Origin of the sequence: Streptomyces sp. NPDC017936, from assembly GCF_044328485.1 — a bacterium.
Lineage (GTDB): Bacteria > Actinomycetota > Actinomycetes > Streptomycetales > Streptomycetaceae > Streptomyces.
The window spans coordinates 115167-170154 of the sequence record NZ_JBIRHK010000013.1 but is presented as its reverse complement, the minus strand read 5'-3'; the positions used below and the strand labels follow the sequence as shown (position 1 = coordinate 170154).

At 72.1% G+C, this 54988-nt stretch carries 53 protein-coding genes and 2 pseudogenes (1 of these 55 running past the window's edge); 23 read left to right on the top strand and 32 right to left on the bottom strand.

The features are described 5' to 3' along the window. The 8 genes from ACH4F6_RS26225 to ACH4F6_RS26190 all read right to left on the bottom strand — a co-directional run. On the bottom strand, positions 1-1281 hold the 5' portion of the coding sequence (locus ACH4F6_RS26225) for a polysaccharide lyase family 1 protein (protein ID WP_397962781.1). It extends 12 nt beyond the left edge of the window; 1281 of the gene's 1293 nt are visible here — the first part of the coding sequence; the start codon lies at positions 1279-1281; its stop codon lies beyond the left edge, outside the window. Then, positions 1278-2180 carry a carbohydrate ABC transporter permease gene (locus ACH4F6_RS26220; protein ID WP_397962780.1) on the bottom strand — a complete coding sequence of 301 codons (903 nt, stop codon included), beginning with the start codon at positions 2178-2180 and terminating at the stop codon, positions 1278-1280. The genes ACH4F6_RS26225 and ACH4F6_RS26220 overlap by 4 nt, the downstream gene beginning before the upstream one ends. Beyond that, positions 2177-3112, bottom strand: a complete 936-nt coding sequence (locus ACH4F6_RS26215) for a carbohydrate ABC transporter permease (protein WP_397962779.1) — start codon at positions 3110-3112, stop codon at positions 2177-2179. The genes ACH4F6_RS26220 and ACH4F6_RS26215 overlap by 4 nt, the downstream gene beginning before the upstream one ends. Before the next feature lie 175 nt (positions 3113-3287). Then, positions 3288-5018 (bottom strand): L-arabinonate dehydratase, encoded by a 1731-nt coding sequence (araD, locus tag ACH4F6_RS26210; RefSeq protein WP_397962778.1) that lies wholly within the window; start codon positions 5016-5018, stop codon positions 3288-3290. Next, the gene (locus tag ACH4F6_RS26205; RefSeq protein ID WP_397962777.1) at positions 5015-5926 is read right to left on the bottom strand and encodes a dihydrodipicolinate synthase family protein; all 912 of its coding nucleotides are present in this window, start codon (positions 5924-5926) and stop codon (positions 5015-5017) included. Before ACH4F6_RS26205 ends, araD begins: the two co-directional genes overlap by 4 nt. Beyond that, positions 5923-6591 (bottom strand): GntR family transcriptional regulator, encoded by a 669-nt coding sequence (locus tag ACH4F6_RS26200; RefSeq protein ID WP_397962776.1) that lies wholly within the window; start codon positions 6589-6591, stop codon positions 5923-5925. The genes ACH4F6_RS26205 and ACH4F6_RS26200 overlap by 4 nt, the downstream gene beginning before the upstream one ends. Before the next feature lie 155 nt (positions 6592-6746). Further along, complete coding sequence (locus tag ACH4F6_RS26195; RefSeq protein WP_397962775.1) at positions 6747-7499, bottom strand: MBL fold metallo-hydrolase; 753 nt, start codon at positions 7497-7499, stop codon at positions 6747-6749. 74 nt (positions 7500-7573) lie between these two features. Beyond that, on the bottom strand, positions 7574-8158 hold the full coding sequence (locus tag ACH4F6_RS26190) for a TIGR03086 family metal-binding protein (RefSeq protein ID WP_397962774.1): 585 nt from the start codon (positions 8156-8158) through the stop codon (positions 7574-7576). Positions 8159-8346: 188 nt separating this feature from the next. Here ACH4F6_RS26190 and ACH4F6_RS26185 point away from each other — a divergent pair, with 188 nt between their 5' ends. Further along, the gene (locus ACH4F6_RS26185) at positions 8347-9582 is read left to right on the top strand and encodes an MFS transporter (RefSeq protein ID WP_397962773.1); all 1236 of its coding nucleotides are present in this window, start codon (positions 8347-8349) and stop codon (positions 9580-9582) included. On the opposite strand, the gene ACH4F6_RS26180 is transcribed toward ACH4F6_RS26185, so the two are convergent. After that, positions 9519-10682, bottom strand: coding sequence for a hypothetical protein (locus tag ACH4F6_RS26180; protein ID WP_397962772.1), 1164 nt, complete (start codon positions 10680-10682; stop codon positions 9519-9521). The genes ACH4F6_RS26185 and ACH4F6_RS26180 overlap by 64 nt on opposite strands. Continuing rightward, positions 10679-11632, bottom strand: coding sequence for a 5-dehydro-4-deoxyglucarate dehydratase (locus ACH4F6_RS26175; RefSeq protein WP_397962771.1), 954 nt, complete (start codon positions 11630-11632; stop codon positions 10679-10681). The genes ACH4F6_RS26180 and ACH4F6_RS26175 overlap by 4 nt, the downstream gene beginning before the upstream one ends. 245 nt (positions 11633-11877) lie before the next feature. Here ACH4F6_RS26175 and ACH4F6_RS26170 point away from each other — a divergent pair, with 245 nt between their 5' ends. From ACH4F6_RS26170 to ACH4F6_RS26140, 7 genes are all read left to right on the top strand, one after another. Continuing rightward, positions 11878-12702 (top strand): NAD-dependent epimerase/dehydratase family protein, encoded by an 825-nt coding sequence (locus ACH4F6_RS26170; RefSeq protein ID WP_397962770.1) that lies wholly within the window; start codon positions 11878-11880, stop codon positions 12700-12702. A gap of 267 nt (positions 12703-12969) precedes the next feature. Then, positions 12970-13740 (top strand): DeoR/GlpR family DNA-binding transcription regulator, encoded by a 771-nt coding sequence (locus tag ACH4F6_RS26165; RefSeq protein WP_397962769.1) that lies wholly within the window; start codon positions 12970-12972, stop codon positions 13738-13740. 180 nt (positions 13741-13920) lie between these two features. Next, positions 13921-15294, top strand: coding sequence for an ABC transporter substrate-binding protein (locus ACH4F6_RS26160; protein ID WP_397962768.1), 1374 nt, complete (start codon positions 13921-13923; stop codon positions 15292-15294). Beyond that, positions 15291-16229 (top strand): carbohydrate ABC transporter permease, encoded by a 939-nt coding sequence (locus tag ACH4F6_RS26155; protein WP_397962767.1) that lies wholly within the window; start codon positions 15291-15293, stop codon positions 16227-16229. The genes ACH4F6_RS26160 and ACH4F6_RS26155 overlap by 4 nt, the downstream gene beginning before the upstream one ends. Beyond that, entirely contained in the window at positions 16226-17074 is an 849-nt protein-coding gene (locus ACH4F6_RS26150; RefSeq protein WP_397962766.1) for a carbohydrate ABC transporter permease, read from the top strand. Before ACH4F6_RS26155 ends, ACH4F6_RS26150 begins: the two co-directional genes overlap by 4 nt. Further along, positions 17071-18060 carry a zinc-dependent alcohol dehydrogenase family protein gene (locus tag ACH4F6_RS26145; RefSeq protein ID WP_397962765.1) on the top strand — a complete coding sequence of 330 codons (990 nt, stop codon included), beginning with the start codon at positions 17071-17073 and terminating at the stop codon, positions 18058-18060. The genes ACH4F6_RS26150 and ACH4F6_RS26145 overlap by 4 nt, the downstream gene beginning before the upstream one ends. 81 nt (positions 18061-18141) lie before the next feature. Beyond that, entirely contained in the window at positions 18142-19350 is a 1209-nt protein-coding gene (locus tag ACH4F6_RS26140; protein WP_397962885.1) for a TerD family protein, read from the top strand. 68 nt (positions 19351-19418) lie between these two features. On the opposite strand, the gene ACH4F6_RS26135 is transcribed toward ACH4F6_RS26140, so the two are convergent. Next, the gene (locus ACH4F6_RS26135; RefSeq protein ID WP_397962764.1) at positions 19419-19991 is read right to left on the bottom strand and encodes a TetR/AcrR family transcriptional regulator; all 573 of its coding nucleotides are present in this window, start codon (positions 19989-19991) and stop codon (positions 19419-19421) included. Between the two features lie 46 nt (positions 19992-20037). Between ACH4F6_RS26135 and ACH4F6_RS26130 the strand changes: the two genes are divergently transcribed. After that, positions 20038-20559, top strand: coding sequence for a nuclear transport factor 2 family protein (locus ACH4F6_RS26130; RefSeq protein ID WP_397962763.1), 522 nt, complete (start codon positions 20038-20040; stop codon positions 20557-20559). A 218-nt stretch (positions 20560-20777) separates the two neighbouring features. Here the strand turns inward: ACH4F6_RS26130 and ACH4F6_RS26125 are convergent, their stop codons facing one another. Together ACH4F6_RS26125 and ACH4F6_RS26120 are read right to left on the bottom strand one after the other, a co-directional pair. After that, complete coding sequence (locus ACH4F6_RS26125) at positions 20778-22241, bottom strand: alkaline phosphatase PhoX (protein WP_397962762.1); 1464 nt, start codon at positions 22239-22241, stop codon at positions 20778-20780. Between the two features lie 389 nt (positions 22242-22630). Beyond that, positions 22631-24067: a hypothetical protein gene (locus tag ACH4F6_RS26120; protein ID WP_397962761.1), complete on the bottom strand. Its 1437-nt coding sequence runs from the start codon at positions 24065-24067 to the stop codon at positions 22631-22633. A gap of 252 nt (positions 24068-24319) precedes the next feature. Between ACH4F6_RS26120 and ACH4F6_RS26115 the strand changes: the two genes are divergently transcribed. Continuing rightward, complete coding sequence (locus tag ACH4F6_RS26115; RefSeq protein ID WP_397962760.1) at positions 24320-26146, top strand: endonuclease/exonuclease/phosphatase; 1827 nt, start codon at positions 24320-24322, stop codon at positions 26144-26146. 250 nt (positions 26147-26396) lie between these two features. Here ACH4F6_RS26115 and ACH4F6_RS26110 read toward each other — a convergent pair whose 3' ends face one another. Together ACH4F6_RS26110 and ACH4F6_RS26105 are read right to left on the bottom strand one after the other, a co-directional pair. Further along, a complete protein-coding gene (locus tag ACH4F6_RS26110) occupies positions 26397-26963 on the bottom strand; it encodes a DUF3618 domain-containing protein (protein WP_397962759.1) in 567 nt (188 codons plus the stop codon). Continuing rightward, a complete protein-coding gene (locus ACH4F6_RS26105) occupies positions 26960-27379 on the bottom strand; it encodes a phage holin family protein (protein ID WP_397962758.1) in 420 nt (139 codons plus the stop codon). Before ACH4F6_RS26105 ends, ACH4F6_RS26110 begins: the two co-directional genes overlap by 4 nt. Positions 27380-27598: 219 nt before the next feature. Here ACH4F6_RS26105 and dapA point away from each other — a divergent pair, with 219 nt between their 5' ends. After that, the gene (gene dapA / locus ACH4F6_RS26100) at positions 27599-28519 is read left to right on the top strand and encodes a 4-hydroxy-tetrahydrodipicolinate synthase (protein WP_397962757.1); all 921 of its coding nucleotides are present in this window, start codon (positions 27599-27601) and stop codon (positions 28517-28519) included. A gap of 374 nt (positions 28520-28893) precedes the next feature. Then, the gene (locus tag ACH4F6_RS26095) at positions 28894-29751 is read left to right on the top strand and encodes a hypothetical protein (protein WP_397962756.1); all 858 of its coding nucleotides are present in this window, start codon (positions 28894-28896) and stop codon (positions 29749-29751) included. On the opposite strand, the gene ACH4F6_RS26090 is transcribed toward ACH4F6_RS26095, so the two are convergent. The 4 genes from ACH4F6_RS26090 to ACH4F6_RS26075 form a co-directional block, all read right to left on the bottom strand. Beyond that, positions 29739-30596 (bottom strand): aldo/keto reductase, encoded by an 858-nt coding sequence (locus ACH4F6_RS26090; protein WP_397962755.1) that lies wholly within the window; start codon positions 30594-30596, stop codon positions 29739-29741. The genes ACH4F6_RS26095 and ACH4F6_RS26090 overlap by 13 nt on opposite strands. Next, on the bottom strand, positions 30530-31729 hold the full coding sequence (locus tag ACH4F6_RS26085; RefSeq protein WP_397962754.1) for a JmjC domain-containing protein: 1200 nt from the start codon (positions 31727-31729) through the stop codon (positions 30530-30532). Before ACH4F6_RS26085 ends, ACH4F6_RS26090 begins: the two co-directional genes overlap by 67 nt. A gap of 80 nt (positions 31730-31809) precedes the next feature. Beyond that, the gene (locus ACH4F6_RS26080; protein WP_397962753.1) at positions 31810-31977 is read right to left on the bottom strand and encodes a hypothetical protein; all 168 of its coding nucleotides are present in this window, start codon (positions 31975-31977) and stop codon (positions 31810-31812) included. A 456-nt stretch (positions 31978-32433) separates the two neighbouring features. After that, a complete protein-coding gene (locus tag ACH4F6_RS26075) occupies positions 32434-32925 on the bottom strand; it encodes an ATP-binding protein (RefSeq protein ID WP_397962752.1) in 492 nt (163 codons plus the stop codon). A 248-nt stretch (positions 32926-33173) separates the two neighbouring features. On the opposite strand from ACH4F6_RS26075, the gene ACH4F6_RS26070 reads away from it, so the two are divergent. From ACH4F6_RS26070 to ACH4F6_RS26055, 4 genes and pseudogenes are all read left to right on the top strand, one after another. After that, positions 33174-34517 carry a tetratricopeptide repeat protein gene (locus ACH4F6_RS26070; protein WP_397962751.1) on the top strand — a complete coding sequence of 448 codons (1344 nt, stop codon included), beginning with the start codon at positions 33174-33176 and terminating at the stop codon, positions 34515-34517. A gap of 72 nt (positions 34518-34589) precedes the next feature. After that, positions 34590-35762: a serine hydrolase domain-containing protein gene (locus tag ACH4F6_RS26065; protein ID WP_397962750.1), complete on the top strand. Its 1173-nt coding sequence runs from the start codon at positions 34590-34592 to the stop codon at positions 35760-35762. A 14-nt stretch (positions 35763-35776) separates the two neighbouring features. Beyond that, positions 35777-35860: pseudogene (locus ACH4F6_RS26060) on the top strand (GNAT family N-acetyltransferase); the annotation flags it as partial. Between the two features lie 488 nt (positions 35861-36348). After that, positions 36349-36702: pseudogene (locus ACH4F6_RS26055) on the top strand (transposase family protein); the annotation flags it as partial. 310 nt (positions 36703-37012) lie between these two features. Here the strand turns inward: ACH4F6_RS26055 and dapD are convergent. Continuing rightward, positions 37013-38002 (bottom strand): 2,3,4,5-tetrahydropyridine-2,6-dicarboxylate N-succinyltransferase, encoded by a 990-nt coding sequence (gene dapD, locus ACH4F6_RS26050; protein WP_397962749.1) that lies wholly within the window; start codon positions 38000-38002, stop codon positions 37013-37015. 459 nt (positions 38003-38461) lie between these two features. On the opposite strand from dapD, the gene ACH4F6_RS26045 reads away from it, so the two are divergent. After that, positions 38462-39367, top strand: coding sequence for a winged helix-turn-helix transcriptional regulator (locus tag ACH4F6_RS26045; protein WP_397962748.1), 906 nt, complete (start codon positions 38462-38464; stop codon positions 39365-39367). Between the two features lie 58 nt (positions 39368-39425). Here ACH4F6_RS26045 and ACH4F6_RS26040 read toward each other — a convergent pair whose 3' ends face one another. Then, positions 39426-39800, bottom strand: a complete 375-nt coding sequence (locus ACH4F6_RS26040) for a hypothetical protein (protein ID WP_397962747.1) — start codon at positions 39798-39800, stop codon at positions 39426-39428. Between the two features lie 100 nt (positions 39801-39900). Here ACH4F6_RS26040 and sigJ point away from each other — a divergent pair, with 100 nt between their 5' ends. Both sigJ and ACH4F6_RS26030 read left to right on the top strand, forming a co-directional pair. Further along, complete coding sequence (sigJ, locus tag ACH4F6_RS26035; protein WP_397962746.1) at positions 39901-40818, top strand: RNA polymerase sigma factor SigJ; 918 nt, start codon at positions 39901-39903, stop codon at positions 40816-40818. A gap of 210 nt (positions 40819-41028) precedes the next feature. Further along, on the top strand, positions 41029-41865 hold the full coding sequence (locus ACH4F6_RS26030; RefSeq protein ID WP_397962745.1) for an AbfB domain-containing protein: 837 nt from the start codon (positions 41029-41031) through the stop codon (positions 41863-41865). Positions 41866-41986: 121 nt separating this feature from the next. Here the strand turns inward: ACH4F6_RS26030 and ACH4F6_RS26025 are convergent, their stop codons facing one another. The 8 genes from ACH4F6_RS26025 to ACH4F6_RS25990 all read right to left on the bottom strand — a co-directional run bounded on the left by ACH4F6_RS26025 (position 41987) and on the right by ACH4F6_RS25990 (position 48584). Next, positions 41987-42319 carry a metal-sulfur cluster assembly factor gene (locus tag ACH4F6_RS26025; RefSeq protein ID WP_073942328.1) on the bottom strand — a complete coding sequence of 111 codons (333 nt, stop codon included), beginning with the start codon at positions 42317-42319 and terminating at the stop codon, positions 41987-41989. After that, the gene (sufU, locus tag ACH4F6_RS26020; RefSeq protein ID WP_397962744.1) at positions 42316-42786 is read right to left on the bottom strand and encodes a Fe-S cluster assembly sulfur transfer protein SufU; all 471 of its coding nucleotides are present in this window, start codon (positions 42784-42786) and stop codon (positions 42316-42318) included. Before sufU ends, ACH4F6_RS26025 begins: the two co-directional genes overlap by 4 nt. Positions 42787-42807: 21 nt before the next feature. Next, complete coding sequence (locus ACH4F6_RS26015; protein WP_397962743.1) at positions 42808-44064, bottom strand: cysteine desulfurase; 1257 nt, start codon at positions 44062-44064, stop codon at positions 42808-42810. Continuing rightward, entirely contained in the window at positions 44061-44825 is a 765-nt protein-coding gene (gene sufC / locus ACH4F6_RS26010) for a Fe-S cluster assembly ATPase SufC (protein WP_397962742.1), read from the bottom strand. The genes ACH4F6_RS26015 and sufC overlap by 4 nt, the downstream gene beginning before the upstream one ends. A gap of 7 nt (positions 44826-44832) precedes the next feature. Continuing rightward, entirely contained in the window at positions 44833-45153 is a 321-nt protein-coding gene (locus ACH4F6_RS26005; RefSeq protein WP_397962741.1) for a non-heme iron oxygenase ferredoxin subunit, read from the bottom strand. Beyond that, positions 45150-46334 (bottom strand): Fe-S cluster assembly protein SufD, encoded by a 1185-nt coding sequence (gene sufD, locus ACH4F6_RS26000; RefSeq protein ID WP_397962740.1) that lies wholly within the window; start codon positions 46332-46334, stop codon positions 45150-45152. The genes ACH4F6_RS26005 and sufD overlap by 4 nt, the downstream gene beginning before the upstream one ends. An 88-nt stretch (positions 46335-46422) precedes the next feature. Further along, positions 46423-47844 (bottom strand): Fe-S cluster assembly protein SufB, encoded by a 1422-nt coding sequence (sufB, locus tag ACH4F6_RS25995; RefSeq protein WP_397962739.1) that lies wholly within the window; start codon positions 47842-47844, stop codon positions 46423-46425. Further along, positions 47841-48584 (bottom strand): helix-turn-helix transcriptional regulator, encoded by a 744-nt coding sequence (locus ACH4F6_RS25990; RefSeq protein ID WP_397962738.1) that lies wholly within the window; start codon positions 48582-48584, stop codon positions 47841-47843. The genes sufB and ACH4F6_RS25990 overlap by 4 nt, the downstream gene beginning before the upstream one ends. A 173-nt stretch (positions 48585-48757) precedes the next feature. Here ACH4F6_RS25990 and ACH4F6_RS25985 point away from each other — a divergent pair, with 173 nt between their 5' ends. From ACH4F6_RS25985 to ACH4F6_RS25970, 4 genes are all read left to right on the top strand, one after another. Then, positions 48758-49573 (top strand): aminoglycoside N(3)-acetyltransferase, encoded by an 816-nt coding sequence (locus ACH4F6_RS25985; protein ID WP_397962737.1) that lies wholly within the window; start codon positions 48758-48760, stop codon positions 49571-49573. 71 nt (positions 49574-49644) lie between these two features. Further along, the gene (locus tag ACH4F6_RS25980; RefSeq protein WP_397962736.1) at positions 49645-50568 is read left to right on the top strand and encodes an ABC transporter ATP-binding protein; all 924 of its coding nucleotides are present in this window, start codon (positions 49645-49647) and stop codon (positions 50566-50568) included. Between the two features lie 234 nt (positions 50569-50802). After that, positions 50803-51519, top strand: coding sequence for an ABC transporter permease (locus tag ACH4F6_RS25975; protein ID WP_397962884.1), 717 nt, complete (start codon positions 50803-50805; stop codon positions 51517-51519). Positions 51520-51585: 66 nt separating this feature from the next. Further along, a complete protein-coding gene (locus tag ACH4F6_RS25970) occupies positions 51586-52605 on the top strand; it encodes a heme A synthase (RefSeq protein WP_397962735.1) in 1020 nt (339 codons plus the stop codon). On the opposite strand, the gene ACH4F6_RS25965 is transcribed toward ACH4F6_RS25970, so the two are convergent. The 3 genes from ACH4F6_RS25965 to ACH4F6_RS25955 form a co-directional block, all read right to left on the bottom strand. After that, positions 52560-53300, bottom strand: a complete 741-nt coding sequence (locus ACH4F6_RS25965) for a nucleotidyltransferase domain-containing protein (RefSeq protein ID WP_397962734.1) — start codon at positions 53298-53300, stop codon at positions 52560-52562. The genes ACH4F6_RS25970 and ACH4F6_RS25965 overlap by 46 nt on opposite strands. Positions 53301-53318: 18 nt before the next feature. Beyond that, the gene (locus tag ACH4F6_RS25960) at positions 53319-54422 is read right to left on the bottom strand and encodes an amidohydrolase family protein (protein WP_397962733.1); all 1104 of its coding nucleotides are present in this window, start codon (positions 54420-54422) and stop codon (positions 53319-53321) included. A gap of 79 nt (positions 54423-54501) precedes the next feature. Further along, positions 54502-54834 carry a hypothetical protein gene (locus ACH4F6_RS25955; protein ID WP_397962732.1) on the bottom strand — a complete coding sequence of 111 codons (333 nt, stop codon included), beginning with the start codon at positions 54832-54834 and terminating at the stop codon, positions 54502-54504. Positions 54835-54988: the final 154 nt, after the last annotated feature.

Here is a 54988-nt window from a genome sequence, read left to right as displayed (position 1 = left end):
CCCCGCGCCCGCGCCGCGCGCCACCGCGCGGTCGGCCGCCGCGGCGCTGTCGATCTCTCCGTGCAGGGTGGGCGTCCAGCCGACGTCCGCCGTGAGGTCGCGCTCGCTGCCGGAGTTGTAGGCGTTGTGGACGGCGAGGAGGTCGACCGGGTAGCCGTTGAAGAGGGTGCCGGTCTGGTGCAGGGCGGTGCCGTTCCAGCTCTTGACCAGGTCGGCGACCTCGACGTGGCCCGGAGTGGTGAAGGCGTTGTTCTCGGCGTACATCCCGGACTCGGTGGAGACGCCGAGGGAGTAGCGGTAGTCGGCGTCGTCCTCGTCGACCACGTACCGGTTGTTGTACAGGTGCACCTGTCCGAAGCGGACGCGGGGCGCGCGCTGGACGACGGACTCGAAGGCGTTGTGGTGCAGGGTGACCCTGAGCCTGCCGCGGTCGCCGGTGGCGGCGTCGCCGTTGCCGATGAGGATCGCCTTGTCGTGGTCGGTGAACCGGCTCCAGGAGACGGTGACCAGGTCGGAGCCGTTGGTGATGTCCAGCAGGCCGTCGTGGCGCAGGTAGTTGCGGGCGAAGTAGGTGGGTTCGTCCTCGTCCGGGTGGCCCTTGTCGCTCGCGGTGACGTGGTCGACCCACACGTGGGTCGCGCCGGCCAGCCAGATGTTGTCGTACGCCGTCTTCCAGTCCCCGAGGCCGCCGGTGTTGGGCTGCCAGACGGGGAAGCAGTCGTAGGCGTCGCGCAGGTCGAGGTTGCGGAGGATGACGTTGTCCGCGTTCCTCACCTGGAGGCTGGCGCCCTTGAGGACGGCGCCCTTGCCGAGCCCGACGATGGTGGTGCGGGAGCCGACGGGCAGGACGATCCGCTCGGCCTGCCGGGCCGCGGACGCCTGCCGGGCCTCCTCCTGCGGGCCGCTGGGCTTGGCGGAGCCCCAGGTGCGGGGGTCGTAGGCGGCGAGGTACTTCTTCAGGTCGTAGCCGTCGGTGGCGTAGTCGGCGCAGTCCAGGTGGTCGCCGTCGTCGTCGGTGCTGACGTCGATCGTCCCGGCGATCTTGATGATCTTCGGGGTGTCGCTGCCGCCGTCGAGGGCGCGGACGAGTCCGGCGCGGTCGGTGACCGTGTACACGTGGGCGTCGTCGGCGGCCGCGCCTCCGGTGGTGCCGGCGCCGTACGCCGCCCAGCCGTCGTCCGGGGCGAGGGTGTCGCGGCTGATGTCGCGGGCCTCGGCCTGGGCGGGGACGCACAGCAGTCCCAGGACGCCGGCGGCGGCGACGATGTGACGTGCCCTCACCCCTTCACCGCCCCCGCGCTGAAGCCGGTGATCAGCCACTTCTGGATGAAGGCGAAGACGAGCACGACGGGGACGGCCGCGATGATGCCGCCCGCGGCGAGTGCGCCGAGGTCGACGCTGTCCGCGCTCATCAGGGTGTTCAGCCCGACCGGGATGGTCTGCCGGTCCTGGTTGTTCAGGAACATCAGGGCGAACAGGAAGTGGTTCCAGGAGTGGACGAAGGCGAAGGATCCGACGGCGATCAGACCGGGCCGCAGCAGCGGCAGGACGACGATCCGGAAGGCCGTCAGACGGTTGCAGCCGTCCACCCAGGCGGCCTCCTCCAGCGAGTACGGCACGTTCTTGATGAAGTTGCTGATCAGGATCATCGACAGCGGCAGCTGGAAGACGGTCTCGGCGATGATGACGCTGCCCAGCGAGTTGATCATGTTCAGCTCGGCGAAGATCTCGAACAGCGGGACCAGGAGCAGCGCGCCCGGAACGAACTGGGAGCAGAGCAGGGCCAGCATGAAGCCCTGCTTGATCTTGAAGTCGAAGCGGGCGAGGGCGTAGCCGCCGGCCAGGGCGACCAGCGTCGTCATCACCAGGGTGGCGACGCCGACCAGCAGGCTGTTCTGGAAGTAGGTGCCGAAGCTGCGCTCGGTCCAGACCTTCTCGAAGTGCTCGAAGGTCACCGGCCAGGGCACGAGCGAGGTGGAGCCGGCCGGGCGGAGCGCGAAGAGCAGGATCCAGTAGAAGGGGATCAGGGTGAAGACGAGGTAGATCGACAGCGGCAGGTAGATCTGCCAGCGCGGGACCTCGTCCCAGGAGCGGTTCTGCCGGCGCGGCCGCGGGGCGGGCGCGGTGGGGGCGCTCACGGGCGTGGTGGGCGCCACCTCGGTGGCCTCCTTGGTGATCACTTGGCCTCCCTTCCGAACTTGCTCAGCCGCAGGTAGACCATGGAGCAGAAGAGCAGGATCACGAACGCGACCGTCGTCAGGGCGGACGCGTAACCGAAGTTGTGGGCGTCGACCGAGGTGTTGGCGATGTAGAGCGGCAGGGTCGTGGTCTCGCCCGCCGGTCCGCCGCCGGTCAGGGTGTAGAGCAGGTCGACGTTGTTGAACTCCCACACCGCGCGCAGCAGCGTGGACAGGATGATGGCGTCCTTCAGGTGGGGCAGGGTGATGTGCCAGAACTGCTTGAACCGGCTCGCCCCGTCGACCTCGGCGGCCTCGTACAGGTCCTTGGAGACGGACTGGAGGTCGGCGAGGATGAGGATCGCGAAGAAGGGGACGCCGCGCCACAGGTCGGCGACGACCGCCGCCGGGAACACGGTGGAGGTGTCCGACAGCCAGCTGGTGCCGTAGGAGCCGATGCCCATGTCCGCGAGGTAACGGGTGATGCCGGTCTGGGAGTTGTAGAGGAGCACCCAGATCGCGGAGGTCAGCACGCCGGAGACGGCCCACGGGGAGAAGACCAGGGCGCGTCCCAGTGCCCGGCCCACGAAGGTCTGGTTGACGATGAGGGCCAGCGCCAGACCGAACAGCAGCTGGAGTCCGACCTCGACGAAGACCCACTTGGCGCTGAAGGTCAGCGTGTCCCAGAAGACCGGGTCGTCGGTGAAGGCGTGGACGAAGTTGTCGAAGCCCGCGTAGCCGTTCCGCCACGGCTTGGTGGGGTTGTAGTTCTGCAGGCTGTAGTAGAAGACGCTGATGACCGGGTAGGCGATGAAGCCCAGCATCAGCAGGGCCGCCGGGGCGATCAGCAGGTACGGCAGCCTGCGCGGCGTGGCGGAGGCCCGGCGCCGCCGGGGTGGCGCGGGCGGTTTCGCCACGGCTGCGGCTTGGGCCATGACTGTTCTCCGTTCTGGTGCGTCGTGCGTGGGGTGGTGCCTGCTTCGTGCGTCGTGCGCGCGTCGGGTCGTGCTGTGTGCGTGCGCCTCGTGCAGGAAGCGCTTTCCCCCGGTGCAGGGGTGTGCCGGCTCGTGCCGGGTGGTGCGGGGTGGTGCGCGGTCGCGTCGCGGCGGCTCAGCCGGCGTACGGGTCCTGCACCTTGCCCGGGCGGGCCAGGAACTCGAAGTCGCAGCCCGTGTCGGCCTGGGTGATCTGTTCGTTGTAGAGCGCGCCGTAGCCGCGCTCGTACCGGGTGGGCGGCGGCGTCCACCGCGCCCGGCGCCGTTCCAGTTCCTCGTCGCTCACGTCGAGGTGCAGGGACCGCGCCTCGACGTCGAGGGTGATCAGGTCCCCCGTGCGCACGAGCGCGAGGGGGCCGCCGATGTACGACTCGGGCGCCACGTGCAGGACGCACGCGCCGTAACTGGTGCCGCTCATCCGGGCGTCGGAGATCCGGACCATGTCCCGCACGCCCTGCTTGAGCAGGTGGTCGGGGATGGGGAGCATGCCGTACTCCGGCATGCCCGGACCGCCCTTGGGACCGGCGTTGCGCAGCACCAGGACGCTGTCCGCGGTGATGCCGAGCGACGGGTCGTTGATGGTCCGCTGCATCGTCCGGTAGTCGTCGAAGACGACCGCGGGACCGGTGTGCTTGAGCAGGTGCTGCTCGGCGGCGATGTGCTTGATGACCGCGCCGTCCGGGCAGAGGTTGCCGCGCAGCACGGCCACTCCGCCCTCCTTCGCGACCGGGTTGTCCCGGGGCCGGATGACGTCGTCGTGGTGCACCTGCGCGCCGGCGATCTGCTCGCGCAGGGTGTCGTACGAGACCGTCGGCCGGTCCAGGTGGAGCAGGTCCGGGATCCGGGAGAGGAATCCGGGCAGCCCGCCGGCGAAGTGGAAGTCCTCCATGAGGTACTTCTGGCCGCCGGGACGGACGTTGGCGAGGACGGGGACCGTGCGGGCGATGCGGTCGAAGTCGTCGAGGGTGAGCCTGACGCCGGCCCGGCCCGCCATGGCGATCAGGTGGATCACGGCGTTGGTGGAGCCGCCGAGGCCGAGGACCGTGGTGACGGCGTCCTCGAAGGCGTCACGGGTGAGGATGTCGTTCAGCGTCCGGCCCTTGTGGACCAGGTCGACGATGCGCAGGCCCGCCGCGGCGGCCATCCGGTCGTGCCCGGAGTCGACGGCCGGGATGCTGGAGGCGCCCGGGACGGTGACGCCGAGCGCCTCGGCCGCGGCCGTCAGCGTGGACGCCGTTCCCATGGTCATGCAGTGGCCGGGCGAGCGGGCGAGGCCGTTCTCCAGCTCGGCCATCTCGCAGTCGCCGATGAGGCCGGCGCGCTTGTCGTCCCAGTACTTCCACATGTCGGTGCCGGAGCCGAGGACCTCGTTGCGCCAGTGGCCCGGGAGCATGGGTCCGGCGGGCACGAACACGGTCGGCAGGTCGACGCTGGCCGCCCCCATGAGCAGGGCGGGGGTGGTCTTGTCGCAGCCGCCCATCAGGACGGCCCCGTCGACCGGGTACGACCGCAGCAGTTCCTCGGTCTCCATCGCGAGCATGTTGCGGTAGAGCATCGGGGTCGGCTTCTGGAAGGTCTCGCTGAGGGTGGAGACCGGGAACTCCAGCGGGAAGCCGCCCGCCTGCCACACCCCGCGCTTCACGGCCTGGGCGCGGTCGCGCAGGTGGACGTGGCAGGGGTTGATGTCGGACCAGGTGTTGAGGATCGCGATGACCGGCTTGCCGAGGTGCTCCTCGGGCAGGTAGCCGAGCTGGCGGGTGCGGGCACGGTGGCTGAAGGAGCGCAGGCCGTCGGTGCCGTACCACTGGTGGCTCCTGAGCTCCTCGGGGCGCTTCTCGTCGGTCATATGGACCACCCGGCGGCGATGGCGGCGACCTCGGCGCGCTCGTCCTCGGGCAGCGGCCGGCTCGGCGGGCGGACCTCGCGGCGGCACAGTCCGAGGGAGGCGAGGGCCTCCTTGACGACGGTGACGTTGTTGGCGGAGCCGTTGGCGGCGCGCAGCTCCTCGAAGCGGCGGATCTGCTCCCAGACCTTCATGGCGGCCGGGTAGTCGCCGGACCGCAGCGCCTCGATCATGTTCAGCGAGACGGAGGGGGCGACGTTCACCAGGCCGGAGGTGAAGCCGGTGGCGCCCGCGGAGAAGTAGGAGGGGGCGTACGGCTCGGCGAGGCCGGCGACCCAGACGAAGCGCTCCAGCCCGGCGTCGCGGGCGAAGGCGGCGAAGCGGGCGGCGTCCGGGACGGCGTACTTCACGCCGATCACGTTCGGGCAGGCGTCGGCGAGTTCGGCGAGGCGGGTGCCGGCCAGCTGCGGGTTGCGGATGTACGGCACGACGCCCAGCTCGGGCACGGCCTCGGCGATCGCGCGGTGGTAGTCGACCCAGCCGTTCTGCGAGACGTAGGGGTGGACGGGCTGGTGGACCATCACCATCTGCGCGCCCCGCTCACGGGCGTGCCGGGCGGAGGCCACGGCGGTGGGGACGTCGTGTCCGACGCCGACCAGGACCACGGCGCGGTCGCCGGCCTCGTCGATCGTCAGCTCCGTGACCAGGCGGCGCTCCTCGGGGGTGAGGGCGTAGAACTCGCCGGTGTTGCCGTTGGGCGTGAGGGTGGTGATGCCGCCGTCGAGCAGACGGCGCAGCAGGGACCGGTGGGTGTCCTGGTCGACGGAGCCGTCCTCGGCGAAGGGGGTCACCGGGATGGACACGACATCGGCCAGGGCCGCACGTTGGGTCTCGAACGCCACGCTGCTCATTCCTGACCTTCTTCTGCCTGGGCCACTGCCTGGGCCTCGGGGAACGCTCGCTGTACGAACGACGCGATGTGGGAGTGCAGGGCGCGCGCCGCGCCGTCCGCGTCGCCGTCCAGGGCGAGCCGCAGGATCTCCTGGTGCTCGCAGGCCTCCCGCTCCCAGGAGGGCGAGGCGGCCCAGGCCACGGCGGAGACCAGGGCGGCCTGGTCGCGGACCTCGTCGAGCATCCGGCCGAGCAGCGGGTTGCCGCACGGCAGGTACAGGGCGCGGTGGAACTCCCGGTTGGCCAGGGACCGTTCGGCGGTGTCGGTGGCCTGGGCGGCCCGGGCCAGCGCGTCACGGGCGGCGTCGAGGGAGGCCCCGCGGCGCACGGCGCGCTTGAGCGCCTCGGGCTCCAGGAGCAGCCGCACGTCGTAGACCTCGCGCGCCATGTCCGCGTCCACCATGCGCACCGTGACGCCCTTGTACTGGCTCATGACGACCAGTCCGGTGCCGGCGAGGGTCTTGAGCGCCTCGCGCACCGGGGTCTTGGAGACCCCGAACCGTGCGGCGAGCTCGGTCTCGACCAGCGCCTGGCCCGGGGTCAACTGCCCGGTCAGGATGCGGCGTTTGATCTCCTCCAGCACGTACTGCGTGCGGGACGGGATCGGCGTGGGCACAGAGGTCATGCGCGCCTCTCGGATGTCGCGTATCTGATCTCGCGTATCGCGTCTCATATATGACGTACGAAGTACGACGCGTTGAAGGTAGGAGGGGCACTGTGTTTCGTCAATGCTTCTGACAGAGGAAGTTGAGGTTGCGGCGGAACGGGGCCGGTGGTGCGTCAGAGCGGGAGGGTGGTTCCCTCGACGGCGGCACGGGTCGGGCCGCCGAACGCGGCGGCGGCGCGCGAGGCCGCGGAATCCCTGGTCAGCGTGGGTCCGACATGGGTGACGACCAGCTCGCGCACCCCGGCCCTGCGGGCGGTCCCCCCGGCGTCCTCGGGCGTCAGGTGCACCTGTTCGCCTTCGCGATGCGCGTCGATGTCGGCCTCGCACAGGAAGAGGTCCGCCCCCGAGGCGAGTCCGGTCAGCGCGTCGCACGGTCCGCTGTCCCCGGAGTACGCGAGGACGCTCCCCCGGTACTCGGCGCGCAGCCCGTACGCCTCGGTGTCGTGCGTCACCGCGCGCGAGGTGAGCCGGAGGTCCCGGTGCCGGACCGTGTGCCCGTCGTGCAGCGGCCGGAAGTCCAGCACACCGCTCAGGTACCGCACGTCCGGCCGCCCGAAGAAGCCGGCCAGGCGCCGGGCGCAGTCGGCCGGCGCGTACACCGGGACGGGGGCGGGCGGGGTGAGGCCGCCGTACGCGAAGGCGTAGACGGCGGCGAGGAGGTCGGCGCTGTGGTCGGCGTGCAGGTGGGAGATCCAGATCGCCGTGAGCCGCCGCGGATCCGTGTGCCGCCGCAACTCGGCGAACGTTCCCGTCCCGGCGTCCACCCACACCTCGGCGCCCCCGCCGCGCAGCAGATAGCCGGAGCAGGGGCGGTCCGGTCCGGGGTGCGGGGAGGCGGTGCCGAGGACGGTGAGGCTGAGGGGCATGGGGGGAGGGTACGGACCCGGCTCCCCCGGCCGCGCCCCGGTTCCCTCCGTCCGCGGATTCCTCCTCGGGGCGTCTACGGCGTCCAGCCCGGATCACGCCCGCTCAGTCCCAGCGCCCGGTCGAGCAGCGGGGCGTCCTCCGGGACGGGGACGACGGGGCCGAAGATCCCGCCGCCGGACTCCTCGGCGGCCGCCCGCAGGAACGCGTACGACGCCCGCAGCGCCGCCGGGTCGGGCACGTAGTCCTGGCCGGTGGCCCGCGCGAGGTCCCAGCCGTGGACGACCAGCTCGTCGGCGGCCACGGCCCCCGCGACCGCGCCGGGCAGGTCCACGCCTCCCGCACGGGTCGTGCCGGTCCAGGCGTCGGGCTCCCGCCAGACATCGGCGAGTTCGTCGAGGACCTCGGGCAGTTCCTCCCGCCAGCCGGCGCCGATGTCCGGCACGGCGGCGTCCGGGGCGGTGTCCGTGGTGCCGCCCAGCTCCTTGCGCCCGGCGTCACGGAAGGCGACGGCGAGGCCGGTCAGGTGCCCGAGCAGATGACGCACGGCGTACGCCGGGCAGGGCGTGCCGTCCGTGAGCTGGTCGTCCCGCACGCCCTGCGCGAGGCGTGCCGCGATCCGGGCCTGCGGGCCGAGGTCGAAGGTCGTCGTGTCGGTCATGGTCGCTCCTCGGGGCGTGTGGGGCCTTCGAGAGGCAGACCGGTGACGGGCCGCGAACTCATCGCGGGGCGGGTCGCGCCCCGACCTCGCCGGACGCCCGAGCGACAGGTGCCGACGGGTGCCCGCCGCCGTTTCTAGGGCACCTGTCCGATGTCCCGGCCCCTGCCTTAGCCCCACGATGACCGGGCATGACGACGACGAAGACGACCGGGTGGCCCGTGGTGCGCGTCCTGCGCGACCGTGACGCGGCCCTCTGTCTCGCCACGCTCGTGCTCTCCGGCTTCGGCACCTCCGCGCTGTGGCTGGCGTCCGGCGTGTGGGTGAAGGACCTCACCGGCTCGGACGGGCTGGCCGCCCTGTGCGCGCTCGCCCTGTGGGCGCCGACCGCGGCCGGCCCCGTGCTGGGCCCGCTCGCCGACCGCACCCGCCGCAAGCCCTTGTTGATCGGGATCGACCTGCTCCTCGCGGCCCTGCTGCCGGCCCTGCTCGCCGTCGACTCCCCGCGCGGCCTGTGGCTGCTGTTCACGGTGCTGCTGGTGTACGGGACGGCGTCCGTCGTCCACGAGGCGGCCATGTCCGCGCTGGTCGCCACCGCCGTCGCCGACGGTCTCCTCGGTGACTTCAACGGCCTGCGCACGACGGCCCTCGAGGGCATGAAGCTGCTGGCCCCGCTGGCCGGGGCGGGCGTGTACGCGGCCCACGGCGGCCCCGCCGTCGCCCTGCTGGACGCGGCGACCTTCCTGGGCGCGGCCGTGCTGTACGCCTGCGTCCGGGCGCGGGAGAGCAGGCCCGAGCCGCCGACGGCCGGCTGGCGGGAGCGCACGGCGGAGGGCGCCCGGCACGTGTGGCGGAGCCCGCGGACGCGGCCCCTGGTCCTGGCCGGGGGGACCATGATGCTGTTCGCCGGGGTCAACGGCGCGCTGATCTACGCCGTCGTCGAGGGCCTCGGCCACTCCCCCGCGTACACCGGTGTGCTGTACGCCGCCCAGGGCGCCGGGTCCGTCCTGATCGGGCTGCTCACCGGGCCCGCCCTGCGCCGGCTGGGCGAGCGGCGGTTCGCGGCGGCCGGCATCGCCCTCACCGCCACGGCGGTGGCGCTGCGGGCGGTGCCGTCCGACGCGGTGGCCCTGGCGTGCAGCGCGGCGATCGGTGCGGGCCTGCCCTGTGTGCTGATCGCCGCGCTCACCGCCGTCCAGCGCGAGACGCCCCAGCGGCTGCTGGGCCGGGCCACCGCCACCGCCCACACCCTGATGTTCGCGCCCAACGCGGTCGGGCTGGCCGTGGGGGCGGTCCTGGTCGGACTGACCGGCCACCGGCTGCTGCTGGCCGTCCTGGGCGCGTCGCAGCTGGCGGTGCTGGCTCAGAGCGCGCTGAGCCCCTTGCGCACGGCCTCCAGGTCGCCGTCCGACGCCAACCCCGCGTGATAGAGGCGCATGTCCGTGGCTCCCAGCTCACGCGCGCGTGCCGCGTCGGCCGCGAGCGTGCCCGGGCGGCCGCCCATCCCGGAGACCACCCCGAAGTTGGCGGCGATCACCGCGCCCTCCCGGCCCTGCCCGGCGAACGGCGCCAGCAGGTCCGGGCCGCCCGCGCAGGGCACGACCACGCCGTCCGCGACGGACAGGACGTGCCGGGGGTCGACGCCCGGGTTGGCGCCGACGTGGTACGTCACGGGGTCGGCGTGCAGCAGCACCTGGAAGCCCTCGGGGGCGGCCGCGCGGACGGCCGCGACCGCCTCCTCCTGGAGGGTGCGGGCGGTTTCGTCGCGCCACGCGCGCGTGGCCGCCGCCGGCCCCTCGCCGAGGAGCTTCTCGACGCCTTCCCAGGCCCCGTCGTCGGGCGCGCCCCGCCACAGCGGTTCCAGCGCGGTCCGCACGGCCGCGGCCAGCGCGTCGGCGTCCAGGCCCTGCGCGCCGTAGCCCTCCCGGCAGGCCGGGCAGAAGCAGAGCGCCATCAGGTACTGCCCGGCGTCGCCGAGGCCGACGCCGCCGGTCTTGTCGTGGGCGTGCAGGTGCTGGAGGCCGTACCAGCCGAGGGACTCCAGCTCGGTGCCGGCCGCGCCCGGCCGTACGGCGGCCTCGGCGGCCAGGTCGACGAGGTACGCGCGCGTGGCGGGCTGCGCGATGCAGGGGGCCCACGGGTAGCGGTCGCCGTAGGCGTTGACGACCGAGGTGTGCGGGTGTTCGGCGCCCAGGCGGGAGTTGTGGGCGAGGACCACCCAGCTGTGCACCTCCAGGCCCGCCTGCGCGAGGGCCGCGGCGGCCTCGCCGAAGGCGTCGCCGGGGGCCCAGTCCCCGGCCGGGTACGGGCGCAGGGCGCGGCCCGCCCACCGTCCGTCCGCCGGGTACAGCACGGCCGCGTGCTCGGCGGTGACGATGCGGTGGCGGGGGTGGCGCGGGGTGAGGGCGCGGGTGGAGTGGTAGGCGGAGGCGAGGGTCACCTGGTCCACGCCGAGCGCGGCGATGCGGCCCGGTGCCTCCGGGTCCCCGTTGACGTCCCACGGGTAGACGAATGTCGACGCCTTCACTGGTCCTCCGTCGTGTCCTTCGCGAGCAGCGCGTACCCGTGCTCGATCACCTGGGCGAGTTGCTTGACATGATCCTCGCCCGGCTCGTGCAGCGGGGGCCGCACCCCGCCCACGTCCAGTCCGCGCAGCCGTACGCCGGCCTTGACGAGGGAGACGGCGTAGCCGCGGCCCTGGGCGCGCAGTTCGACGAACGGGCGGTAGAAGCCGTCCAGCAGGCGGTGGGCGGTGGTCTCGTCGCCGGTGGCGAGCGCGCGGTGGAAGGCGAGGGCGATCTCGGGGGCGAAGCAGAAGACGGCCGACGAGTAGAGCGCGACGCCGAGGGCGCGGTAGGCGAGCTGGGTCTGTTCGGCGGTCGGCAGGCCGTTGAAGTACAGGAAGTCGCCGGGCGCCTCGGTGCGGACCGCGCTGACGATCCGCTGCATGAGGTCCAGGTCGCCGAGCCCGTCCTTGAGGCCGATGATCCCCTCGGTGCGGGCGAGCCGGACGACGGTCTCCGGGGTGAAGACGGCGTTGTCGCGCTGGTAGACGATCACCGGGAGGCCGGTGGCGGCCGCCACCTCCCGGTAGTGGCGCAGCAGCCCTTCCTGCCCGGCGACGACGAGGTACGGCGGCATCGCGAGCAGCCCGTCCGCGCCGGCCGCGTCCGCGAGGCGGGCGTACCGCACGGCGAGCGCGGTCCCGTACCCGGCGCCCGCGACGACCGGCACCCGGCCGGCGGTCTCCTCGACGGCCGCCCGCACGCACTGCTCGAACTCCTCCGGGGTGAGCGCGTGGAACTCCCCGGTGCCGCAGCACGCGAAGACGGCCGCCGCGCCGGCCTCGACACCGCGGCGGACGTGCGCCCGGTAGGCGTCGAGGTCGGGCGAGCCGTCGGGACCGAAGGCGGTGACGGGGAAGAACAGCGGTCCGCTGGGGACGCGGAGGCGGGCGGCGAGGGGGGCTGACGTCACGGTCTCTCCCTAGGGCTGACACTCACGGCACTCACGTCTCTGATCAGCGTCCATATTTCTGAACAACGTCACCCTAGGGACGCCCTTCCGTGCCGGTCAAGCTCCCCAAACCGCGTCCCACAGGCGAATTCGCCGCCTCCGCACCCCCTTGACGCGGCGCGGCGATGCTCCTTAGCGTGTCCACGCATGTGAATATCGTCCATGCATGCGCTCCGCACCCCGTGTCGACCCGAGGAGACCCGAGCATGCCCGCTCCGCGTACCGTCCTGCTCACCGGCGCCGCCGGTGGTCTCGGCACCCTGATGCGGGACCTGCTCCCCGACTACGGCTACACGCTGCGCCTGCTCGACCTGCGCCCGATCGAGGGCGAGCCCGACGCGATCGTCGCGGACCTCGCCGACAAGGACGCCGTACGGGAGGCCGTACGGGGTGTCGACGCGATCATCCACCTCGCGGGCATCTCCCTGGAAGCCCCCTTCGAGAAGATCCTCAAGGCGAACATCGAGGGCACCTACCACCTGTACGAGGCCGCCCGCGAGGAGGGCGTCGGACGGATCGTCTTCGCCTCCTCCAACCACGCGGTGGGCTTCACGCCCCGCCCGCAGGGCGACACGCCCCTCGATCCGGGCGCGCTGATCCCCGTCGACACCCCGCGCCGCCCCGACACCTTCTACGGCCTGTCCAAGTGCTTCGGCGAGGACCTCGCCCAGCTCTACTGGGACAAGCACGGCCTGGAGACCGTGTCGGTGCGCATCGGCTCCTGCTTCCCCGAGCCGACCAGCGTGCGCATGCTCTCGGTGTGGATGAGCCCGGCCGACGGCGCCCGCCTCTTCCACGCGGCCCTGACCGCCGAGGACGTCGGCCACACCGTCGTCCACGGCTCCTCCGCCAACACCCGGCTGTGGTGGGACCTCACCTCCGCGCGGGCGCTCGGGTACGAACCGCAGGACGACTCCGAGCCGTACGCCGAGAAGCTGATCGCCGAGCAGGGCGAGCTGGACCCCGACAACATCGCGCACGCCCACCTGGGCGGCCACTTCGTCAGCGACCCGCCGATCTGGCCGTACTGACGCGCACCGGCACGCGCGCGAGCGCGTGCCCTCGGGAGGGCGGGCACCGAACGGGCCCGCCCGCCCGCGCGTTCGGGCACCGTTCCCGCCCGAACCCACGCCCGTCGCGACGGCCGCGCAGGTCCGAGGCGGGCACGCCCCGCCGCGAACGGGCGGACCCGGGCAGCATCGGGCCCGCAACAGACCTGGTCAGTGCCGCATCCCCGCTGTAGAACTTCCCCCATGGGCCGCACCGGGCCCGAACGGGCAGGAACGCGAGGTGACGGCATGACCCCGAAGACCGCGGAAGAGCGGCAGCGTGAGATCGTCCGCGCCGCGCGCGCCACCGGATCGGTCGACGTCACCGCGCTCGCCGCCGAACTGGGCGTGGCCAAGGAGACCGTACGGCGGGATCTGCGCGCCCTGGAGGACCACGGACTGGTGCGCCGCACCCACGGCGGCGCCTACCCCGTGGAGAGCGCCGGCTTCGAGACGACGCTCGCCTTCCGCGCCACCAGCCACGTCCCCGAGAAACGCCGGGTCGCGGCCGCGGCGGCCGAACTGCTCGGCGACGCCGAGACGGTCTTCGTCGACGAGGGCTTCACCCCGCAGCTCATCGCCGAGGCGCTGCCCCGGGACCGGCCGCTGACCGTGGTCACCGCCTCCCTGCCGGTCGCGGGCGCCCTCGCCAAGGCCGAGAACACCTCCGTCCTGCTGCTCGGCGGCCGGGTCCGGCCCGGCACGCTGGCGACCGTCGACCACTGGACGACCAAGATGCTGGCCGGCTTCGTCCTCGACCTGGCCTACATCGGCGCCAACGGCATCTCCCGCGACCACGGGCTGACCACGCCCGACCCGGCCGTCGGCGAGGTCAAGGCACAGGCGATGCGGGCCGCGCGCCGCACCGTGTTCGCCGGCGTGCACACCAAGTTCGGAGCGGTCAGCTTCTGCCGCTTCGCCGAGGTCGGCGCACTGGAGGCGATCGTGACGAGCACGCTGCTGCCCTCGGCCGAGGCCCACCGGTACTCGCTGCTGGGTCCGCAGGTCATCCGCGTCTGACCGTCCGGCGCGCCCGCGTCACACGCCCCGGCCTCCGGCCGACACGGCCCGAGGAGGGCTCCCCTCTCCGATCGGTGCCCCTTCTGTCCCCCTGCGTCCCTGTCCCTCCGTCTCCTTGTCCCCCCTGTCCCCTGCCCTCTGTCCTCTTTCCTCACCTCTCCCCAAGTCCAGGAGCGATCCATGCGAACCCAGAGCCGACGACGGCCACCGCGAGCCGCACTCGCCGTGGCCGTCGCAGGGACGCTGCTCGCCCCGCTGCTCTCCGGCTGCTGGGTCGGAGCGGGCGGGGCGGGATCGGGCGGCGATTCGATCAACGTCCTGATGGTCAACAACCCCCAGATGACCGAACTCCAGAAGCTGGCCAAGGCCCACTTCACCCGGGAGACCGGCATCGACGTCAACTTCACCGTCCTGCCCGAGAACGACGTCCGCGACAAGATCAGCCAGGACTTCGCCAACCAGGCCGGCCAGTACGACGTCGCGACCCTGAGCAACTACGAGATACCGATCTACGCCCGCAACGGCTGGCTGCACGAGATGGACACGTACGTCGCCGGGGACCCGGCCTACGACGAGCAGGACGTCCTCGAGCCGATGCGCCGGTCCCTGACCGGCGACGACGGAAAGCTCTACGGCCAGCCCTTCTACGGCGAGTCGTCCTTCCTGATGTACCGCAAGGACGTCTTCGCCGAGCAGGGCCTGACGATGCCCGAGCACCCCACCTGGACCCAGGTGGCCGACCTCGCGGCCGAACTCGACGGCGCCGAACCCGGCATGAAGGGCATCTGCCTGCGCGGGCTGCCCGGCTGGGGCGAGGTCATGGCACCGCTCACGACCGTCGTGAACACCTTCGGCGGCACCTGGTTCGACGAGGACTGGAAGGCGCGGCTGGACTCCCCCGAGTGGAAGAGGGCGACGGAGTTCTACGTCGACCTCGTCCGCGAGCACGGCGAGTCCGGCGCCGCCCAGTCCGGCTTCGCCGAGTGCCTCAACAACATGACCCAGGGCAAGGTCGCCATGTGGTACGACGCCACCTCCGCCGCCGGCTCCCTGGAGGCGGCGGAGTCCCCGGTCAAGGGCAAGGTGGGGTACGCCCCCGCCCCCGTCGAGAAGACCGACTCCTCCGGCTGGCTCTACACCTGGGCCTGGGGCATCCAGAAGGCCTCCCGCAACAGCGACAAGGCCTGGAAGTTCGTCTCCTGGGCGTCGGGCAAGGAGTACGAGCGGCTCGTCGGCGAGGAGATCGGCTGGTCGAACGTCCCCGCCGGAAAACGCGCGTCGACGTACGCGAACACGGCGTACACGCAGGAGGCCGCCGCCTTCCAGGAGATGACGAAGGCGGCGATCGAGGGGGCCAGGCCCGACGACCCGGGGGTGCAGCCGCGCCCGGCCCCCGGCATCCAGTTCGTCGGCATCCCCGAGTTCACCGACCTCGGCACCAAGGTCTCCCAGGAGATCAGCGCGGCCATCGCCGGACGCCAGTCCGTCGCGTCGGCCCTGAAGAAGTCCCAGCAGCTCGCCGAGCGGATCTCCGAGGAGTACGAGGGACGATGACCGCCACCACGACGGCCCCCGTGGCCACCACCCCCGTCCACGCCCCCCGGCAGCCGTCCGCCCGGCTGCGCGCCTGGGCCACCCGCGCCCCGCTGCTCCCCGCCCTCGTCTTCATGGTCGCCGTGACCCAGCTGCCGTTCGTGGCCACCCTGGTGATCTCCTTCTTCGACTGGAACTCCCTGTACCCGGACGCCCGCCGGTTCGCCGGCGTCGACAACTACCGGGAGGTCCTCACCGACGCCGACCTGCGCCACTCGGTGTGGACGACCGTGCTCCTGACCGTCGCGGTGGTCCTGGCCAGCCTGGTCCTCGGCCTGCTGCTCGCGCTGCTGCTGGACCGCCGGTTCCGCGGCCGGGGCGTGGTGCGCACCCTGCTGATCGCCCCGTTCCTGGTGGTGCCCGTGGCCGCCGCCCTGCTCTGGAAACACGTGCTCTACAACCCCGAGTACGGCCTGTTCAACGGGCTGTTGCACTACGTGGGCGGCCCACAGCCGGACTGGATCTCCCGGACCCCGCTGCTCGCGGTGGAGGCCTCCCTCGTCTGGCAGTGGACCCCGTTCATGATGCTGATCCTGCTGGCCGGCCTGCAGAGCCGCGACCACGAGCAGATCGAGGCCGCCCGCGTCGACGGCGCGAGCGACTGGCAGATCTTCCGCCACCTCACCCTCCCGCACCTGCGCCGCTACCTCGAACTCGGCGCCCTGCTCGGGTCGATCTACATCGTCCAGAACTTCGACGCGGTCTTCACGATCACGTCCGGCGGCCTCGGCACCGCCAACCTCCCCTACACCGTCTACCAGAGCTTCTACCAGGCCCACGAGAACGGCCTCGCCTCGGCCGCGGGCGTGCTCGTGGTCATCGGCTCGATCGTCATCGCGACCTTCGCACTGCGCGTGGTGTCGTCCCTGTTCCGCGAGGAGGTGTCGCGCGCATGAGCGCAGTGGCCGTACGGCTTCGCAGCCGCCGCAAGGGAGCCGGCCTCGGCCTGGTGGCCTGGCTGCTCGGGATCGTGTTCTTCCTGCCGATCGCGTGGATGGCCCTGACGTCCTTCCACTCCGAGGCGGACGCGGCGACCAACCCGCCGTCCTTCGCCGCCTCGCTGACGCTCGACGGCTACCGCGAGTTCTTCGGCGCGGGCGGCGGGGCGAGCCCCTGGCCGGCACTGGTCAACTCGACCGTGGCGTCGGTGGCCTCGACGCTGTTCGTCCTGGTCCTCGCCCTGCCGGCGGCGTACGCCCTGTCGATCCGCCGCGTGCGGAAGTGGACGGACGTCCTGTTCTTCTTCCTGTCGACGAAGATGCTGCCGGCCGTGGCGGGCCTGTTGCCGCTCTACCTGTTCGCGAAGAACGCCGGCATGCTCGACAACATCTGGCTGCTGGTCGTCCTCTACACCGCCATGAACCTGCCGATCGCGGTGTGGATGATGCAGTCCTTCCTGGCCGAGATCCCGGTCGCGGTGATCGAGGCCGCGCGGGTGGACGGCGCGAGGCTGCCGACGATCCTCGCGCGCGTGGTCGCCCCCATCGCGCTCCCCGGCATCGCGGCGACGGCCCTGATCTGCTTCATCTTCAGCTGGAACGAGCTGCTGTTCGCGAGGGTGCTGACCGGCGTGGTCGCCGAGACCGCCCCCGTCTTCCTGACCGGTTTCATCACCAGCCAGGGCCTGTTCCTGGCGAAGGTGTGCGCCGCGTCGCTCGTCATCTCCCTGCCGGTGCTCGCCGCGGGGTTCGCCGCCCAGGACAAGCTGGTCCAGGGCCTGTCGTTGGGAGCCGTGAAATGAAGGCCGCCGTCATCGAGTCCGTGGGCAAGGCCGTCGTCGCCGAGGTCCCGGACCCGACGCCCGGGCCGCGCGAGGTCGTCGTCGAGGTCGCCGCGTGCGGCCTGTGCGGGACCGACCTGCACATCCTCCAGGGGGAGTTCGCGCCCGAGCTGCCGATCGTGCCGGGGCACGAGTTCGCGGGCGAGGTGGTCGGGACCGGCTCCCGGGTGACGGAGCTGGCGGTGGGCGACCGGGTGGCCGTCGACCCCTCCCTGTACTGCTACGAGTGCCGCTACTGCCGCACCGGCCACAACAACCTCTGCGAACGGTGGGCGGCGATCGGCGTGACGACGGCGGGGGGCGCGGCACAGTTCGCCGTGGCCCCGGTCGCCAACTGCGTGAAGCTCCCGGACCACGTGCGCACCGAGGACGCGGCGCTGGTCGAACCCCTGTCGTGCGCGGTGCGCGGTTACGACGTCCTGCGGTCCCGCCTCGGCGCCCACGTCCTGATCTACGGCTCCGGCACGATGGGCCTGATGATGCTGGAGCTCGCCAAGCGGACGGGTGCGGCGAGCGTGGACGTGGTCGACGTGAACCCGGCCCGTCTGGAGACGGCCCGCCGGCTCGGCGTCTCCGCGTCCGCGGCGAACGCGGACGAGCTGGACCGGCCGCAGGGCTGGGACCTCGTCGTCGACGCGACCGGCAACGCGGCGGCGATCCAGGACGGCCTGGACCGGGTGGCGAAGGCCGGCACCTTCCTCCAGTTCGGGGTGGCGGACTACGCGACGCGGGTGACGATCGACCCGTACCGCGTCTACAACCAGGAGATCACCATCACGGGCTCCATGGCCGTCCTGCACAGCTTCGAACGCGCGGCGGAGCTGTTCGCGGGCGGCGTCCTCGACCCGGAGGTCTTCATCAGCGACCGTCTGCCCCTGGAGCGTTATCCGCAGGCGCTGGAGCAGTTCGCGGCGGGGGTGGGCAGGAAGATCGTGGTCGTCCCGTAGGCCGTGTGCCGCCCGGGGTCCGTTCGGCCCCGGGTAAGGGAACGGCAAAACGCCCCCGCTCGTTCACCAGGCATGACAGCTATGACCCCCGGCTCGAACATCCCTCTTCCCGTCGCCCGCGTGACGGTGGACGTCGCCGCGCCCGTGCGGCTCGACGTATCGGGCCTGCTGCTCACCGCCGACGGCAAGGTGCGCTCCGACGACGACTTCATCTTCTACAACCAGCCGAGCGGCCCGGGCGTGACGTACCGCTCGGGCGGCGGCGCCGCCCCCGACGCCATCACGGTCGACACCACCGCCCTCCCCCCGGGCATCGAGAAGATCGTCGTCACCGCCAGCCCCGACGCCGCCGGCCAGACCTTCCAGGGCGTCGAGCCCACGGCCACCCTGCGCGACGCGGACGACAACGGCGTCCTGGCCACCTTCACTCCCCCGCGGCTCGGCACCGAGACGGCACTGGTGGTCATGGAGATCTACCTGCGCAACGGCCAGTGGAAGGCCCGCGCGGTCGGCCAGGGCTACGCCGACGGCCTGGCGGGCATCGCCACCGACTTCGGCGTCACGGTGGAGGAGCCCGCCCCGGCCCCGGCCCGGCCCGTGACCCCGCCCGCGCCGCCCGCGCCCCCCGCGCAGCCGCCGGCGCCCCCGCTGTCCGCCCCGGCCGCTCCTCCGGCCCCGCCCGCGCCGCCCGCCCCGCCGGCCCCCGGCACGGGGAAGATCAACCTCGACAAGGGCCGCGTCAGCCTCCAGAAGAACCAGACCGTCTCCCTCGTGAAGGGCGGCCGCCCGCTGCTCTCGCAGGTCAAGATGGGCCTCGGCTGGGAGCCGGCGTACCGCGGCAAGGACATCGACCTGGACGCCTCGGTCATCGCCTACGGCCCGCAGCGCAACCACATCGACAGCTGCTACTTCGGCAAGCTGTCCATCGTGAACGGCGCGATCAAGCACTCCGGCGACAACCTCACGGGCGAGGGCGGCGGCGACGACGAGGTGATCGTCGTCGACCTCGGCCGTCTCCCGCAGGAGGTCACGGGCCTGGTCTTCACCGTCAACTCCTTCTCCGGCCAGAAGTTCACCGAGGTCGCCAAGGCCTACTGCCGCCTCCTGGACGGGCTGACCGGCGAGGAACTCGTGCGCTTCGACCTCACCGGCGCCGAGCCGCAGACGGGCGTGATGATGGCCAAGCTGATCCGCCAGTACTCCGGTGAGTGGGAGATGACGGCGATGGGCGACTTCGTGAAGGCGCGGACCGTCCGGAACATGGTGAAGCCGGCGGCCCAGGCGCTCTGAGCGGCGGGCCGTACGACCCGTGCGGGCGCCCCGCCCCGGCCGCCGGGGCGGGGCGCCCACCGCCGTTCTCACCGGGCGGCCCGCAGCCCTTCCGTCAGCAGCGACACGTACCGGCGGACGCCGTCCCCGTCCCCGTTCGCCAGCTCCACCGCCGTCGCCACGCCGTGCGCCAGCCGCAGCACCTCGACGGGCTCGACGTCCGTCCGCAGGGCGCCCTCCCGCTGCGCCGCCTCGACCAGCCGGGTCGCCGCGACCCGCACGCGCGTGCCGCAGGCGGTGACCGCCGCGACGCTGCCGTCGGTGACGGCCGACCCGAGCAGGGCCTTCATACCGCGGACCTGGAGGGTGCCGACGCACAGCTCGTTCAGCCACTCCACCAGCGCCTCGCCGGGCGGCAGCCGCGCGCCGAGCTCGTCGGCGCGCGCGGCGAGCGCCTCGATCCGGTCGACGTACGCCGCCTCCAGGAGCGCCTGCCGGGTCGGGAAGTGCCGGTACAGCGTGCCGGAGCCGACCCCCGCCCGCTTGGCGATGTCGTCGAGGGACGCGCCCTCCCCGTGCGCGGCGAAGGCCTCGGCCGCCGCCCTCAGCAACCGTTCGTAGTTGCGGCGGGCGTCCGCGCGCATCGGCTTGACCGGCGCCATCCAGTTACTCCTTGCGAGCCGGGGACACGCTCCGTATGGTAGCGACATGAAACGGAGACAGTCCCCGGTTGAGTCCGCGGACTCCCCCGGGCCACCGTCGGACCGGCCCGCGTCGGCCGGCGTCCCGGGCCCGCGTGACGTCCTGGCCCGCTACCGCCGCGCGATGCTCGACTCCTCGGCCGACGACCTGGCCGACCTGTACGCGCCCGACGCCGTCCACGAACTGCCGTTCCCGTTCCCCGGCCTGCCCGCGCGCTGCGACGGACGCGAAGAGGTGCGCGCCGCGTACCGCGCCGCCTGGGGCGCGAGCCCGGCACGTCCGGAGCGCGTCGTCGAGGTGGCCGTCCACGACTCCACCGACCCCGAGGTGATCGTCGTGGAACAGGTCGTCACCGGCACCCTCGCCACCACCGGCGCGCCGTTCCGGGTCCCGGGCCTGCTGGTGATGCGGGTGCGCGACGGCGCGATCGTGCACGTCCGCGACTACCTCGACGGACTGGCGGCGGTCCGGGCCGCCGACCGGCGACCGGCGCACGGGGCCGCGGCGGACCGGACCACGACGGGCTAGGACAGCGCACTGCACACGTTCGACGCGGGCCGGCCGCCCCGGCGAGCCGGCTCGGTGCTTGTCGATCGGCGCGTCTTCCGTTCCGCCACACCGGTACTCGCATCGGTGACGGGATCCGGACCCGCGGCCGCCCCATGACGAGTGGAGGCAGGTCCTGCCTTCGCACCTGGACGTACATCACGTCAGGGGGCGGGCCGCGGGCCGCGCGAACGAACTGGTTAGCCCTTCTTCTGCCGCTTCCAGGGCCCGGTGATCGCCAGCATGATGCCCGGCGTCTGGATGTTGGCGTAGAGGGTCTTCCCGTCGGGCGAGAAGGTGACGCCGGTGAACTCGCTGTACTCCGGCTCGTCCTCGGTGCCGATGTTCAGCTCGTTGCGGGCGATCGGGTAGGTGCGGCCGCTGTCGGTGGCGCCGAACAGGTGCTGGACGCCCTCGCCGTCCTCGGCGATGACGAGGCCGCCGTAGGGGGAGACGGTGATGTTGTCGGGGCCGTCGAAGGCGCCGTCCTCCGACGGGTCGGGGTTCACGCCGAGCAGCACCTTCAGGGTCAGCGTCCGGCGCTTGGGGTCGTAGAACCAGACCTGGCCGTCGTGCCGGACGGGGCTCTCGTCACGGGCGTACGAGGAGACGACGTAGGCGCCGCCGTCGGCCCACCACATGCCCTCCAGCTTGCGGGCGCGGGTGACCTCACCGTCGGCGAACTGCTTGCGCACGGCCACGGTCCTCGCGTCGCGGTCGGGGACGTCCACCCAGTCGACGCCGTACACGGTGCCGGTCTTCGTGGCGCGGGAGAGGTCGTCGACGAACTTGCCGCCGGCGTCGTAGCACTTGGGCGCCTGGAGGACGCCGGCGTCGTCGGCGAGGGTGCGGAACGCGCCGCGGCCGTACACGAAGCCCTTCGGCGGGGTCCAGCGGAAGAACAGGCCGTTGGGGCCCGAGGCGTCCTCGGTGAGGTAGGCGTGGCCGCGCTTGGGGTCGATGACGACGGCCTCGTGGTCGTAGCGGCCGAAGAACTTCAGCGGCTTGGGGTTCTTGTTGGCGCGCCGGTCGCGGGGGTCGACCTCGAAGACGTAGCCGTGGTCCTTGGTCATGCCGTTGGTGCCGGCCCGGTCGGAGTTCTCCTCGCAGGTCAGCCAGGTGCCCCACGGGGTGCTGCCGCCCGCGCAGTTGGTGGAGGTGCCGGCGATGCCGACCCACTCGGCGACCTGTCCGTCCGGGCGGACCTCGACGACCGTGCAGCCGCCGGACGCGGCCGGGTCGTAGACCAGGCCCTCGGTGAGCGGGACGGGGTGCTCCCAGTTGGCGCGCGGGCCCTTCAGCTCGTGGTTGTTGACCAGGAGGGTGGTGCCGCGGGGGCCGTCGAAGGTGGCCGTGCCGTCGTGGTGGGAGGGGGTGAACTCGCCCGACTCCAGCTTGGTCTTCCCGCTGTGGGTGATGACCCGGTACGTGAAGCCGGCGGGCAGGGCGAGGACGCCCTCGGGGTCGGGGATCAGGGGTCCGTAGCCGACCCCGCCGTGCCCGGCCGCCGGCTTCTGCCGCGCGTGCTCGGTGTCCGCGCTGTCGGCGTCCGTCGACGCGAGGGCGTTCGGCGCGGTGGCGAGGGCGCCGACGGTGCCCGCCAGCGCGACCCCGGCACCGGTGACCGCGGATGTTCTGGCGAAGTCCCTGCGGGTGAGCGACATGGTGTCTCCTGAGACGGTGGACGTGCCGTGGAGGGTGGCGGACCTCGGGTCGGCGACACCGTTTCGCCCGTGTCTGAACGGGGGTTGAACGCAGGGCTGCGTCAGGGGGTCACCTTCCGTGAACCCGTGCGGACCGTCTCCGTCACCGGCGCGGGACGTCCCACCGCGCACACCGCACAGGGTCACCCGCGGCGAACAGGATGCGGGGCCGCCCCACCGCGCGGAATCCCCACCCCGCGCAGGGCCGTCCGGCACGCACGCCGGCCTCCGCGCGAGACCGTCCACCCCGCCGGGCCCGGCGACGCGTCCGGCACGCGGCGGTCCCGCCGGCCTCCCGGACGGGGCTCCTCACCCCGCGTCGGACCGGCCCCCGCGCCGCGGGCCTTCCCTCACCCGCCCTGCTGTGACCGCGCCTTGAACGCGGCCTTGCGGGCCTCCTTGGCGATCCTCTTGTCCGGGTGCAGCCGTCCCATCGCCTCCAGGACGTCGGCCGTGGCCGGGTGGTCCACCCGCCAGGCCGCGGCGAAGAAGCCGCTGTGCTGCTGGGCGAGGCCCTCGACGAGTCCCTGGAGCTCCTCCGAGTTGCCCTCGGCGGCCAGTTGCGCGGCGACGGTGTCGATGGTGAGCCAGAAGACCAGGTCCTCGGAGGGCGCCGGCACGTCGGCGGCGCCCAGTTCGCTCAGCCAGACCCGGGCGAGACCGCCCAGTTCGGGGTCGTCGAGCACCTCGCGCACCGCCGGTTCGGCCTGTGCGCCGACCAGGGAGAGGGCCTGCTGGCAGCGCAGCCTGCGCAGCGGCGCGCCCGGGTCCGAGCCGCGGGCGGAGGCGAGCAGCTCCCGTGCGGCGGCGAGGGGTTCGCGGCGGGCCAGCCACTGCTCGGTCTCGGCGCGCGCGGCACGGGGCCCGTAGGAGGCGCTGGCGTCGAGGAGGGCGTCGGCGCCCTTGTCGGCGAGGTCGCCGACGGCGGGCGCCTCGAAGCCGGCCTCCAGCAGCCGGGCCCGCAGGCCGTACACGCCGAGCGGGGTGAGGCGGACCATGCCGTAGCGGGCGACGTCGGTCTCGTCGACGGGCGCGGCGGGCTCCTCGGCGGCCTCGTCGGCGTCTCCCAGGAGGGCTTCGTCGACGGGCTGGTAGACGACGAGACCGATCGGCTCCAGGAGCCGGAACTGGTCGTCGAGGCGCACCATCGCGTCGGAGACCCGCTCCAGCATGTCGTTGGTGGGGTCGCCCGTGCCACCGGGGACGATCATGGAGGCGGCGAGCGCGGGCAGCGGCACGGGGCCCTCGCCGGGGCCGTCCTCCCCGGCGGTGAGCAGGTAGAGGTTGCCGAGCACGCCGTCGAGGAAGGCGGCCTCGCCCTCGGGGTCCCAGTCGAGCCGGGAGAAGTCGACCTCGCCGCCCTCGTCCATCGCGTCGATCAGTTCGTCGAGGTCGGGCACGCTCGCTTCGGCGAGCACCGCCTCCAGGGCGGCGAGCCAGACCCCGAGCGCGTCGTGCGGGGAGCCCGCGGTCAGCAGGGCGAGTCCCTCGCCCGCGGTGACGACGCCGGCCTCATCGTCGGCGATCTCGACGAGTCCGGCGTCCACGGCGATCCGCCAGGCCTCGCTCGTGTGCGCGGCGGCCTCGTCGCCGGTCAGTCCGAGCACCTCGGCCGCGGCGGGCACCTGCTCGTCGACGAGTCCGCCCCCCGCGTCGACGCGGGTGTCGGGGCCGGCCCAGCGGGCGAGGCGGGCGGCCCGGGAGAGCAGAGGGGTGGACAGCGCGGCGCGGGCCAGTTCCGCTTCGGGACGCAGCCGTACGGGCGGCAGGGGGGCGCTGTCTGACATCGGTTGGTTCTCCTAGGACGGTCGTGCCACTCAGTCGCTCAGCCTAGACGGATTTCCACCCATGCCGCCCGGTTCATCTCCCGGCCGCCTTCCGTACATGGCCGAAACCTTGACAACTGACATGGACAGGCTGGAGATTGACGCGCGTAGAAGTTGGGGGGACAGGTGTTCACTGTTTTTTCTCCGCGCGTCGTCCGCGTCCCACGCCTCACCCTCGTCCCGGCGCCCACGCACGTCCCCGGAGGGATCCCGTTGCCTAGCAGGTCTTCCGCGCGCCTCGCCGCGCTCACCGTCGCCGCCGTGTGCTCCGCGGCGTCCACCGTCGTCATCGCCGCGCCCGCGCACGCCGACGCGGTCCGCGTCCACGACATCCAGGGCACGACCCGTATCTCGCCGTACGCCGGACAGCAGGTCACGGATGTGGCCGGAATCGTCACCGGCGTGCGCACCTACGGCTCCTCGAGGGGCTTCTGGATCCAGGATCCGAACCCGGACGCCGATCCGGCCACCAGCGAGGGCGTGTTCGTCTTCACCAGCTCCACACCGAAGGTCGCCGTCGGTGACGCCGTCACCGTCACCGGCACGGTCTCGGAGTTCGTCCCGGGCGGCGCCTCGTCCGGCAACCAGGCGGTGACGGAGATCGTCCGCCCCACGGTGACCGTGGTCTCCGGCGGCAACGCGGTCCCGGCCGCGACCGTCGTCGACGCGAAGTCGGTCCCGGCGGCGTACGCCCCGGCCGGCGACCCGGCGGCGAACAACTCGATCAACGGCCTCACGCTCCAGCCCCGGAAGTACGCCCTGGACTTCTACGAGTCCCTGGAGGGCATGAACGTCCAGGTCGGCGACGCCCGCGTGGTCGGCGCCACCGACCCGTACACCGAGCTGTGGGTCACGGTGAAGCCGTGGGAGAACCGCAACCGCCGCGGCGGCACGGTCTACGGCTCCTACGACGCCCAGAACACCGGCCGGCTCCAGGTCCAGTCGCTCGGCAAGACCGCCGACTTCCCGACGGCGAACGTCGGTGACACGCTGACCGGCGCCACCGCGGGTCCGCTGGACTACAACCAGTTCGGCGGCTACACGATCGTCGCCAACCGGATCGGCACCCTGAAGAGCGCCGGTCTGGAGCGCGAGACCACGCGGAAGCAGAAGAGCGGCGAGCTGGCGGTCGCGACCTACAACGTCGAGAACCTCGACCCGTCCGACGCCACGTTCGACGAGCACGCCTCCGCGATCGTGAACAACCTGAAGTCGCCCGACATCGTGTCCCTGGAGGAGATCCAGGACAACAACGGCGCGACGAACGACGGCACGGTCGCCGCCGACCTGACCGTCACGAAGCTGATCGACGCGATCGTCGCGGCGGGCGGCCCGCGCTACGACTGGCGCGCGGTCGACCCGACGGACAACGCCGACGGCGGCGAGCCGGGCGGCAACATCCGCCAGGTGTTCCTGTTCAACCCGCAGCGGGTCTCCTTCACCGACCGCGCGGGCGGCGACGCCACGACCGCCGTCGGCGTCACCGAGGTGCGCGGCAAGGCGGCCCTGACGGTCTCCCCCGGCCGCATCGACCCGGCGAACGCGGCCTGGAACTCCAGCCGCAAGCCGCTGGTGGGCGAGTTCGTCTTCCGTGGCCGCACGGTCTTCGTGATCGCCAACCACTTCAACTCCAAGGGCGGCGACCAGGGCCTGACCTCCCAGTACCAGCCGGTGGCGCGCAGCTCCGAGACCCAGCGCCACCAGCAGGCCGCGCTGGTCAACGCGTTCGTCAAGGACGTCCTCGACACCCAGAAGAACGCGGACGTCATAGCCCTCGGCGACATCAACGACTTCGAGTTCTCCGGGACCGCCCAGATCCTGGAGGGCGACGGCGAGCTGTGGTCGGCGATCAAGTCGCTGCCGAAGAGCGAGCGTTACTCCTACCTCTACCAGGGCAACAGCCAGGTCCTCGACCAGATCCTGGTCAGCCCGTCGATCCGGCGCGGCTGCGACGTCGAGTACGACAGCGTCCACCTCAACTCGGAGTTCAACGACCAGATCAGCGACCACGACCCGCAGGTGCTGCGCTTCAAGCCGTGACCCCGGCCGGGGAATCGCGCGGGGCCGCCCGGACACGCTTCCGGGCGGTCCCGCCGCGTCGGTCCCCGGGCCGCGGTGTCCGTCGGGGTCGTCGGCGGGGGCGGGGTGGGTGCCGGTTCGACGGGTCATGGCCGCCGCCCTCCGGCCCCGAGCGAGACGCAGGCCGAGGCGTCCTCGCCGGACGGGCAAGGGTGGGGCCCGGCACCCGCGGTGGGGTGCCGGGCCCTGACCGTTCGCCGGCCCCGTCCGTCTAGCAGCCGGTCCGGCGCCGCGTCAGCACGACCGCCGTGACGACGGTCGCGCCGGCGGCCGCCACGATCATCACCGGCCGCGGGTGCCGCTTGGCGAACTCCACCGGCGGACGCAGCGGTCCGGGGACGCGCCGCTCGACGGTGTGCCCGGCGTCGGCCGCCCTGTGCTGGAGCGTGTGACCGGTCTCCCGGGCCTTGTCCTGAAGCGCGTGACCGGCGCCCTTCGCCCTGTCCTGCACGGCGTGCCCGGCACCCGTCGCCCTGTCCTGCACGGCGTGCCCGGCGCCCCTCGCCCTGTCCTGGACGGTGTGTCCCGCGCCCCTCGCCCTGTTCTGGACGGTGTGGCTGGCCTGGGCCGCCGTGCTGCGCAGCTGGACCGTCATCGCGCCGGCCCGGTCGCGCAGGTCGGCCGCGCGGGCTCGCGCCCGGCCCCGGAGGTCGGCCTTCGCCGCCAGTTCCTCCACGGTGTTGCCGAGCTGGTTCCTGGTCTCCGCGATCTGCCGGCGCAGCTCCGCGGCGCCGCCCGCGCCGTGCCCGGAGCCGTTCGCCGCTGTCCTGTCCGTCATCGGTGCGCCCTTTCCCTGATCTCCTCGACGTCCGCCCTGACGCTGCCGAGGGCTTGCTCAGGGGTGGGGGGTGTGGCCTGGCGCAGCTGACCGCGGCCGGTCACGGCCAGCACGGCGGCGATCACGAACAGCACCGCCGTCACGATCAGTGCCGCGGCCCAGACGGGCAGCGCCAGCGAGAGGGCGGCGACGCCCGTGCCGGCGAGGGCGAGCAGGCCGGCGTAGGCGAACGCGCCCGCCGCCCCGAGCAGACCGCCACCGCGGCCGGCGCGACGGCCCTTCTCGGTCAGTTCCTCCTTGGCGAGGGCGATCTCCTGCCGCACGAGCCGGGAGAGCTGCTCGGTGGCCTGGCCGACCAGTTCGCCGACCGTCCGGTGCCCGTCGTGGACGGGCCGGGTGTCCATGGTCCCGGTCACGGTGCCTCCTCTCGTTCCGGAAACACCCGGGTACCCCCGGCGGGGCGCCGCTACCCCCGCGCCGCCCGGCCGCGGCCACACCCGCCGAGGCGGTGCCGGCGGAGCGGGAAACCGGACGTCCGATCCGGGCGCACCCTCTCCCACGTTCCAGCTCCCCTTATCAATACCTCGTAGACAATTTAAGTGGAGCTACACGATCGACGGGTCGAGACTACCGCCATGACGCACGCGACGAACACGGGAACCGCACGCCCCTCCGCTGCCCCCTTCGGCCGCGCCCTCTGCGCGATGGTCACGCCCTTCACCGAGGGGGGCGCCCTCGACCTGGACGGCGCCCGGCGCCTCGCCGAGCGGCTGGTGGCGGGCGGCTGCGACGGGCTCGTCCTGTCCGGCACGACGGGCGAGTCGCCGACGACGACGGACGCCGAGAAGGCCGAACTGGTGCGGGCCGTACGCGCGGCCGTCGGCGAGCGGGTCTCCCTGGTGGCGGGCGTGGGCACCGCCGACACCCGCCACACCGTCGAGCTCGCCCTGGCCGCGGAGGAGGCGGGCGCGGACGGGGCGCTGGTGGTCAGCCCGTACTACAGCCGCCCTCCGCAGGACGCCCTGGAGGCGCACTTCCGGGAGGTCGCGGACGGATGCGGACTGCCCGTCATGCTGTACGACATCCCCGGGCGCACCGGGACCCGCATCGAGCCGGAGACGATGATCCGGCTCTCCGAGCACCCCCGGATCGTCGCCGTCAAGGACTGCTCCTACGACCTCCTCGGCGCCCAGAAGGTGCTGGCCCGCACCGGGTTGGCGTTCTACGCGGGCTGCGACGAGCAGATCCTCGCCCTGTACGCGGTGGGGGCGACGGGATACGTCAGCACCGTCGCCAACGTCGTGCCGGAGCACCTCCGGGCCGTCATCGACGCCTTCGACGCCGGCGACACCGTCCGCGCGGCGCGACTCCAGCGGGACGCCACGGAGCTCATCGAGTCGATGACGGCCTCCGGACTCCCCGGAACGGTGACCGCCAAGGCCCTCCTGAACGCGCTGCACCTGCCGGCCGGCCCCGTCCGGGCGCCCCTGCGCGAGGCGGGGCGGGAAGCCCTCGCAGACCTGCGGGCGGCGCACGAGCGCCTGACGCGGCGATAGGCTCGCGTTCTCGGCGCGGATCCGCCGTTCGCAGCCGGGCCCGTCGTTGTTCCGCTGCGACCGGTTCGGTATACCTGCGAGCGAGCCTTCCGACCGTGCTCCGTCGTGCGGCTCAGAACCTCCGGAGACGTCGCCGTACAGCAGCGAAGCACAGCAACCACCGCAAGTGCAGTTGCCTGCCGACAACGGTCAAGGGCCCGGCCACCAGTTCACCAGACCTCGGTGACCTCCCGGCCGAGAGTTCGGAGTGAAGAGGTCGTGGGTTCACATCCCGCCACCCCGACAGCGCAGTACCAGATCGGCCGCCTACCGCTTCCCAGCTTCTACGGTCACTTCGGATCGTCTCCCGCCACCCTGCTGCTACGGTCACGTCCATGACGCTCTCGGTCCCCACGGGTCAGTCCGTCGATCTACGGGTGCAGCCGGTCGAGGAAGTCCTTGACCATGTCGCGCGGTCCCTCCGGGTGCGCTTGCTCCTGGACACGATGGTGCGCAAGCGCCGGTCCGTGGGGGCCCGGACGGACCGCGGTACCTGGGTCCGCATCGAGCGGCGCCCGCTCGAGAAGATCACGGATCAAGGGTGGAACGGCACCGAGTGTGCCGCTCGCCTGGAAGGTGTCGCCCAGCCGGTCTGGCGGGGATGTGCGGTCTGGCGGGACGCGGACGGGCCGGTGATGTGGCGGGCCGACGAGACCGGTCTCCTGCCGGCCGCCCCCGTCGGAAGCGCCGTCCTGAGTGAGGCACCGGAACTGCCGGAGGTGTGGTGGAAGGCGTTGAACGCCTCGCTGGACGCACTGGCGGCTCATAGGACGAGGCGGGTCGCCACTCCGGACACCGACACCATCACCCAGGAACTGGTCACCGAGTCCATCCGCGGTGTCTTCCCCGGCGACTTCGATACGACCGTCCGGCGATGGGTGCCGGCCCACGCGGACCTGAACTGGGCCAATGTGACCGCTCCGGTGTTCTGCCTCTTCGACTGGGAGGACTGGGGGAACGCGCCGCAGGGGCTGGACTCCGCGTCACTGTGGGCGAGTTCGCTCGCCGTCCCCGCTCTGGCCGATCGCGTACGACGGGAGCGTCGGCACGACTTCGAGAGCCGGGACGGCAAGCTGATGACGCTGTTCGTCTGCGCGAAGATCCTCGGACCGTACGCGCACCCGGAGGACCCCCGGCTGGAGCCCGCACGGCGCACGGCCGAGCAGATCGTCGAGGAGCTTCAGGCGGGCTGACCGCGCGAGCGGTCGCGAAGGAGTCCTCGGTACTCGTGAACGGTCCGCTCCTCGACCTCACCGGTCAGGGCGTCGACGAGTTCGCCCAGGTGGGCGGGGTCGTCGGTGCCCACGGCGACGGAGCCGACCCTCGGGAGGCGGTAGGCGACCCGGAAGGCCGCCTGCACCCGGGAGAACCGGCTGCTGTCGCGCAGGAAGACGCGCGGGTCGGTCCTCGTCCACACCGGAGCGTCGGCGTTGCCGCCGAAAGGGCTCATCCCCCACACTCCACGGTCGCCGAGGTCCCATGCCCTGACGAGGGCGTCGGCGGCGTCGAGCGCTCCGGCCCCGACCAGCAGGCCGGCGCGGACCATGAGGACCGACGGCCTCGGTGTCGTCGGGTCGACCAGGTCCAGCAACGGCGACGGATCCCAGGAAGCGACGCCCCAGGCGGCGCACAGTCCTTTCGCCGCGGCATCGTCGAGTGCGGAACACGCTCGCGCCAGCATGTCCCGGCCGTGAGGAGCGGTATCGCGGAGCGAGTGTTCCGGATTATGCAGGAACACCAGGTCGGGCTCCCGACCGAGGCCCTCGGCCGCCTGTTCCACAGCCGCGTGCAGCCGTACGGGGTCGAGGCAGTGCTCCCCGCCGTTCCGCCCCGGGAAGTATCCGACCTTCGTGGAGACCCTGAACTTCGGCAACAGGTCACCGGCTGTCCGCGCCAGGACCTGGTGTGAGCGGAAGCCGAGGTAGTTGGTGCTGGTGTCGAGCGCGGTGACGCCGAGATCGAGCGCTCCGGTCAAGAGGCGGCGTTCGTGACGAGACCGGTGTAGCCCGAGGACAACTCGGGGGTCAGCACCGCGCACAGTTCCTCCTCCACCAGGATTTCGGCGAGTTCCTTCATTTCCGCCCCGACGACGGCCGCGGCCCGTTCCAGTGGGACCGGCCTGCCGCTCAGCAACAGCCGCAGCGCGGGGATGACTTTGGCCGTGAAAGTCAGCTTCTTCCCTGCGGCCACGACGTCGACGGTCTCTCCGTTCTCCTGGATCCGGGGTGGGAAGTGGGTGGTGCACACGACGGCGTCGAGCGGTCCGAGGATGCCGAGGAACGGCACGTGGCGTGGCAGGGTCGTCTCCTGCTCATACGCGGTCAGGAAGTCAGCCGGGGAACGCTCACCGATCAGGTTGGTGGCGGCCTCGGTCAGGGCCTTGTCGTCGGAGCCCTGACCGCGCTCCAGATCGTGCCGGAAGATCTCGCGTTCGCGGCACCAGTCCGCCAGCCAGGCGAGCCAACTCGCTCCGGTGCGCTTGGTGATGCCGAACGTGACATGGAGGCTCTTTCCCGAGCCGCTGCCGGTCCGGGTTGCCTGGTGCCAGTGCCCTCGGGGAATGTGCATGACGTCGCCGGTCTTCAGGGGACCGGACCAGACGATCTCATCGCTCGGGATGTTGTTGGGGTCGGAGTCCCGGTACATGGGAACCTTGCGGGAGGTCGAGCGCACCTCCCATTCCTTCTCGCCCGCGAGCTGCACGATCACGACGTCGTGGTCGTCCCAGTGCAGGGGAAAGCCGGCGGCGTCGTTCGTGGTCAGGTACGCGTTGACCTGCACGCGCTCGCAGGACCACCACTGCAACGCCCGGCACGCGACCTCCATCGTGGGATCGAAGACGTTGGCCTGGTCGAGGATGAGCGTCGCGCCTTCCCGCAGGAGCCGCCCGAGGCTGCGCATGTCGACCATCGGGATGCTCTGCCCCCGAGGGCTGACGCTGTCGGTGTAGTAGACGGCCGGGTGCACCTCCTCGCCTTTCTGGAAGCACCGGAACTGCGGACGGTTGAGACTCCTGCGCATCGCGATGTCGAGCAGGCGGTTCGGGGTCAGGAGGCGGGAGACGAGTGCGGGGTCGTCCATGCTTCCCCGTACGAAGCCCTTGCCCAGCTCTTCCGCTCCGCTCCACCCGAGCGCCGTCTCGATCGCGCTGATCAAGCGGTGTTCCCTCACTGCGTCCTCCATGGGTTCGACCACGTGGTGCGGACGCGGTGGGGCAGCACGGCGAGTCGCGCTGCCCCACCGCTTGGTGCCTACTCGCTGTCGTGCAGGTTGCCGTCGCCGCCCGGCCACGGCGCGTCACCGGAACTTCCGGCGTTGTCGGACCGGAGGCTGTCGTACCGGTCGTGGACGGCGGTCAGCTCCTCCACCGCCACCAGGAGGCCGCTCCGGGTCGGAGGCGGTGTCGTGTGCTCTTCCACCTCGTGCTCCTTCCTCTTCGGTTCTCCCGCCGGGGTTCCGGCGGGAGGTCGTAGCCGCCCCGTGGGAGGAGTGGATTTCCGCGGGGCGGCGGTCATCAGGCGGCGTGGCGAGCCGCAGCGCTGCACCGGCGATCGGGTTGGCCGGCCGTTCCTCGGCAGGACGTCCGCGTCCTGACGCAGGGTGGTCTCCATGACGCGCTGGTCCAGTTCGTACAGACACGTGCGGCAGGCCTGAGGGCCACGTGCATACCACTCGATCGGACGGGACCGATCCACGTCACCTCGACGTCGTCACATCTGCACCACAACCAGCACTCGCCGCGTGTCTGCCATTCATGGCGGTCCCACAGGACGTAGGTGGCGGGCTCCCCGTAACGGGGTCGACGTCTCGGCGGGCGGGCCGGGACACCGCATCGGGACCGGCAAGCGGAACTGCTCGTAGCGTGTGCCGTCCCATCACGCAATCGCCAGAATGAGCGGTTCGGGCTCGGCTCCGGCCTCCCGCTTCGGCCGGAAGGCGAACAACCTGCGCAGGGCTGCGGCGCGGACGGCGGGCGCCGCCGTGGGAAGCGCCATTTCCGCCCACACGCGCTTGCCACCGCCGGTGGGTTCCCAGTCGTACCGCGACGCGAGGAGGCCGACCAGCGCCAGGCCGCGCCCGCTCCCGTCGTCGGCTTGAGCGCAACTCATCCGTGGGGGCGACGGGTCACCGTCGAGGACGTCGATCATCAAGCGACCGGAGCGGTGGTACAAGGCGACGGTGACCGGCCCCGCCCCATGGACCACGGCGTTGGTGATGAGTTCGGAGGCGACGAGGCGGATGGCGTCGGTCGCTTCCTCGTCCAGCGGCACATCCCATGCACGCACCTTGTCGACGACCGTGTGCCGGGCCAGGGGCACTTCCCTTTCCGTACCCGCGAGGACGAACCGATGGACGAGCGTGGGCATGGCTGACGCCTCCGAAGAGCTGGAGAGTGGTTCCGTCCCCGACGGGGCACGGGAATGAAACCGCCGATCCGAGGGGCCGTTCCGAGAGCGAGCGCCTCGGCCGCGTCCCTCGGACGGCTGGTGCTCAGTCAACGGCGCCGGCTCGCGTGTCGGAACGTTTCCAGGGGGTTTCTCCGGGACGCCCTCCCCACACGCAGGCACCCGGAGTAACCTCCCGACTACGTACGAGGGATGACGGGAGTGGTGACGTGCCCGGTGAGCCGTTAGCAGTCCACCCGCTGAGCTTCCTCCTCCAGAGGCGCGGGTGGGGGAAGGCCGAATTCGCACGGCTCATGCAGGAGCACGGGAGGTTGCTCGGGATCCCGCTGGCGACCAACAGGACGACTGTGTGGAAGTGGGAGCAGGGGCAGGAGCCGGACGCGGACGCCCAGTACGTCCTTGCTGATCTTCTGGGCGTTCCGTACGAACAGGCCCGCGCGGAGGGATGGCCCCGGTGGCTCCCGGTCTGGGAGGTGACGGGACTCACCGCCCCGTGGACCGAGGCCGGCACGGTCGAGGCGTTGTCCGATCTGGTGGGGAGTGGCCGCGTGGATCGCCGGGGTTTCCTCACCATCACCGGCGTCTCCTTGACGGGCCTCGCGGCGAGCTGGGTGGACGCGCCCTCCGCCTTCGCCTCGGCACTGGGCGGCGACAGGGTCACGGACACGATGGTCTCGACGATCGAGCAGCGCGTCAGCACCCTCCGCACACTCGACGACCAGCTCGGAGGCGCCCGGCTCCTGGAGCAGTCACGCGGTGATCTCGCCCTGGTCACCGGCCTTCTCGGCGCCGGCCGGTGCACCGACGAGGTCCGCGTCCGCCTGTACGCGTCGGCGGCCCGGGTGTCGCACCTGACCGGGTGGATGGCCTACGACGCCGGTCTGCGATCCGCCGGGCAGCGCTACTACGTCGGCGCCCTGCGCAGCGCCCGTACCGCCGGGGACGACGCCTTCGGCGCCTTCGTCCTCGCGGAGATGGGAGTACACGTCTCCGAGGCCGGGCGCACCGCCGAGCGGGTCGCCCTCATCTCGACGGCGATCGACAACGCTCCCCACTCGTTGTCACCCTGTACCCGGTCCTTCCTCCACCTGCACAAGGCCGAGGCGCTGTCGCGCGACGGCGACCACCGCAAGGCCGCCACCGTGCTCAACCGCGCCATGTCCCTCTGGGAACGCCGTACGGCGGAGGAGAACCCGGACTGGCTCGACTGGTTCGGCGAGGCGCAACTGAGGTCGACCGAGGGCAAGGTCCTGTTGCGCTCCGGACAGGTGGAGCGCGCGACGAGCTCCCTGGAGACCTCGGTGGCGAGCGCGGCTCCCCGGGACAAGGCCGTGCGGTCCAGCCGCCTGGCCGAGGCACGGCTCGCCGGCGGTGACCTGGAGGGGGCGTTGGACGCCGCGAACTACGGCGCCGGGCTCTTGGAAGGCAGTGTCAGCTCCGTACGGGCTCTGGACCGCATGAAGGAGTTCTCCGCGCGGCTCGAACCGTACAAGTACGTGCCCTCCGTCCGTGAATTCCACGAGCGCCTGCAGGAACTGCCCGTCGCCGTCTGACGGCCATCGTCCGGACGTCGGGGGTGAGCTCGTCTCACCGGGCAGGGCGGCCGAGCTGCCAGGATGAACGGCATGACGACGATCGACGGTGAGGTGGCGCCCGGATTCGAGCCGGTGCGTGAGGCGTTCACGGCGAACTTCGCCCGGCACGGAGACGTCGGCGCGGCGGTGTGCGTGTACCGGCACGGCCGGCCGGTGGTGGACCTGTGGGGCGGTGTCCGCGACTCAGAAACCGGTCACCCGTGGACGCGGGACACGCTGCAGCTGGTCTACTCGGCGACCAAGGGAGCGACCGCGACCGCGGCACACATGCTGGCCGAGCGCGGCGCGCTGGACCTGGACGCGCCGGTGGCGAAGTACTGGCCGGAGTTCGCCGCGAACGGCAAGGCGGACATCCCGGTGCGCTGGCTCCTGTCCCACCAGGCCGGCCTGGTGGCGCTGGACCGGCCGGTACCACTGGAGGAGGCGTTGGCCTGGCATCCGATGGCGGCGGCACTGGCCGCTCAGCGTCCCCTGTGGACTCCGGGCACGGCACACGGATACCACGGTCGCACCTGGGGCTGGCTGGTCGGCGAGGTGATCCGCCGGGTGTCCGACCACACGCCGGGCCGCTTCTTTGCCGACGAGATCGCGACACCCCTCGGGCTGGACTTCTTCATCGGCTTGCCGACGGGTGAACGTCACCGGGTCAGCCGCATGGTGTACCGGCGGCCGGACGTCGATCTCACCGTCCTGCCCGCCGAGTCGGTTCCCGAGGAACTCCGCGAACAGGTCTCCGCCTGGCGCGACCCGGACTCGCTCAGCAACAAGGCGTACGCGGTCACCGACCCCGCCGAGATCGACTTCGACTCGCCGGAAGTTCAGGCCGCGGAACTTCCTGCCTCCAACGGCATCGGTACGGCACGCGCGCTCGCCCGCATGTACGCCGCGCTGATCGGCGAGGTGGACGGCGTACGCCTGCTCTCCCCGGCCGCCCTGGCGTCGGCGATCGGAGAGCAGGCCCACGGGAAGGATCGGGTGATGCTGATCCCGAGCCGCTTCAGCGCCGGATACATGCTGCCCACCGAGGCCAACCCCATGACCGGCCCGAACGCCTTCGGCCACACCGGTAGAGGCGGCTCGCTCGGCTTCGCCGACCCCGAGCACGGCATCGCCTTCGGTTACGTGATGAACCACATCCTCGGAGGGGCCGACGACGTGCGTGCGGCTTCGCTGGTCGACGCGGTGCGAAGGTCGCTGGCGTAAGCGACTGCTGTGCGTCGTGGGGATACGAGGTCATCGGGCAAAGCCGGCCATCACCGGCCTCGCCGGTTCTCACCGTGATGGTCCGAGCCGTCGACTGAGCAGCGTCCACGACGACCTGGGAGGAATCCAGCATCATGCTGTAGTTCTGCGCCCGGTCCTTCGCGCTATGCCGCGCAGTCCGCCCCGCACCGCGGTCTCTCATCACTGCTCGGTCGTGCCCCCGGAGAGACGGGGGGCACGACCCTTGCTCGATCATTTTCCCGGTATGGACCAACCATCACGTCGGAGTGCCGCAGTCCACCATTGCTCTACCGATTCTGCCCATTCCGGCTCGATGTCCGAGGCGAAGGCCAGCACCCCTGAAACGTGCCGCACGAGCCCCTCGAACGAGCTGAACCCAACGTGCGCAACGTGAGCTCGGAGCCCGAATGCCTCGACACCACGAACATGCTGTAACAGCCGAGAACGCGTTTTTTATCGAGCACTTTCAGGCTGGCCACCGATCGGGGGAGGGCCCCGGTGACCGCAACGGACAGGGCTCCCATGCCATTGGGTGAGGTGTTCGAAGTCTCGACCTTTCGGTCCAGGAGCCCTCAGCGAGTGCGACCGCCTGGGCGACGGGCGGGCCGACCACTCCCACAAGCACCGACGCCACAGTGTGAACATGCAGGTCGTCACCGATCCCGAAGGCCGTCTGCTGTAGATCTCGCCGGCCCTGCCGGGCCGTGCCCACGACCTGACCTCCGCACGCACCCACCGCATCATCCGGATCTGCGAACGCCAGGGCGTCCCGATCATGGCCGACCGCGCCTACACCGGCGCAGGACCCTGGGTCACCACCGTCATCCGCCTCCCACCCAACGGCGAACTGTCACCGACCGAGGTGACGCCGAACCGCGCACTCGCCCACGCCCGCGCTCCCGTCGAACGAGGCATCGCTGAAAAGGCTCAGTAATTGCTCGTCACCACAACGAAGAGGCACGCGATGACCGCAGCCATACAGAGAACGGCGATGGTGATCAGCGCACAGCCGAGCACTCCTGAAGTCCAGGCGATCGCCGACCAGCCGGACCGTGTCGCTTGTTCGGCTCGCTGGACTGCTTCGTGGTGGTCACTGTCGTCGCACCAGTCGACGACAGCCGCCACAGGGGGCTCGGATCCAACTCCCAAAGCGGTGCGCACGCACGAGCGCCCTCCCGGGCCGCCGTGGGGCGGGGGAAGGGCGCTCGGCACCGCTGGGCCGCCGGTGATCAGTTGTGGCTGTGCAGGATCTCGTTCAGGCCGCCCCAGACCGCGTTGTTCGGGCGGGCCTCCACCGTGCCGGTGACCGAGTTGCGGCGGAAGAGGATGTGGGAGGCGCCGGAGAGTTCGCGGGCCTTGACGATCTCCCCGTCGGGCATGGTGACGCGGGTGCCGGCGGTGACGTAGAGGCCGGCCTCGACCACGCACTCGTCGCCGAGGGCGATGCCGACGCCCGCCTCGGCGCCGATGAGGCAGCGCTCGCCGATGGAGATGATGACGTTGCCGCCGCCGGAGAGGGTGCCCATGGTGGAGGCGCCGCCGCCGATGTCGGAGCCGTTGCCGACGACCACGCCGGCGGAGATGCGGCCCTCGACCATGGAGGTGCCGAGCGTGCCCGCGTTGAAGTTGACGAAGCCCTCGTGCATGACCGTGGTGCCCTCGGCCAGGTGCGCGCCGAGACGGACGCGGTCGGCGTCGGCGATGCGGACGCCCTTGGGCGCCACGTAGTCCGTCATGCGCGGGAACTTGTCGACCGACGTCACCTGGAGGTGCAGGCCCTCGGCGCGCGCGTTGAGGCGGACCTTCTCGAGGTCGTCGACGGCGACCGGGCCGAGGGAGGTCCAGGCGACGTTGGCGAGGAGGCCGAAGATGCCGTCCAGGCTCTGGCCGTGCGGCTTGACCAGGCGGTGGGAGAGCAGGTGCAGGCGCAGGTAGGCGTCGTGCGTGTCGATCGGCTTGTCGTCGAGGGAGGCGATGACCGTGCGGACCGCGACCACTTCGACGCCCCGGCGGGAATCCGGGCCGATCGCCTTGGCGGCGCCCTCGCCGAGCAGCTCCACGGCCTTCTCGGCGGACAGGCGCTCGGTGCCGGACGGGCCGGGCTCGCCGACGAGCTCGGGCGCGGGGAACCAGGTGTCGAGAATCGTGCCGTCGGCGGCGACGGTGGCGAGGCCGGCGGCCGCGGCGCCGGTGGTGCGAGGAGCAGTGGTGTCGGTCATGAGGGAAACCTAACCGGCGGGGGGCCGTGGAAGCTAACCAGCGAGGCGGCGTCTCAGGTGGCGGTCCGCTCGGGCCGGGGGCGGGGTCCGCTCCGACGGGACAGGGCCTGCCCGGGGGCCGGTGGCGGCACCCGCCGCGGTTCCGGTGGCGGAGCCGTCACCGGCCCGGAGGGCGGCCCCGCCGCGGCCCCGCCGTGCCCCGGGCGCGGAGGCGGCCCGCTCCGGCCCGGTGGCGGCGCGTGCCGGCGTCGCATGCGCGGGCGAACCCCGACGTGCCGCGACCGCTCGGTCACGCCTCGTCTCCCCGGGGCGCGGCCGGGCCGGCTCCCCGCGGCCGGCCGTCCCGTGGTGCGCCGCGGCGCCCGCCGTCAGCGCCCGGCCGCCCGGTGAGTTTATTGTGGGAACTCGCCGTGTCAGCCTCGGCCGAGGGTGGCCGGGGGGCGAAGGGACGGAAGAGTCATGGCCCGCAGGACCAGCCTGGAGGACTCCGGCTGCGCCATCGCCCAGGCCCTGGAGGTGGTGGGCGACTGGTGGACCCTGCTGATCGTGCGGGACACCGCCCGCGGCGTGCACCGGTTCGACGCGTTGCAGCGTGAACTCGGACTGTCCCGCAAGGTCCTGACCGAGCGGTTGCGGCTGCTGGTGGCGGCGGAGGTGCTGGAGCGCGTGCCCTACCAGGACCGTCCCGTGCGGTACGAGTACCGTCTCACCCCGCGCGGCCGCGCCCTGCTGCCCGTCCTCGTCGCGCTCCAGGACTGGGGCGACACGTGGGTCCTCGGCGACGGCAGCACGACGGCCACGGCGGCGGAGGCCTCGGCGGAGGCCCGCCGCGTCCACGGACTCGTCGGCACCCGCGTCCCGCCGCTCCATCTGCTCGACGACCGGGGCGAGATGCGGGACCCGGTCGCCGACGGCAGCCCGTTCACCGTGCTGTACTGCTTCCCCGGCGCCCACGCGGACCCCGACGCCTGTCCGCCGGGCTGGTCCGACATCCCCGGGGCCCCGGGCTGCACGCTGGAGTCCCGCACCTACCGGGACCGGCTCGCCGAGTTCGACGCGGCCGGCGCCGCCGTACGGGGCGTCTCCACCCGGCGCCCCGACGAACAACGGGCGTTCTCGCGGCAGGAGCGGCTGGGCTTCCCGCTGCTGTCCGACACCGAGCTGGCGCTCGTCGCCGCGCTGCGCCTGCCGACGTTCCGCGCGGCGGGCGTGAGCCGGCTCAAGCGGCTCACGCTGGTCGTCGACCGTGAACGGATCGTGCGGCACGCGCAGTATCCGGTGACGGACGTGGCGGGAAGCGTCGAGGCGGCGTTGGCCGCGGTCGGGAAGTCGCGGGAGGGACCCGGCGCGGGGCCGCGGCCATGAGGTCGTCGAGGGGGGCGAAGCGGTGCGTCGTGGAGCGGGGCGGGCCCCGTGCCGGACCTCAGCGCCGGGCCAGCGCCAGCACGCTCAGACCGAACATCAGGACGCCCAGGGGGAGATGGACCGACGGGACGTGCGCGATGCCGAGCACGACCTGGACCGAGGCGAGCGCGAGGAAACCCGACGCGTGCCGGACGGGCCGGGGCGAGCCGCCGCCCGGCTTCCACGCCAGCACCGCCGCGAGCACGTACAGCATCGACGCCCCGTACATCACACGGGCTCCGGCGCTGTGCAGCGTCTCCCCGTAGGACGAGGTCAGCAGCAGTCCGGCGGAGACCGCCTGGAGGAAGATGGTCAGGGTCTGCAGGGCGATCGCGCCCCGCAGGAACGAGGAACCGCGGTGTGCGTCCGCCTTCGCCGTCGCCTGAGTGACCATGTCACAGTCCCCTTTTCCGCCCTCGGGCAGTGGATCGATAAGGTCTCACCAGCCCGACGACGCGGGCCGGCGAAAGGTAAGGCGGGGGGCGGCCGGAAGCATGGGGACTGTCGGGAGCGGCGCGGACGGGACAGCCGGCGAGCGACGCCAACTGATCAATGTCGCTTACCGGTTGCTCGGTTCGGTGACCGAGGCCGAGGACGCCGTGCAGGACGCCTACGCACGCTGGTACGGGCTGCCGCGAAGCCGGCGGGAGGAGATCCTGTCCCCCGGCGCCTGGCTGACGACGGTGACCGGCCGCATCTGCCTGGACCTGCTCGGCTCGGCGCGGGCCCGCCGTGAACGCTATGTCGGCGCGTGGCTGCCCGAGCCGCTGCCCGACCGCGCCGAGCGGGACCACGCGGGCGGCGCCGACCCCGCCGGCCCCGCGGACCCCGCCGACCAGATCGTCCTGGACGAGTCGGTGGCCACGGCCTTCCTCGTCGTCCTGGAGGCGATGACGCCCGCCGAGCGGGTGGCGTTCGTCCTGCACGACGTCTTCCGGTACCCGTTCGCCGAGATCGCCGGCGTCCTCGACCGGACCCCTGCGGCCTGCAAGCAGCTGGCGTCCTCCGCCCGGCGGCGGGTGAGCGTCGCGGGCGCCCCGGTGACGGCGGCCGGCCGGGCCGACGTGGTGAGGCACGTCAAAGAGGCGTGGGAGGCCAAGGACATCGCGGCCCTCGTCGGTCTCCTCGACCCGGCCGCGGTGATGACCGCCGACGGCGGCGGTGTGGTCGGCGCCGTCCTGCGCCCGGTCGAGGGCGGCGCACGCATCGCCCGGTACCTGGTCGCCATCGCCGACCAGGCTCCGGGGCTCGAACTCCTGGAGCGGTCGGTCAACGGTGCGCCGGGCCTGGTGGCCCGGCGGGCCGGCGTCGTCATGACCGTGGCCTCGTTCGACGTCTCCGACGGGCGCGTCACCCGGATCTGGGCGGTCCGCAACCCGGAGAAGCTGCGGCCGTGGGCGCGGGAGGGCTAGCAGGTCCTCCCCGCGGCAGGGCGTGCGGTCGCCGCCGGCGGACGAGCGCGCGTCCGAGGGTGCGGAGTGGTCCGGACAGCCCGGGGACCACTTCGTCGGGAGTTCCGAAACGGCTGCTCGTCAGTCACAGGTTCCACTACTGTTTCACCGTTCACACACCGGGCCCTCGCAGTCGCGGCCGCCGTCAGGGGCGCCGCTGGAGGACAGCGCATGCCAGACGACAAGTCCCGGCCTTCCCTGGAGCTTCCCTGGGAGAACGGCTGGGCCCCGGACACCTCCCGGGCTCCCGGAACGCGACGGCTCTGGCTGGCCGGCGCGCTCGCCGTGGCCACCGTCGTGGCCTGCGTGACGGCGATCGCCCTCAACGACAGGCCGGCTGACGACCCGTCGGCCGCCCGGCAGGAGCGGACGACGTCCGACAGGAAGGCCTCGTCGGGGCTGATCTCCTTCGCCACGCCGTCCGCGAGCGGATCCCCCTCCCCCTCGGCCGCGCACGACGGCGCGTCGCCGTCGTCGGCCGGGTCCTCCTCGCCGCGTCCGCAGGGCAGTTCCCCGGTGCGCGGGTCCGCCGCGCCCTCCCCGTCGGCGGCCGCGCCGACCAGGGGCACGTCCGGCCCGGAGCCGGCCGCCGTCCGGCGCTCGGTGCGGTCGGTCAACCTCCCCGACCACTACTGGCGCGTGGGCGGCGCGACGGTGCGGCTGGAGCGGGCCGGCGGTCCGGAGTTCCGCGAGGACGCCACCTTCACCCTCGTCGACGGCCTGGCGAACGGCTCCTGTTACTCCTTCCTGGCGTCCGACGGCACCTATCTGCGCCACCGCGACTTCGTCCTGCGCGCGGAACACGACGACGGCTCGCCCCTCTTCCGCCAGGACGCGACCTTCTGCTCCCGCGCCTCCTCCTACTCCGGCGCCGTCATGCTGGAGGCGGTGAACTACCCGGGCCACTTCCTGCGCCACCGGAACTTCCAGCTCGAGCTCCAGCGGTACCAGCAGAGCGGGCAGTACGCCGCGGACTCGGCGTTCCGGCTGGTGGACGGGCTGGCGTAGCAGGCACCGGGACCGGGGCGCGGGCACCCGGGCACCGCAGCGGCGGACGACACGGAAGAGCGGCGGCACCCTGACGGGGTGCCGCCGCTCTCCTGGCCGCCGACGGGCCGGCCGGTGGACCTCAGACGTTGAAGCCGAGCGCCCGGAGCTGCTCGCGTCCGTCGTCCGTGATCTTGTCCGGGCCCCACGGCGGCATCCAGACCCAGTTGATGCGCAGCTCGCTGACCAGACCGTCCGTGGCGGACTTGGCCTGGTCCTCGATGACGTCCGTCAGCGGGCAGGCCGCGGAGGTCAGGGTCATGTCGACGGTCGCCACGTTGGAGTCGTCGATGTGAATGCCGTAGATCAGGCCGAGGTTGACGACGTCGATGCCCAGTTCGGGGTCGACGACGTCCATCAGGGCCTCGCGGAGTTCCTCCTCCGACGCCGGCTTCATCTCCACGGTCTCGCTCATGCCGTCTTCCTTTCGGCGTCGGCGTCGGCGCCCAGCGCCTGGGCCGTCGCGTCCTTCCACGCCATCCAGCTGAGGAGGGCGCACTTGACCCGGGCCGGGTACTTGGAGACCCCGGCGAACGCGACCGCGTCCTCCAGGACCTCCTCCATGGCGTCGTCGGGCTCGATCTTCCCCTTGGACTGCATCAGCTCCAGGAAGGTCTCCTGGATCTTCTGCGCCTCGGACAGGTCCTTGCCGACGAGGAGCTCGTTCAGCACGGAGGCGCTCGCCTGGCTGATGGAGCAGCCCTGGCCCTCGTACGAGACGTCCTCGATCGTCGTGCCGTCGTACTTCACACGCAGGGTGATCTCGTCGCCGCACGTCGGGTTCACGTGGTGCACCTCGGCGTCGCCGTTCCTCAGACCACGCCCGTGCGGGTTCTTGTAGTGGTCCAGGATGACGTCCTGGTACATCGAATCCAGCTTCATGCGATCGCTCGTCCCGTCCCGTCAGCCGAAGAAGTTCCGTACGTGCTCCAGGCCGTCCACCAGAGCGTCGATCTCGGCCGGCGTGGAGTACAGATAGAACGACGCTCGCGTGGTCGCAGGAATTCCGTAGCGCAGGCAGACGGGCCGCGCGCAGTGGTGGCCCACGCGGACCGCGATGCCCTGCTCGTCCAGGACCTGGCCCACGTCGTGCGGGTGGATGTCGCCCAGCGTGAAGGAGATCGCCGCGCCCCGGTCCTCGGCCGTGGTCGGGCCGATGATCCGCAGGTCGGGGACCTCGCCCAGCCGCTTCACCGCGTACTCGGTGAGCGCGTGCTCGTGGGCGAGGATCTTGTCCATGCCGATGGAGTCGAGGTAGTCGATCGCCGCGCCGAGGCCGACCGCCTGCGCGATCGGGGGCGTGCCCGCCTCGAACTTGTGGGGCGCCGGGGCGTACGTCGACGAGTGCATCGACACCGTCTCGATCATCTCGCCGCCGCCCAGGAACGGCGGCAGGTCCTCGAGCAGTTCCTGCCGGCCCCACAGCACGCCGATGCCCGTCGGACCGCACATCTTGTGGCCGGTGAAGGCCACGAAGTCGGCCTGGAGGGCCTGGACGTCCAGGGGCATGTGCGGCGCGGCCTGCGAGGCGTCGACGCAGACCAGGGCGCCGACCTGCTGCGCCCGGCGGACTATCGCCTCGACCGGGTTGACCGTGCCCAGGATGTTCGACACCAGCACGAAGGAGACGATCTTCGTCTTCTCCGTGATGACCTCGTCGATGTTCGACAGGTCGAGGCGGCCGTCGTCCGTGAGGCCGAACCACTTCAGCTTCGCGCCCGTGCGCTGCGACAGCAGCTGCCACGGCACGATGTTGGAGTGGTGCTCCATCTCGGTGATGACGATCTCGGTGTCGGAGTCCACGCGGTAGGGCTCGTCGGCCCAGCCCAGCATGTTCGCGACGAGGTTCAGCGACTCCGAGGCGTTCTTGGTGAAGATCACCTCGTCACGGCTGGGCGCGTTGATGAACGCCGCGACCTTGTCGCGCGCGCCCTCGTACAGCGCCGTGGCCTCCTCGGCGAGCACGTGCACGCCGCGGTGGACGTTGGCGTTGTGCTGCTCGTAGTACTCGGAGAGCACGTCGAGCACCTGACGCGGCGTCTGCGAGGTCGCCGCGTTGTCCAGGTACACGAGCTTCCTGCCGTCGTGGATCACGCGATCCAGGATCGGGAAGTCCTTGCGGAGCGCCTCGGTGTCGAGGAGGCCCGGCAGCTGTGTCACGCGGATGCGCCACCCTTCGTGTAAGCCTCGTAGCCCTCTTCCTCCAGCTTGTCGGCGAGCTCGGCGCCGCCGGACTCGACGATCCGGCCGCCGGAGAAGACGTGCACCTGGTCGGGCTTGATGTAGCGCAGGATGCGCGTGTAGTGCGTGATCAGCAGGGTGCCGACCTCGCCGGTCTCGCGGACGCGGTTGACGCCCTCGGAGACGACCCGGAGCGCGTCGACGTCCAGACCGGAGTCCGTCTCGTCGAGGATCGCGACCTTCGGCCTGAGCAGTTCGAGCTGGAGGATCTCGTGGCGCTTCTTCTCACCGCCGGAGAAGCCCTCGTTGACGTTGCGCTCGGCGAAGGAGGGGTCCATGTTGAGGCGCTCCATGGCCTCCTTGACCTCCTTCACCCAGGTGCGCAGCTTGGGCGCCTCGCCGCGGACGGCGGTGGCGGAGGTGCGCAGGAAGTTCGACACGGAGACGCCCGGGACCTCGACCGGGTACTGCATCGCCAGGAACAGGCCCGCGCGGGCGCGCTCGTCGACGGACATCTCCAGGACGTCCTCGCCGTCGAGGGTGACGGTGCCGCCGGTGATCGTGTACTTCGGGTGACCCGCGAGGGAGTAGGCGAGGGTCGACTTGCCGGAGCCGTTGGGGCCCATGATGGCGTGCGTCTCGCCCTGCTTCACGGTGAGGTCGACGCCCTTGAGGATCTCCTTCGTGGCGTTGTCGGCCTCGACGGTGACGTGCAGGTCTCGGATTTCAAGCGTAGCCATGGGTGTCTCAGGACTCCTGGGTGAGGGAGACGAGGACGTCGTCCCCTTCGATCTTTACGGGATATACGGGGACGGGGCGCGTCGCCGGAAGGCTGTCGGGCTTGCCGGAACGCAGGTCGAAGCGCGAGCCGTGCAGCCAGCACTCGATGTGGCAGTCGTCGACCTCGCCCTCGGAGAGGGAGACGTTCGCGTGCGAGCAGATGTCGTGGATCGCGAAGACCTCGCCCTCGGTCCGCACGAGGGAGACCGGCGTGCCGTCGAGTTCCACCCTCTTCGGGGTGTCCTCCTCCAGCTCGCTCAGCCCGCAGGCGCGTACGAAGGACGTCATGCGACCGACGCCTCCAGCTCCTCTTCGATCTTGGCGATGAGGCGCTCCTCGATGTCCGGGACGCCGATCTGCTGGACCAGTTCGGCGAAGAAGCCGCGGACCACCAGGCGGCGGGCGTCCTGCTCGGGGATGCCGCGGGCCATCAGGTAGAAGAGCTGTTCGTCGTCGAAGCGGCCGGTGGCGGAGGCGTGGCCCGCGCCGACGATCTCGCCCGTCTCGATCTCCAGGTTCGGGACCGAGTCGACGCGCGCGCCGTCCGTGAGGACCAGGTTGCGGTTCATCTCGTAGGTGTCCGTGCCCTCGGCCGCGGCCTCGATCAGCACGTCGCCGATCCACACCGCGTGCGCGTCGTCGCCCTGGAGGGCGCCCTTGTAGACGACGTTGGACTTGCAGTGCGGGGTGTTGTGGGTGACGAGCAGGCGGTGCTCCTGGTGCTGCCCGGCGTCCGTGAAGTACAGGCCGAACAGCTCGGCCTCGCCGCCGGTGCCGGCGTACTCGACGCGCGGGTGCAGCCGGACGACGTCGCCGCCGAAGGTGACGACCACCGACTTGAAGGAGGCGTCCCGTCCGATGAGGGCGTTGTGCTGGGCCACGTGCACGGCCTTGTCGTCCCAGTCCTGGACGGAGACGACGGTCAGCTTGGCGCCGTCGCCCAGGATGTAGTCGACGTTGGCGGCGAGCACGGCGTCACCGGTGTGGTCGATGACGACGACGGCCTCGGCGAAGGCGCCCAGTTCGACGATCTGGTGGCCGAAGGCGGTTCCGCCCCGGCCGTGCACGGCGATGCGGATCGGCTCGGTGAGCACCGTGTCCTTGGGGACGGTGACCACGCCGGCCTTCTCGAACGCCGAGTAGGCCTGGGCGGCGACGCGGTCCACCGGGGTGCCCGCCTTGCCGAGCCGGGCGTCGTCCCGGCCGACGGTCTCGACGGTGACGCCCTCGGGGGCCTGGACGTCGACCTTCACGCCGTCGCCGTTCGCCACGGCGGTGCCGTCGTGCAGACCGCGCAGGCGCTCCAGCGGGGTGAACCGCCACTCCTCCTCGCGGCCGTGCGGGACCGGGAAGTCCGCCACGTCGAAGGACGGGGACGCGCTCATGCGCGAGACGACGGTCGACTCCGCGGCGACCGCGATCGAGCCCGCGGTGGTGGATCCCACGGGGATGTTCTGGGCCTCAGCCATGGCTGTCGTTGTGCTCTCTTTCCTACGTCGGTGGAGATCTCGGCCCGCCGGGTGGGGGCGGGCCGTTGCTGCCGGACGGCGGGCGGCGTCAGCCGACCGCGCCCTCCATCTGCAGCTCGATCAGCCGGTTGAGCTCCAGCGCGTACTCCATCGGCAGCTCCTTCGCGATGGGCTCGACGAAGCCGCGCACGATCATCGCCATCGCCTCGAACTCGCTCAGACCACGGCTCATCAGGTAGAAGAGCTGGTCCTCGGAGACCTTGGAGACGGTCGCCTCGTGGCCCATGGACACGTCGTCCTCGCGGACGTCGACGTACGGGTACGTGTCCGAGCGGGAGACGGTGTCCACCAGCAGCGCGTCGCACAGCACGTTGGACTTGGAGCCCGGGGCGCCCTCGCCGATCTCGATGAGACCGCGGTAGGAGGTGCGGCCGCCACCGCGCGCCACCGACTTGGAGACGATGTTGGAGGAGGTGTTCGGGGCCATGTGGACCATCTTGGCGCCGGCGTCCTGGTGCTGGCCCTCGCCCGCGAAGGCGATGGACAGGGTCTCGCCCTTGGCGTGCTCGCCCATCAGGTAGACGGCCGGGTACTTCATCGTCACCTTGGAGCCGATGTTGCCGTCGATCCACTCCATGGTCGCGCCCTCGTAGGCGACGGCGCGCTTGGTGACCAGGTTGTAGACGTTGTTCGACCAGTTCTGGATGGTCGTGTAGCGGCAGCGGGCGTTCTTCTTGACGATGATCTCGACGACCGCGGAGTGCAGCGAGTCCGACTTGTAGATCGGCGCCGTGCAGCCCTCGACGTAGTGCACGTAGGCGCCCTCGTCGACGATGATCAGGGTCCGCTCGAACTGGCCCATGTTCTCCGTGTTGATGCGGAAGTAGGCCTGCAGCGGGATCTCGACGTGGACGCCCGGCGGGACGTAGATGAAGGAGCCGCCGGACCACACGGCGGTGTTCAGCGCGGCGAACTTGTTGTCACCGGCCGGGATGACCGTGCCGAAGTACTCCTTGAAGAGCTCCGGGTGCTCCTTCAGGGCGGTGTCGGTGTCGAGGAAGATGACGCCCTGCTCCTCCAGGTCCTCGCGGATCTGGTGGTAGACGACCTCCGACTCGTACTGGGCGGCGACACCGGCGACGAGGCGCTGCTTCTCGGCCTCCGGGATGCCCAGCTTGTCGTAGGTGTTCTTGATGTCCTCGGGCAGGTCCTCCCAGGACTCCGCCTGCTTCTCCGTGGAGCGCACGAAGTACTTGATGTTGTCGAAGTCGATGCCCGACAGGTCCGAGCCCCAGTTCGGCATGGGCTTCTTCTCGAAGAGCTTCAGGCCCTTGAGGCGGAGCTTGGTCATCCACTCCGGCTCGGACTTCTTCGAGGAGATGTCCTTGACGACGTCCTCGCTCAGACCTCGCTTCGCAGCGGCACCGGCCTCGTCGGAGTCGGCCCAGCCGTATTCGTACTTGCCCAGGCCCTCGAGTTCGGGGTGGGCAGTCTCCGTGGGGAGAGTCATGCGGGGTTCCTCCCGGCCGTGCTTGCAGATGCGTTGTGGGAAATCTTGGGGATGAACGTCGTGCAGACGCCGTCGCCGTGGGCGATGGTCGCCAGTCTCTGGACGTGCGTTCCGAGCAGCTGGGAGAAGATCTCGGTCTCCGCCTCGCAGAGCTGCGGGAACTTTTCCGCGACGTGGGCGACGGGGCAGTGGTGCTGGCACAGCTGCTCACCCTTTTGCGGGAGGGGCGCACTGCGCGCCGTAGCAGCGTACCCGTCCGCGCTCAGGGCCTTGGCCAGTGCTTCGGTGCGCTCCTCGGGGGCCGCGGACTCGATCGCCGCGCGGTACGCGGCGGCCTGCTCGGCGATCCTCGCGCGCGCGAAGGCGACGACGGCCTCGTCCCCGCCGAACCGCTGCTGGATCCACCGCAGGGCGTCGGCGGCGAGCTTGTCGTACGACTGGTCGAAGGCGTCGCGGCCGCAGTCGGTGAGGGCGAAGACCTTGGCGGGGCGCCCGCGGGTCCGCGCTCCGTACACCCGCTGCTCACGCGCCTCCACGACGTCGTCGGAGACCAGCGCGTCGAGGTGGCGGCGCACGGCCGCCTGGGTGAGCCCGAGCCGTCCGGCCAGCTCGGCGACGGTCGACGGCCCGTGGTCCAGGATCGACCGGGCGACCCGGTTGCGCGTCGAGCGCTCACCGGTCGCCAGCTCCTCCTGAGGGGCCCCCGGAGGGGTCTCCCGAGCCTGTCCGACGTTTTTCACAACGCCATTGTTGCGTAATTCATCGGGGGCAGGCAAGCCGCCCCCGGAGCGGTGGACGGTGCCCTGCGTCACTTAGGCATACCTAATCCGACCTGCGGAAACGATCTCCGGCCGCTCGGCGCGGCGGTAAAACCGCTGGCCCCCGGGACCCCCTTCCGGAACACTGCCGGACCATGCCCACACCCCCTGCCACCGGCCCGCTCGTCACCCGGGACACCCTCGCCGAGGAGCTGCGCGAGCTGGGCGTCGCGCCGGGAGAGACCCTCCTCGTGCACTCCTCGCTCAGCTCGCTCGGCTGGGTCTGCGGAGGCGCCGTCACCGTCGTCCGGGCGCTGCGGGACGCGCTCGGCCCGGGCGGCACGCTCGTGGTCCCCACCCAGTCCGGCGACCTGTCCGACCCGGCGCTGTGGAGCAATCCGCCCGTGCCCGAGGAGTGGTGGGAGCGGATACGGGCCGCCATGCCGCCCTACGACCCGCTGATCACCCGCAGCCTCGGGGTCGGCGTGATCCCCGAGACCGTGCGGACCTGGCCCGGCGCCCTGCGCAGCGCGCATCCGCAGACCTCGTTCGCGGCGCTCGGCCCGCGGGCCGCGGAGATCGTCGGGGGGCACGCTCCGGACTGCCGGCTGGGCGAGCGCAGCCCGCTGGCCCGGCTGGAGGAACTGGGTGCGCGGGTGCTGCTGCTGGGCGCGGGCTACGACAGCTGCACCAGCTTCCACCTGGCCGAGTACCGCGTCGAGTCGCCCCTCGTGGCGGTGGGCCGGCCCGCGGCCGGCGGCGGCTGGGAGGTCGTCACCGAGGTGTCCGTCGACGCGGACCGGTTCGACGAGCTCGGCCACGACTTCGAACGGGACCGTCCGGTCGTCCGGGGAAAGGCGGGCGCCGCCGACGCGCGCCTGTTCCCGGTCGCGGACGCCGTCGCCTACGCCGAGCGGTGGCTGCCGCTGCACCGGCCCCGCGGGACGGAGAGCACGCGCCCGCCCGCCTGACACCCGGCCCCGGGAACGGATCCGTCACCCGCCGACCGGAGCGCCCGCGCGCGAACCTAGACTCTGGAGCCATGCGAACCGATCCCGTCGTCCGGATCCAGGCCCTGGTGAAGCGGTACGGCACGAAGACCGCGGTGGACGGCCTCGACCTGACGGCCCGGCCCGGCGTGACCGCGGTCCTCGGCCCGAACGGCGCCGGCAAGACGACGACGATCGAGACCTGCGAGGGGTACCGCGAGGCGGACTCCGGCACCGTGCGCGTCCTCGGCCTCGACCCGGTGCGGCAGGCCCGGGAGCTGCACCCGCGGATCGGCGTGATGCTCCAGTCCGGGGGCGTGTACTCGGGCGCGCGGGCCGACGAGATGCTGCGGCACGTGGCGAAGCTGCACGCGCATCCGCTGGACGTGGACGCGCTGATCGAACGGCTCGGGCTCGGCTCCTGCGGCCGGACGACGTACCGCCGGCTGTCCGGCGGGCAGCAGCAGCGGCTCGCGCTGGCGATGGCCGTGGTGGGCCGCCCGGAGCTGGTGTTCCTGGACGAGCCGACCGCCGGCCTCGACCCGCAGGCCCGCCGCGCCACCTGGGACCTGGTCCGCGACCTGCGCGCGGACGGCGTCTCGGTCATCCTGACCACCCACTACATGGACGAGGCCGAGCAGCTCGCCGACGACGTGGCGATCATCGACGCCGGCCGGGTCATCGCCCAGGGCTCCCCCGAGGAGCTGTGCCGCGGCGGCGCCGAGAACACGCTCCGCTTCACCGGCCGCCCCGGCCTGGACGTCGGCTCGCTGCTCAAGGCGCTGCCCGCGGACTCCTCCGCCGCCGAGCTGACGCCCGGCTCCTACCGGGTGAACGGCAAGGTCGACCCGCAACTGCTGGCGACGGTGACCTCGTGGTGCGCGCAGCACGGGGTGATGCCGGACCGGATCTCGGTCGAGCGGCACACCCTGGAGGACGTCTTTCTGGAGCTGACCGGCAAGGAGCTGCGTGCATGATTCCGGCCCACCCACGAATCTGCCGGGGGTCCGGGGGTCGTCCCCCGGAAAGGCACAGCCTGGAGCTGACCGGCAAGGAGCTGCGTGCATGATTCCGGCCCACACACGAATCTGCCGGGGGCCCGGGGGTCGTCCCCCGGAAAGGCACAGCCTGGAGCTGACCGGCAAGGAGCTGCGCTCGTGACCACCACCGGCACCTACACCCCCCGGCCGGGCGCGGCCCCCCTCCCCCGCATGATCGCGGCGCAGGCGGCGCTGGAGACGAGGATGCTCCTGCGCAACGGCGAACAGCTGCTGCTCACCGTCGTCATCCCGACGCTGCTGCTGGTGCTGTTCGGCTCGGTGGACATCGTCGACACCGGCGAGGGCGAGGCGGTGGACTTCCTCGCCCCCGGCGTCCTCGCGCTCGCCGTGATGTCGACGGCGTTCACCGGGCAGGCGATCGGGACGGGCTTCGAACGCCGGTACGGCGTCCTGAAGCGGCTGGCGTCCTCACCGCTCCCGCGCTGGGGCCTGATGGCCGCGAAGACCCTGTCCGTGCTGGTCACGGAGGTCCTCCAGATCGTCCTGCTGACGGTGATCGCGTTCGCCCTGGGCTGGTCCCCGCACGGCAACCCCCTCGCCGTGCTGCTCCTGCTGGTGCTGGGCACGGCCGCGTTCTCCGGGCTCGGCCTGTTGATGGCGGGCACCCTGAAGGCGGAGGCGACGCTGGCCGCCGCCAACCTGGTCTTCCTGCTGCTCCTGGTCGGGGGCGGGGTCGTCGTGCCGCTGGAGAAGTTCCCGCCGGCCGCGCAGGACGTCCTCGGCCTGCTGCCGATCTCGGCGCTCTCCGACGGCCTGCGGGACGTGCTCCAGCACGGGGCGGGGACGCCCTGGGGCGACCTGGGCGTCCTGGCGGTGTGGGCGGCCCTGGGCCTGGCCGCGGCCGGCAGGTTCTTCCGCTGGGAGTGAGGCCCGCGGCCCGGGCGCGGAGCCGCGGGCGCCCCTCGTGAAAGCGTGCACAAGCGGCCCCGTACGATGGAGCGCGTGCCAAACGTGACCCGCGCAGACGCCGTAGCGGCCGTGCGCAACCCCCTCGCCTTCATCGCCGGACGCTGGACCCCCTCCCCCCGGACGGTCCGGCGTGCGGCCCTCGCCGCAGTCGTGATGTCGGTGATCATCGTGGTCACCGGCGGTGCGGTGCGGCTCACCGGCTCCGGGCTCGGCTGCCCGACCTGGCCCAAGTGCACCGACGACTCCCTCACCGCCACCAGCGAGATGGGCCTGCACGGCGCCATCGAGTTCGGCAACCGCATGCTGACGTACGTGCTGTGCGCGGCGGTCGGCTGGGCGATCATCGCCGCACGCTCGCAGAAGCCGTACCGGCGCTCCCTGACCCGGCTGGGCTGGGCCCAGTTCTGGGTCGTCATGAGCAACGCGGTCCTCGGCGGGATCGTGGTCCTCGTCGGCCTCAACCCGTACACGGTCGCCGCGCACTTCGTCGTGACGTCGGCGCTGATCGCCCTCGCCACGGTGATGTGGCAGCGCGCCCGGGAGGGCGACACGGCCCCCCGTCCGCTGGTCGGGCGGTCCGTGCAGCAGCTGGTGTGGTGCCTGGTCGCGGTCTCGGTCCTGCTGATCCTGGTCGGCACGGTCGTCACCGGCGCGGGCCCGCACGCGGGCGACTCCAGCGAGGTGGAGCGGATGCCCCTCGACTGGGAGACGGTCACCAAGGCGCACGCCGTCCTGGCCTGGATCGTGGTCTCGCTGACCTTCGCCCTGTGGTTCGTCCTCAAGGCGGTCGACGCCCCCAAGGGGCCGCTGGACCGCACCCGCGACCTCTTCCTGGTCCTGCTCGCCCAGGGCGTGCTCGGCTACGTCCAGTACTTCACCGACCTCCCGGAGCTCCTGGTCGGCCTGCACATGCTGGGTTCCGCCCTGGTGTGGATCGCGGTCCTGCGGGTGCCGCTCGCGCTGCGGGAGCGGCCCGAGGCCGCGCTGCCCGAGGCGCCTCAGGAGTACGAGGCCACGAGCGCGTCGATCGCCGGACGCAGGTAGCTCCTGGTCAGCTCCCCCCGGCGGGCCCGCCACTGCCCGGTCGGCGGGGCGGGGGCGTCGTAGCGCCGCCTGCGGATGTCCTCGACGACCTCGGCGGGCGCCCCGAGCGCGGGCAGCAGGTCCAGGGCCTCGCGCTTGGAGATCAGCCGGCCGTCGCGCAGGGTGACGGTCGCCCGCGCGAAGGTGAGCATCCCCAGGTCGACCCACACGTCCCGGGTCCACAGCGGGCGGTCGTCGAGGGCCGGCCGCCAGAAGTCCCGCTGGTCGCGCACCACGAAGTCGCCCAGCTCGCGGTCCGGTACGGGCGGCAGCAGCTCCGCGGGCGCCTTCCCGTGCAGCACCCGCCCGAAGCCGTGCAGCTCGCGCCGGGTCACCGGGGTGACCGGCCGCTTGAAGAGCTCCTCGTGGGCCCAGGTCGGATGGCGCCGGGCGGGGTCGCCCGCGGTGTCCGGGGTCAGATAGGTGCAGTGCAGTTGCCGGGCGAGCGGTTCGTTCCGCAGCCGGGCGTGCGACAGCGCCAGCCGCCAGACCGTCCGTGGGGTGACCGGATCGTCCAGTACGGCGATGAGGTCCAGGTCGCTGCGGCCCTCCTGGTAGTCGCCCCCGGCGAGCGAGCCGTGCGCCCACACGGCGAGCGGGCCGAGTGCCTCGAGGCCGGTGAGGAAGCGGTCGAGCAACGCGTCGGTCTGCGTCATCCGCCCAGTCTGTACGCCTCACTCCAGGCCGTACACCCGGCGCGCGTTGCCCGCCGCCACCAGTCCCGCGACCCGCTGCGCGTCGCCGAGCGACCACGCGCCCTCGGCGACCCAGCCGCCCAGCACCCGTGCCAGGGCCTCGCGGAACAGCCGGGCGCCCACCACGTGCAGCTCCGGCAGGCCCCGGGCCCCGCTGGAGAAGAGGATCTTGCCGAAGGGGGCCAGTTCCAGGATCTCGGCGAGGACCGTCGCCGCGCGGGCCCCGGTGCGGACGAGGGCGGCGCCGGAGTCGGCGTAGACGTGCGGGAAGACGCCGGCGAGGTGGGCGGCGTGCCGGTGGTGGGGGTAGCCGTGCAGCAGGACCAGGTCGGTGCCGAGGCCGGCCGTCGCGCGGACGAAGTCCGTCAGCAGGACCGGGTCCGTGCGGTCGGTGCGCAGGCCCGCGCCGAGTCCCGCGTGCAGCTGCAGGGGCAGCCCCGAGGCGACGGCGATCCACAGCAGGTGCCGTAACAGCACCGGATCGCCCAGTTCCCCGCCGACCGGGCGGGCGGCCAGCCAGCGGCCCGCCGCACCGCGCACCTCCCCCGGACCGGGCGGCTCGGGTGCGAGCGCGAGGCCGTGCCGGACGCCGGCCACGGAGGTGAAGGCGACGGCGTGCGCGGCGGCGCCGTGCACGGCCTCGGCGAGGTTGGCGAGGAAGGACTCGACGGTGCCGGAGGTGTCGGCCACCTGTTCGGCGAGGAGTTCCAGGCACACGATCTCGCAGGCCCGCGCGTCGCCCGCGGACGCGATCTCGTCCGGGCCGGTCAGGTCGCCGGGCACACCGGTGTCGACGAGGTACGTCGTGATGCCGCTGCCCCGCAGCAGCCGCCGGCCCGCCTCCAGCACGCCGAGTTCACGGCGCCGGGCGAGATAGCGGGCGGGCGGGCAGTGCGGCTCCAGGCCGAGGAGCGGGGGGCACCAGCGGCGCACCGCGAAGCCCGTCTGGGTGTCGAAGAGGGTGGTGCCGGGCGCGGGCGGTCCCTCGGTGCGGGCCAGCTGGGCCTCGAAGGTGCCGAGGCCCAGCTCCGTTCTCAGGACGCCGTGGCAGTACTGGTCCACCAGGGACGGCGTTTCGATCATCCGGGACCCCCGACGGCCAGACCGTGTGCTCGGCTACTCCTCACACGGCCTAACGGGGGAACCCGGTGCCAGGTGTCGCTCAGGTGTTGGAGGGGCCGCCGATCTGGATGCCGGCCATGCGCGTCCACTCGTACGGGCCGGTCCTCACCTTGGCCGCGAACTCGCCGTCGAAGGCCTCGTGGACGGTGATCCCGGCCTTCTCGACGGCCTGCCGCGCGATCTCGACCGAGGGCGCCACCAGGTCGCCCCAGCCGCCGTCCTCCCCGACGAGCACGATCCGGGCGCCGCGCTCCCCGATGTAGGCGACCTGGCCCTCGGCGCCGCCGTGCGCCGCGGAGAAGGTGCTGATCTGCCGGGCGAGGCGGGCCACCTTGCGCCCGTCCTTCGCGTCAACCTGCTTGGTGTCTGCCATGGCCAGGATGCTACCGACGGGTAGATCAAACGGCGACGGCCGGGGGGCCCGGCGCGGGGGGGGCCGCCGCCGCGCGCCCGGGCCCAACCCCCGTCCGGCCCCACCCCCCCCCCCCCAAAACCCCAGCGGGAAAGCAGGAGGGTCCAGGTGATAA

Bases quoted from the DNA above. Each gene is read 5' to 3' on its own strand.
- ACH4F6_RS26215 (WP_397962779.1), bottom strand. From the start codon at position 3,112: ATGGCCCAAGCCGCAGCCGTGGCGAAACCGCCCGCGCCACCCCGGCGG.
- araD (WP_397962778.1), bottom strand. From the start codon at position 5,018: ATGACCGACGAGAAGCGCCCCGAGGAGCTCAGGAGCCACCAGTGGTAC.
- ACH4F6_RS26205 (WP_397962777.1), bottom strand. From the start codon at position 5,926: ATGAGCAGCGTGGCGTTCGAGACCCAACGTGCGGCCCTGGCCGATGTC.
- ACH4F6_RS26200 (WP_397962776.1), bottom strand. From the start codon at position 6,591: ATGACCTCTGTGCCCACGCCGATCCCGTCCCGCACGCAGTACGTGCTG.
- ACH4F6_RS26195 (WP_397962775.1), bottom strand. From the start codon at position 7,499: ATGCCCCTCAGCCTCACCGTCCTCGGCACCGCCTCCCCGCACCCCGGA.
- ACH4F6_RS26190 (WP_397962774.1), bottom strand. From the start codon at position 8,158: ATGACCGACACGACGACCTTCGACCTCGGCCCGCAGGCCCGGATCGCG.
- ACH4F6_RS26185 (WP_397962773.1), top strand. From the start codon at position 8,347: ATGACGACGACGAAGACGACCGGGTGGCCCGTGGTGCGCGTCCTGCGC.
- ACH4F6_RS26170 (WP_397962770.1), top strand. From the start codon at position 11,878: ATGCCCGCTCCGCGTACCGTCCTGCTCACCGGCGCCGCCGGTGGTCTC.
- ACH4F6_RS26165 (WP_397962769.1), top strand. From the start codon at position 12,970: ATGACCCCGAAGACCGCGGAAGAGCGGCAGCGTGAGATCGTCCGCGCC.
- ACH4F6_RS26160 (WP_397962768.1), top strand. From the start codon at position 13,921: ATGCGAACCCAGAGCCGACGACGGCCACCGCGAGCCGCACTCGCCGTG.
- ACH4F6_RS26155 (WP_397962767.1), top strand. From the start codon at position 15,291: ATGACCGCCACCACGACGGCCCCCGTGGCCACCACCCCCGTCCACGCC.
- ACH4F6_RS26150 (WP_397962766.1), top strand. From the start codon at position 16,226: ATGAGCGCAGTGGCCGTACGGCTTCGCAGCCGCCGCAAGGGAGCCGGC.
- ACH4F6_RS26145 (WP_397962765.1), top strand. From the start codon at position 17,071: ATGAAGGCCGCCGTCATCGAGTCCGTGGGCAAGGCCGTCGTCGCCGAG.
- ACH4F6_RS26140 (WP_397962885.1), top strand. From the start codon at position 18,142: ATGACCCCCGGCTCGAACATCCCTCTTCCCGTCGCCCGCGTGACGGTG.
- ACH4F6_RS26135 (WP_397962764.1), bottom strand. From the start codon at position 19,991: ATGGCGCCGGTCAAGCCGATGCGCGCGGACGCCCGCCGCAACTACGAA.
- ACH4F6_RS26130 (WP_397962763.1), top strand. From the start codon at position 20,038: ATGAAACGGAGACAGTCCCCGGTTGAGTCCGCGGACTCCCCCGGGCCA.
- ACH4F6_RS26125 (WP_397962762.1), bottom strand. From the start codon at position 22,241: ATGTCGCTCACCCGCAGGGACTTCGCCAGAACATCCGCGGTCACCGGT.
- ACH4F6_RS26120 (WP_397962761.1), bottom strand. From the start codon at position 24,067: ATGTCAGACAGCGCCCCCCTGCCGCCCGTACGGCTGCGTCCCGAAGCG.
- ACH4F6_RS26110 (WP_397962759.1), bottom strand. From the start codon at position 26,963: ATGACGGACAGGACAGCGGCGAACGGCTCCGGGCACGGCGCGGGCGGC.
- dapA (WP_397962757.1), top strand. From the start codon at position 27,599: ATGACGCACGCGACGAACACGGGAACCGCACGCCCCTCCGCTGCCCCC.
- ACH4F6_RS26095 (WP_397962756.1), top strand. From the start codon at position 28,894: ATGACGCTCTCGGTCCCCACGGGTCAGTCCGTCGATCTACGGGTGCAG.
- ACH4F6_RS26075 (WP_397962752.1), bottom strand. From the start codon at position 32,925: ATGCCCACGCTCGTCCATCGGTTCGTCCTCGCGGGTACGGAAAGGGAA.
- ACH4F6_RS26065 (WP_397962750.1), top strand. From the start codon at position 34,590: ATGACGACGATCGACGGTGAGGTGGCGCCCGGATTCGAGCCGGTGCGT.
- dapD (WP_397962749.1), bottom strand. From the start codon at position 38,002: ATGACCGACACCACTGCTCCTCGCACCACCGGCGCCGCGGCCGCCGGC.
- ACH4F6_RS26045 (WP_397962748.1), top strand. From the start codon at position 38,462: ATGGCCCGCAGGACCAGCCTGGAGGACTCCGGCTGCGCCATCGCCCAG.
- ACH4F6_RS26040 (WP_397962747.1), bottom strand. From the start codon at position 39,800: ATGGTCACTCAGGCGACGGCGAAGGCGGACGCACACCGCGGTTCCTCG.
- sigJ (WP_397962746.1), top strand. From the start codon at position 39,901: ATGGGGACTGTCGGGAGCGGCGCGGACGGGACAGCCGGCGAGCGACGC.
- ACH4F6_RS26030 (WP_397962745.1), top strand. From the start codon at position 41,029: ATGCCAGACGACAAGTCCCGGCCTTCCCTGGAGCTTCCCTGGGAGAAC.
- ACH4F6_RS26025 (WP_073942328.1), bottom strand. From the start codon at position 42,319: ATGAGCGAGACCGTGGAGATGAAGCCGGCGTCGGAGGAGGAACTCCGC.
- sufU (WP_397962744.1), bottom strand. From the start codon at position 42,786: ATGAAGCTGGATTCGATGTACCAGGACGTCATCCTGGACCACTACAAG.
- sufC (WP_397962742.1), bottom strand. From the start codon at position 44,825: ATGGCTACGCTTGAAATCCGAGACCTGCACGTCACCGTCGAGGCCGAC.
- ACH4F6_RS26005 (WP_397962741.1), bottom strand. From the start codon at position 45,153: ATGACGTCCTTCGTACGCGCCTGCGGGCTGAGCGAGCTGGAGGAGGAC.
- sufD (WP_397962740.1), bottom strand. From the start codon at position 46,334: ATGGCTGAGGCCCAGAACATCCCCGTGGGATCCACCACCGCGGGCTCG.
- sufB (WP_397962739.1), bottom strand. From the start codon at position 47,844: ATGACTCTCCCCACGGAGACTGCCCACCCCGAACTCGAGGGCCTGGGC.
- ACH4F6_RS25985 (WP_397962737.1), top strand. From the start codon at position 48,758: ATGCCCACACCCCCTGCCACCGGCCCGCTCGTCACCCGGGACACCCTC.
- ACH4F6_RS25980 (WP_397962736.1), top strand. From the start codon at position 49,645: ATGCGAACCGATCCCGTCGTCCGGATCCAGGCCCTGGTGAAGCGGTAC.
- ACH4F6_RS25975 (WP_397962884.1), top strand. From the start codon at position 50,803: ATGATCGCGGCGCAGGCGGCGCTGGAGACGAGGATGCTCCTGCGCAAC.
- ACH4F6_RS25970 (WP_397962735.1), top strand. From the start codon at position 51,586: ATGGAGCGCGTGCCAAACGTGACCCGCGCAGACGCCGTAGCGGCCGTG.
- ACH4F6_RS25965 (WP_397962734.1), bottom strand. From the start codon at position 53,300: ATGACGCAGACCGACGCGTTGCTCGACCGCTTCCTCACCGGCCTCGAG.
- ACH4F6_RS25960 (WP_397962733.1), bottom strand. From the start codon at position 54,422: ATGATCGAAACGCCGTCCCTGGTGGACCAGTACTGCCACGGCGTCCTG.
- ACH4F6_RS25955 (WP_397962732.1), bottom strand. From the start codon at position 54,834: ATGGCAGACACCAAGCAGGTTGACGCGAAGGACGGGCGCAAGGTGGCC.